Below are 56,896 nucleotides of genomic sequence, written 5' to 3' on the forward strand. Positions count from 1 at the left end.
TTGGTGGGTGATGACGGAGTCGAACCGCCGACATTCTGCTTGTAAGGCAGACGCTCTACCAACTGAGCTAATCACCCATGCGCAAAATTGCGAAGACGTTATTAAACCAAAAAATCCTGATGCGCGCAAGATTTATTTGCCGATAATTAGATGTCTCCCTGCAAGCACCAGTTTTCAAAGGAAATAATTTCTTCCTGTTTGCCTGCGACAACCAAAATGTCGCCGGTTTCCAGAACGAAATCAGGGTCAAGGTCTTGGATTTTTCCGGTATTGCGGCGGATAAACAATAGTTTCAGATGATGGGCGGTCAAGGGCAATTCACGGATGGTTTTACCGATGGCATGTGCCTCGCCTTGCAATGGGAAGGCATGGCGGCAGACGGCCTTGCTGTCTTCGTCGGAGAAGCTGTCATCATCACTGCCGACAAACAAGTCTTGCAAAGATGCATAGCGGCTGTGACGGATGTGGGTTATGGTTTGATAAACATGGTTGTAGGAAAGGCCGTGGCCCAACATGGCATAGCTTGCCAGCACCAGGCTGGTTTCTTTGGTATCGGAGACGGTTTCTTCAGCACCCATTTCGGTAAAGGTTTTAACGTAATCGTCATTGGTGGCGCGAACATAAACCGGCATGCTCGGATGCATGGACATGATGTTGCCGAGAACATGTTGGGTCTCGTGCATATTGTTCAGCGTGATGACCACCATTTTGGCGCGCCCCAAGCCGGCGGCTTCCAAGACTTCACGGCGTTTGGCATCGCCAAAGGAAACCGGTTCGCCTGCGTTGCGTGCCACTTGTACGCGGGCAATATCCAAGTCAAGTGCAAAGTAGGGGATACCTTCTTGCGCCAATACACGGGCAACCGATTGACCGCCGCGTCCGAAACCGATAATCAGGACGTGTTCGGATTTGCTCATGGTTTCCACCAGCATGGAGTGCAAGTCCAAGGCTTTCATGTCCCAGTCGGATTTGACGAAGCGGCTGACGATGGCATCGCTGCTGCCCAAAATGAATGGTGCGGCAATCATGGAGAGCAAGACGGCTGCAGTGGCCGCTTGTTCCAACTCGGGCGAAACCATATTGATTTTGCTGGAAATAGCCAGCATCACAAAGCCGAACTCGCCGCCTTGTGCTAAATAAAGCGCACTCTTGAGGCTGTCGCTCGTAGGGTTTTTCATGCGCAAAGCGATGATGAAGACGACCAGTGCTTTCAAGACCAACAGGATTGCCAACAAAATCAGGATTTGCTGCCAGTTGCCGATCAGCGCCTGAACATCCAGCTTCATACCGACGGTAATGAAGAAGAAGCCCAGCAGGATATCGCGGAATGGACGGATGTCGTCTTCCACCTGAATGCGGTATTCGGTTTCGGAAAGCAGCATACCGGCAACGAATGCGCCCAATGCCATAGACAGGCCTTCAAGCTCTGTCAGATAGGCCACGCCCAAAGTAACCAGCAAAACGTTGATCATGAAGAGTTCGGACGATTTGCGTTTGGCAACCAGTCTGAACCAGCGCGACATCACACGGCTGCCGATAACGAACAAAATGCCCAAGGTCAGTAACATTTTCAAACCGGCCAAGCCCAGCTCTACCCATAAGTTGCCTTCGCTACCGCCGGCAAGTGCCGGAATCAGAATCATCAGCGGTACAACGGCAATATCTTGCATCAGCAAAACACCCATGGCCATTTGACCATGCGGCTGACCCAGCTCGGTTTTCTCCGACAGAATGCGGCTGACGATAGCGGTGGACGACATGGTCAGTGCACCCGCAGTGGCAAACGCCCAGTTAAACGGCGTGCCCATTGCCATCAAAATGCCCATAATCGAGAGCATGGTAATGATGACTTGCAAACCGCCCAAGCCGAATACGAGGCGGCGCATGGCTTTGAGTTTGGGCAGGGAGAATTCGAGACCGATGCTGAACATCAAGAACACAATGCCGATTTCGCCCAAATAGTCGGTAGCATGGCTTTGCGGAATCAGTTTGAACATACCCGGACCGGCAATAAAACCGACCAAAAGATAACCGAGCATGGAAGGAATGTTGAACTTGCGACAGCAGATAACCGTAATGACGGAAACCAACAGGACAATGACAATGGGACCGAGGGAGAATTCGTGCATAGAGTGGGCGGCCTTTCGTTAAAAGTAGCTATTGTTATATAGGCCGTCTGAAACACGTCGAAAACCGACAGCAAACCCAAATAAAAACGCACAGAATGAACTTCATTTCTGCAATTTGATTTCCCGTATCATGCTTATTTGGACTTACTGTTTCGAGCGTTATCTAACGGATTATTAAGATTATATCAAGATAGAATGTAAAGTAGTGTTTTGATTGACAAAAAGGGCCGTCTGAAATATTCAGACGGCCTTTAAATAAACGGTTTAAGGCATCAACATGCCGCCGTTGACATGAAGTGTCTGACCGGTAATGTATTTTGCCTGATCAGAAGCCAAGAACAAGACTGCATCGGCAATATCTTGCGCTTCACCGAATTTGCCCAAAGAAGTTTGCGCTTCAAAGGTTTTGCGGGTTTCTTCCGGCAGGGCGCGGGTCATATCGGTGTCGATAAAGCCGGGGGCGACACAGTTGACGGTAATGCCACGGCTGCCGACTTCACGCGCCATAGATTTGGAGAAGCCGATTAAGCCTGCTTTTGCAGCCGCATAGTTGGTTTGGCCGGCATTGCCCATCACGCCGACAACAGATGTGATGTTGATGATGCGGCCAGTACGCTGTTTCATCATGCCGCGCAATACGGCTTTGGAGGCGCGGAACACAGATTTGAGGTTAACCTGCATGATGTCGTCCCATTCTTCCTCTTTCATGCGCATCAGGAGATTGTCGCGGGTAATGCCGGCGTTGTTGACCAGAATATCCAGTTTGCCGAATTCTTTTTCGATGTCGGCAATCAGGTTTTCGATGGTTTCAGGCTCGGCAGAATTCAATGCACGGCCTTCGCCGCCCCATTGTGCCAAGCGTTCGCCGATTGCAGCCGCACCGCTCTCACTGGTGGCTGTGCCGATAACTTTTGCACCGGCCGCAGCCAAAGTATCGGCAATCGCCGCACCAATACCGCGCGATGCGCCGGTTACCAAAGCGATTTTGCCGCTTAAATCTTGTGTACTCATGTTTTATTCCTTAATTGAGATTGGAAAAATGGTTTCAGACGGCCTTATTTACCTGGGGAGGGTGCTTGATACCGTCGTTTGTTGATTCTTCGTAATAAATATTCTCTGTAGTATGCCCATGCTTGCTTTTTTTGTCCTTGTTTCCAAAGCCGTTTGGCTGCTTGTCTAAATTTCCTTTTAGGATTTGGAAAGGGCAACCAAGTTGATAGAGGTTGTTCTAGATATCCGTTATTCCATGGGGAATTCTTAAAATATTGATCATATGCAGGGTGGAAGCCTAATTGATGCCACGGTTTGATATGACCAACAAAATGGACTAAGCGGATATTGTTGGGATTGTCGATTAATTCACTGTATTTTTGATGCCAATGTATCCAGTTAAAGTTTTCTGAAAGCCAGTGTACATGACCTATACAGGCTAAATTCAAAATATCTTGGTCTGGACAGGAGAGTTTAAAATTCTGTTTTTCTACGGCTTGCATTTTTTCAGACAAAATTTTATCTATTGCCATATCATTCCATTTGTCAATATTGAATAGAATGACCCCAGAGTTGAAATAAGGCTCAGTATCTGTAAAACCAAATTGATTGAGTTGTTTTATATATGCTCTGTATAAGATTGCATCAGGTACGGCAGCAATCAAAGAATTTGAAATGTCGATTTCAAATAAATCATCAATGTTGCCCAAGCACAGTACATCAGTATCTAAATAAAGCGCAGTATGAGTAATACCTTTTAATAAGCAAGGGATACTCATACGGTAATACATAGCGATAGTAAAATAATGGGTAGTCTGCAGGGTAGAAAAGTATTCTGTATTTAAATGGTAAACGCTTATCGCGTAGTTTTGATTTGATGTTTCAATTTGATCGAAAATATTAAAATCATAACCTTCTGAACCACTAACTAACAAATGAAAATGTATTGGACTGGTATTGTTTTGCAGCACAGAAAGTAACGCAGTGCCGATGTGTTTGATATAGTTTTGATCGGCTGCATAAACAATATGTTTCGGCTGTTTAATGAATTCTCGTTTGCGGATATGAACAGTTTCTAATACTAATTTTTCTCTATCAAACATTTAAATTCTCCACAACTTCTCTATCGATTTCAGGTAATCCGATAGGGATATTCGGTTCAATATCAAATGCGCAGCTGATCCAGTTGCTGAAGCTGTATTTGTGCTTCAAGCCTGGGGCAAGCGGTACATACGGCAAGGTCAGGAAGGCTTTGAGTTCTTCAAGGTTGCTTCCGTCCCAGTAGAACATATTGTTCGGGTGATAAAAATCGTAATGTATGATGGTCGGATTGGTCGTAATCAGTTTTTTGTCCAAACCAATAGCTTCGAAAATCCGCAGAGAGAGACCGTAGTGCTTGCGGTTGAGGAAATCTACCAATACGGAGGATTTGGCCGCTTCTTCTAAGTTTTGACGATAGGAGAGGGCGTTTTCAAATGAGAAGAACTCGACTTCGGGAATGCCCAAAGCCGCTTTTTCTTCTTCGATTTTCTTACTGGCCAAGCGGAAATCTATTTCTAAACCGATTGAACGTGCAGCTTCGCAAAATGCACGGATGTCGCTGTTGCGGTCGGCAGCGTACGAACCGATAAACAAGATTTTGTTTTGCGGGTTTTCAGACGGCCTGAAGCTGTCAAAGTAGAAGCTGGTGGTTGGAAAGAGTTTTTCGGCGTATTCGGGGTGTTTGCCTTGGTCAAACGGATCGAAAAAGTAAAATTTGTCGAAAAATTCGATGTTGTCGAAGTCTTCTTTTAAGAAGGTCAGGGCTTCCCAGTTGTAATACACCATTAATTTTGAATGCGCTCTGAGCTTGGCGATGAAGTCTTTCGGGTAGGCGCCCAGCCAAATCATGAAGCAATAATCCGCTTGTTCGGGATGTTCGCTTAACAGGGTATTGAGGCGTTCTTCTACGGCGCGGAACATGGTCCGTTTTTTGAAGTCTTTTTGTCCAAGAATATTTCGATACCAGATCTTTTTCAGCCGTTGAAATACATTTTTGTATTTGAACTCTTTTTCTTCATAGGTCAGAGACAGCACTTCAAATCCACATTTTTCTAAGTTCTCAATAATGAGTTCATGGATTTTGAAGAGTTCCGGCATGGCGAGAATGACTTTTTTCTTACTCATAATGTATTCAATGTAATATTTTGTCAGGCAAGGATATTTGCCATAGGCAATAGGGTTAATCAATGCCGAGTAGGCGGTTTAGCCATTGTGTAAACGAATAATAGGCTTTGATTTCAGGGGCAGGTTGCTGATACGGGCGTGCCAAAAATTCAGGCAATGCGTCTAAATTACCGCCGTCCCATACGAACACGCGGTCTGGGTGGTATAGGTCGGTCTCCAAGATATGTTTGTTGGTGGTAATTAGTTTTTTATCGAAACGTAACGCATCAAAGATACGGAATGATAAGCCGTAATGTTCGAATTGTGCAAAATCGACGACTGCGCCGCAACTTTGCACTTGGCTGAGGTTTTCTTCAAAGCTGAGGATGCTGCTGCGGTCAAGATAGCGGATGCCGTTGTGTCCGAAGGCTTTTTCAGCCCTGTCGTCTTTGCAGTAGATATGAAAATCCAAGGGTAGGTTGAGGCGTTCGGTTTCTTGGATAAAACGTTTGGTTTGCTCTTCGCGCCTGAGTTCGTAGCCGCCTAAAAAGTAGAGTTTGTTGGTGGGTGCATATTCCGCCACGGGAAAGTCAAAGTAAAAATTGGTGGTGGCTTTGAAATGGCATTGCGGATATTTTTGAATATCGTCGGGGTCGAAAACCCAGCATTGGTCAAAATAATCCAAATATTCAATAATATCTGGAAATCGACCTACGCCATCCCATTGATAATTCACGCAAACATTGCTGTGTTCGCGGATGGTGGCGATGATTTCTTTTGGGTAAATATTGGCGCGGATACAGAGCGCATAATCGGCTTTTTTGCCGTTTAGTGAGGCCAGTTTTTGCTGAATGTCGTCAAGGTGTCGGCTGTATTTGAGGTATTTTTTATAGTTGCCGTCTTTGGCGATGTGTTTGTGGTAGAGGTTTTTGAGTCTGCTGCCCAAGTTCGGATAATAGGAATCTCGGTCGTCATAGCACAGATTAATGACATCAAAGCCAAGAAAACGCAGATTTTTTTCGATACATTGATCCAGTCCGTACATGTAGGGAACGGCAAGAATAATGGTTTTTTTCATAATGTATTCGGATTGAAGTGGGCTAATTTTTCAGACGGCCTTGCCTGACAGGATAAGGCCGTCTGAAAACGTTTTAGTGGGCTTCGATAAATGCAGCTACTTGGTCGGCATTGGTCAATGCGCTGCACGCGGCTTCTTTGTTGATGCGTTTGGCGAGGCCTGCGAGGACTTTGCCGGGGCCGCATTCGGCGGATTCGGTGATGCCTTCGGAGACAAGTGCGTTGACGGTTTCTGTCCAGCGCACCGGGCTGTACAGTTGGCGTACCAAGGCATCTTTGATTTTGTCGGCATCATCATAAGAAGCGACATCGGCGTTATGGATGACGCGGATTTGCGGTTGTTTGATGGTGATGTCTTTCAGTGCTTCGGCAAGTTTTTCCGCTGCAGGCTGCATGAGGCTGCAATGTGAGGGTACGGAAACAGGCAGCGGCAGGGCGCGTTTGGCTCCGGCTTCTTTGGCGGCGGCCATGGCGCGTTCGACTGCGGCAGTGTTGCCGGCAATCACAACTTGGCCTGGAGAGTTGAAGTTGACGGCTTCAACGACTTCGCCTTGTGCAGCTTCGGCACAAATGGCTTTTACTTGTTCGTCTTCCAAACCCAAAATAGCGGCCATTGCGCCTACGCCTTGAGGTACGGCAGATTGCATGAGTTCGGCGCGCAGGCGAACCAGTTTGACCGCGTCTGCAAAATCTAATGCGCCGGCAGCGACGAGGGCGGTGTATTCGCCGAGGCTGTGGCCTGCAACGACGGTAGGGATTTTACCGCCGGCTTCCAAGTAGGCGCGGTAGGTGGCAATGCCGGCAGCCAGCATGATGGGCTGGGTGTTGACGGTTTGTCCGATTAATTCGGCATCTTCGCCGTTAATCATTGCCCACAGGTCTTGACCCAATACGGCGGAAGCTTCGTCAAATGTGACTTTAACGATGGCTTGCTCGGCAAAGCCGTTCATCATGCCTAGGCTTTGTGAGCCTTGTCCGGGGAAGAAGAATGCGAAAGACATGGTAATTCCTTATTGGTTTGAATGTTTGAGGGTGTCTGCCAGCAGAAGGAGGGTGGCGACAGTATTGGTTGCAGCGGTCAGCCGGAAGGTGCGGACAAAACTGAGTTTGCTGGTTTTATGCCGGAATGCGAGGCTGCTGCAATAACCGCCCGGTCAGCCGCCAAGCAGATTGAGCAGGTGCAATTTTGCTTCGGGTATGCGTCTGCCGTGGTTGCGTGCGCGCTGTTTGTCTAGGTAGTAAAGCAGGAAAACGTATGCACTCAGTGCGAGATAGGCGATTGCCAGTTTGGGCAATATTATAGCCGTTATGCTTAAAAACAGGCTGCTGATGCAGAGTGCAAACGTTAGGGATTTCATGGGTTTTAGCAGAATAGGCTGTCTGAAAGGGATGTTCAGACGGCCCAACCGTTAGTATTTTACTAAGACCGCACCCCAGGCAAAACCGCCGCCGATGCCTTCGAGCAAGAGGTTTTGTCCGCGTTTGATTTGGCCGTTTTTAATACCGACATCCAGTGCCAGTGGAATGGAGGCTGCGGAAGTGTTGCCGTGGTCTTGGACGGTTAAGATCACTTTATCCATGCTCAAGCCTAAGTGTTTGGCGGTAGAGTCGATAATGCGCTTATTGGCTTGGTGCGGTACAAGCCAATCGATTTGATCGGTGGTGTAACCGGCTTCTTCGATAACGTCATCGGCGATTTTTGACAGCATTTTGACGGCAAACTTGAATACGCCGGGGCCGTCCATGCTGATGTAGGGCGAACCGCAAATCTGGCCGTTGGCGATTTGTCCGGGGACGTTCAAAAGGTTGAGGTAGTTGCCGTCGGCTTTGAGTTTGCCGTGGATGATGCCCGGTTCGTCAGATGCGCTTAAGACAACCGCGCCCGCACCGTCACCAAAGAGGACACAGGTGGTGCGGTCGTTCCAATCGACGATGCGGCTGAAGGTTTCCGCGCCGATCACCAAAGCATTTTTTGCCATGCCGCTTTTGATATAGGCATTGGCAGTGGTCATGGCATACATAAAACCGGCGCACACGGCTTGTACGTCGAAGGCAGGGCAGCCGTTGGCAATGTCCAATTTTTGCTGCACGATGGTTGCCGTAGAAGGGAACTGCATATCGGGAGTGGCTGTGGCGACGATAATCAGATCGATATCGTCAGCCTGCAAATCGGCATCTGCCAAGGCACGGCATGCTGACTCGGCGGCCAAGTCGCTGGTTTTTTCGCTGTCGTCTGCAATATGGCGAAATTTGATACCTGTACGCGTGGTAATCCACTCGTCGGAAGTGTCCACTTTTTTGGCAAGGTCGTCATTGCTGACGCGGTTGGCAGGAAGGTAGCTGCCTGTACCGGAAATTTTGGCATATTGCATGAGAACGGCCTTTTTAGAGAGTTGATTCAGATAGTCGGGTATTGTAAGCGAAAATGGGAAAATTCCCAATATTAAGAATGAAGTCGGTGATTAAAGATAAAAACAGGCCGTCTGAACATTTTGGAGTTTCAGACGGCCTGTATATATCAGCCTTAAGCTTCCGTTGTTGGAGTAGCGGTTTCTTCCAGTTCGGCTGCTGCTTTGGCGGCTTCCAAAGCAGCCAGCTGGGTGGCTACGCCTTGTTCGATTTGTGCGAGTCCGGCGGATTTGGCTTCATGGTAGGCTTCTTCCAAAGCATAACGGAAGCCGACTTCGTCGGTTCCACCGTGGCTCTTAATCACGATACCGCGTAAACCAAGCAGGATGGCGCCGTTAAATTTGCGCGGATCCAGTTTGCCTTTCAAGCCTTTGAGTGCGGGCAGGGCGGCAATGGCGGCAAGTTTGTTGAACAGGGTGCTTTGGAATTCACGGCGGATGGCGCCGCTCATGAATTTAACCGCGCCTTCGATGGTTTTGAGCATAACGTTGCCAACAAAACCGTCTGCGACAATGACATCAGCTTCGCCATACAAAACGCTGTTGCTTTCGATATTGCCGATAAAGTTGAGTTTGCTGCTACTCAACAGTTTAAAGGTTTGTTTGACGGCATCCGTACCCTTGATGTCTTCTGTGCCGACGTTCAAAAGGGCGACACGCGGACTGCCTTTTTCAGGGTGCAATGCGTATACCAGCTCGCTGCCGATGATGGCAAATTGAACCAGTTGTTCGGGCGTACAGTCGACGTTAGCTCCCAAATCCAAAGCCAGAGTAACGTGTTCGCTGTCGGAAGGCAGGAATTTGGCGATAGCAGGGCGCTCAATGCCGGGAATGGTTTTGAGAACGAATCGGGCGGTCGCCATCAGTGCGCCGGTATTGCCTGCCGATACGGCGGCTTGTGCATTGCCTTCTTTGACTTGGTTGATGGCGATGCGCATGGATGATTCTTTTTTGTTTTTCAGCGCGGATTGCGGCGCTTCATCCATTTCGACGACTTGCGCTGCATGGCAGACGGTAATGCGGTCCATAGGCGCGCCTGCCGAGCTTAATGCTTGGCGGACTGCTGCTTCATCTCCGACCATAATCAGATGTACGTCGGATTGCTGTTTCAGGAAATCCACTGCACCGGGGACGGTCATCGCAAGGCCTGCATCTCCGCCCATGGCATCTACGGCCAGTGTAATCATGTTGTTCTCCGGTTTGTGTGTTTCAGACGGCCTCAAACAATCGGACAAGCACTCTCATCTGATTTTCAGGAAATTGAATTGAAAATCAGATGAAAAGGCTTGTTGCGACGGTCGTGCCAGATTTATTGGTTTTGCGCGGCCAATTTGTTGTGTTCGTCAATGTCCAGCGCGTCCCAAGGATAGTTGATCCACCAGTCTTCAACGGTAATGCCGCTGAAATAAGGGACACCTTCAGGAATTTTGCCGACTTTGGCTTTGATTTTTTCATGCAATACTGCCACGCCGACGGTGCCGAAATCTTCTTTCAGCAATTCGTTCAGGCAAAATTCCATGGTAACGCGGCTATCGTCCACTTCGTCGACGACCAGTACGTTTTTGCCTTTCAGGACATCTGGAACGGGATCAAGCCATTGGACTTTTTTCACTTCCTCGGTAACTTGACCTTCGTTATCGTTGTCGTAGTAGGCTGTGGTTACGGCGTAAATCGGAATTTCTAAGAAGCAGCGCAACATGCGGGCAGGGATAAAACCGCCGCCGCCAATGGCAATCATGGCATCGTATTTGGTGCCGGAGTTTTGGATTTTTTCCGCCAATCCTTTGATTACGCGGTGGATGTCGTCGTAGGTGTACCAGATTTTACGTTTCATGGTGTGCTTCCGAAGAGGAAAATACAGGGTGCAATGCAAAAAAGCCAGTCATTGCATGGCAATATTCTGGCTTTTTCAGTCAGACGAACGGATTATTCGCCTTTAGCTTTTACCACTTTACGGCCACGGTACATACCGTTTGGAGAAATGTGGTGTGGACGATGTACTTCGCCGGTTGCGCTGTCAACAGACAGAGAAGGCGCAGTCAGAGCGTCGTGTGAACGGTGCATACCGCGTTTAGAAGGGGATTTTTTGTTTTGTTGAACGGCCATTTCAAGCTCCTAGATAAATAAACTGTGTCCTAATTAACTGCTTTTCAAACCTGCTAAAACAGCGAAGGGGTTTGGTTTGTCCCGATTGACTTCATCCAGTGTTCCATTGTTGCCGCAGTCTTCGTGTCGAGGGGAGAAAGGGAGCGACATCAGGATTTGGTCTTCAACCAGAGTCCGCACGTCAAGCTCTTTTTCGAGCAGCATGCCTTCCAATTCTTCATCGGCAAGCATGGCTTCGTCCAAACTCTCTTCATCGGCAAACAGGACGATACGGCTGGTTTCATCGAGCAGAAACGGCATGGGCGTAATGCAACGCTGGCAAATCAGGGGCATGTCGGCTTTGACGTTTAAATCGAGAAACAGACGTTGCAACCGGTCGCGACCGCCTTGCAGCGTAAACGACACGCGTGTCTGTTTGTCGGCCGGATAATCGTGCGAACTGACTCGTTCATCCAATTCTTCGAGCAGGAAGCTGCCTTGCAGATTCTGCCCTTCGGCGGCGAAAACTTCTGGGTCAATCAAATTAGGGTATGACATAAACGGAGTATGATATAATTTCGGCAGTCTAACGTCAATGTTTTTAAGTAAAAATATGGAAGTAAAACTGCCTTTGGTTTTAGGGTCGAGTTCGGTTTTCCGCTGCGGACAGCTTCGCCGTTTGGGTATCGATTTTCAGACGGCATCGCCTGATTTTGACGAAACGCCTATTGCGGGCGAGCATGCAGGCGAGACGGCGCTGCGTTTGGCGGAAGGCAAAGCCCGTTCATTGGCGGCAACTTTCCCTGTTGCGCTGATTATCGGTGCAGACCAAGTCGCATGGTGCGAAGGACGTCAATTGGGCAAGCCGATGAACGTCGCAAATGCACAACAGATGCTGGCGGACTTAAGCGGAAAACGGATTGAATTTTACAGCGCAATCGTGCTTTTGAATACTGCTACGGGCAAGGTTCAGCATCATGTCGATCATACGGTGGTTGCCATGCGACAGTTGACGCAGGCGCAAATCAGCCGATATTTGGAACGCGAGCCGGATGCGGTTTATTGTGCCGGTGCGGCAAAGAGCGAGGGTTTGGGTGCTGCTTTGTTGGAGCAGATTGAAAGTACGGACCCGAATGCTTTGATCGGCCTTCCGATTTTCCGTCTGATTGATTTTTTGAAAAACGAAGGTGTGGAAGTTTTATAGTTTGAGGCCGTCTGAATGTGTTCAGACGGCCTGAGATTTTTTGGAGTTGCAAGAATGAAACCGATTTTGTATTTGATTCCCACCCCTTTGGGTGCGCCTGATACGCCATGCCTGTTGCCGCATGAGCAACAGGCGATTGTCGGGCTGACGGATTTTGTCGTGGAAGCGGAAAAAACAGCGCGTGCGCATTTGAAACATTTGGGCGTGACTACGCCTATCCGCGAGCTGAATTTGCAAACGCTGAATGAACACACGGATTTGAAGACTTTACCGGAATTGCTGAAACCTTTGCAAGAAGGGCGCAGTATGGGCATTGTCAGCGAGGCAGGTTGCCCGGCTGTTGCCGATCCGGGCGCGAATTTGGTGGCATTGGCGCATAAACACGGTTTTGAAGTACGGCCTTTGGTCGGCCCGTCCAGCTTGTTGCTGGCGCTGATGGCTTCAGGTGCGAATGGGCAGAACTTTGCATTTAAGGGTTATCTGCCGTCTGAAAAAAATGAGCGGATTCAGCGTTTGAAGGCTTTGGAGCAACGTTCGCGCCAGCAGAATGAAACGCAGTTGTTTATCGAAACGCCGTATCGCAACGATGCGTTGTTGGCTGATGCGGTGGAAAACCTGCATCCTGAAACGCGCTTGTGCGTGGCCACGGATTTAACTTTGCCGACACAGGAAATCATCAGTCAGACGATTGCGCAGTGGCGGAAAAGAAAAGAAATGCCGAATTTGAAAAAACGCCCGACGATTTTTGTGCTTCATGCCGCTTAAAACTGGATTGGGTTCAATTTCAAACTGTATTTGTTTGGGGAAATAAAAAAGGCCGTCTGAACAACAGACGGCCTTTGTGTTGACTAAGCTTTTATCAAGAAACGACTTCGCCTTGGGCGCGTTGTTTTTCGATGCTGCGGTTGATGTGCCATTGTTGGGCGATGGTCAAGAGGTTGTTGACTACCCAGTACAGAACCAAACCGGCAGGGAAGAAGAAGAACATGATGGAGAAAATCAAAGGCATGACTTTCATCATTTTCGCCTGCATAGGGTCGGTTGACGGCGGATTCAGATAAGTTTGTGCAAACATGGTTGCCGCCATAATCAAAGGCAGGATGTAGAAAGGATCCGGACGGCTCAAGTCGGTAATCCAACCCAACCAAGGCGCTTGGCGCAATTCTACAGAGGCGAACAATGCCCAGTACAGGCCGATGAAGACGGGGATTTGCAACAGCATAGGCAGACAGCCGCCCAGCGGATTGATTTTCTCGTCTTTGTAAAGCTGCATCATGGCTTGTTGCTGCGCCATGCGGTCATCGCCGTATTTCTCTTTGATGGCTTGCAATTTAGGCGCGGCGGCACGCATTTTTGCCATAGAGCGGTAAGAGGCGTTGGTCAATGGGTACAGCACGGCTTTGACGATGATGGTCAAAGCGATGATTGCCCAGCCCCAGTTGCCGATGATGTTGTGCAGTTGGTTCAAGAGCCAGAAGAGCGGGGAGGCGAACCAGTGTACTTTGCCATAGTCTTTGGCCAGTTGCAGTTTGTCGGCGATATTGGCGATAACGGAAGTGGTTTGCGGACCGGCATACAGATTGATGGCGGTTTCGGCTTTCGCGCCGGCTTGAATGGCGGCTAAAGGCACGCTGACGCTTGCGCTGTACAGGTTGTCGTTGCGACGGTTGATGTCGATACGGCAGTCGCCTGCGGTGCATACGCTTTGGCCGTCTTTAGGTTGCAAAATCCAAGTGGACATGAAGTGGTGTTCAATCATGCCGAGCCAGCCGGTCGGGGTTTTGCGGATGTATTCGGCTTCGGATTTGCCGGATTTGGCATCGTCGTCCAAATCAGAGAAGCTGACTTTTTGGAAGCCGCCTTCAGGGGTGTAAACCACCGGGCCGACGTAAGAGCGGGTGAAGTAGCCTTGGCCTTCAGGTTCGCTGTGGTCGCGGACGATGCGGTAGTCTGCGCTCAGGTTGACGGGTTGGCCGTTGCTGTTGGTAATGTCGAAACGGACGTTAACCAAGTAGCTGCCTTTGGTAAAAGTATAAACTTTGTCGATTTTCAGGCCGTTGGTTTCAGGTGCGCTCAGGCGGACTTCAACTTTGTCGCCTTCTAAACTGTATTGTTTTTGCGGAGCGGTAAAGCTGATGCCTTTCAGAACGTTGTTGCCTTGTGCGTCCAAAAGCTCGGATTGGGCAACGTAGGTGTATTCTTTGCCGTCGTTAAACAGGACGAAAGGTTTGTGTTCGTCACCGGTTGCTTTGTATTGCAAGAGGGTCAGCTGGCGCAGGTCGCCGCTTTTTTCGTCGATGACGGCTTTGACTGTGTCCGTGGTAACGGTAATGGGAGAAGCCGGGGCAAGCGCGGCTTCGGCAGCGGCTTTTGCCGGAGCGGCGGCCGTTTGCTGTTGCGCGGCTTGTTGCGCCGGATTAGGTTTGGGGCTAGGGAAAAAATGTTCCCAGCCGGCAAAAATTGCCACTGAAATGGCAAAAAACGCCATTAGTCTTTTAAAATCCATAAGAGATTCCTGGAATTGACGGATAGGTAATCGAGATGAAAACTGCTTCAGACGGCATTATATAGAAACCGACGGGAAATTAAAGGAAATCGTGTTCTTTAAATGGTTGACAGCAGCATTATGGAACAGGGTCATGTCCGTGTCCGCCGAAAGGATGGCATCGTGCGATGCGTTTGATTGCCAGCCATCCGCCTTTGAATGCGCCGTATTTTTTGACGGCTTCGACCGCGTATTGTGAACAAGTCGGGGTGTAGCGGCAGCGCGGCGGAATGAGGGGGCTGATGCAGTATTGGTAAAAGCGGATGAGTGCGAGGATGAGCTTGGAAAGCAGGGTGTTCATCGGCGTTTTTTCATCAGCTGGGCAAGTTGGTTTCGGGCTTCCGGAGCAGTTTCCCGATTAAACGCCTGACGTACGCGCACAACAAAATCATGCGGCGGCAGCTGGTGTTGATTCAGCCTGAACCAGTCGCGGATGACGCGCTTCATATAATTGCGGTCATGGGCGCGTTTGGCGGTCTTTTTGCTGACAACCAAACCAAGGCGCGGATGGCCGAGCGCGTTGTCTGCGGACTGGGAGACTTGCAGCAAATCGCGGCTGCGTCGGTTTTTCAACGCAAAAACGGATGAAAAATCATCCGTTTTTAATAAGCGATACTGCTTCGAGAAGCCGTAATTCAAAATTATACAGCCAGGCGTTTGCGGCCTTTGGCGCGACGGGCAGCCAATACTGCGCGACCACCGCGGGTTTTGGAGCGAACCAAGAAGCCGTGGGTGCGTTTGCGTTTGGTAACGGAAGGTTGATAAGTGCGTTTCATGATGTTTCCTAAAAATTGGTAGATAATTAAACTGTGAATTACACTCCAATTTGTTGCTTTTGTCAATCAATATAAAAACTTTTCGTTGGCTAAAGTGTGACAACGAGTTTTATGCATTGATAGAATTTGTGGATAAAATTTTGCGGCGGTTGTGGATAAAAAAGAGCGGAATGGGTATAATCGTCCAACCTTGCTTTTCTCTGTGCGCAAGGCCGTCTGAAAGCAGCGGGAGTATCGTAAAAATTTGATTTTTATCGGATTGCCTGTCTGCTCTGCCTTCTTGTATTTCCCAAATCTTCCATTTTCCGAGCTTAATCTCATGACGTTAGCTGAATTTTGGCCGCTGTGCCTTTGCCGCCTTCACGAAATGTTGCCTGCCGGGCAGTTTGCGCAATGGATTGCGCCTTTGACCGTGGGCGAAGAAAACGGCGTATGGGTGGTGTATGGTAAAAACCAATTTGCCTGCAATATGCTCAAAAGCCAGTTTGCCGCCAAAATTGACGCCGTGCGTGCCGAATTGGTGCCTCAGCAGGCTGCTTTCGCGTTTAAGCCGGGCGTAGGTGCGCATTATGAAATGGCGGCTCAGACTGTTGCGCCGGTGCAAGTGCAAGAAGTCATTGAAGTTGAAGAATTTGTAGAGCCTGTTCAAATGCCTTTGCAAACTGCTGCGCCAATGGAAGAAGATAGGCCGTCTGAAACGGTTTCCAAGCCTGCCACTGCCATGACGGCTGCCGAGATTTTGGCACAACGCATGAAAAACCTGCCGCATGAGCCTCAAGTGCAAACTGCCGCTCCGGCTGAGTCTAAAGCAGTTGCCAAAGCCAAAACCGACGCACAACACGATGCGGAAGAAGCGCGCTACGAACAGACCAATCTGTCGCGCGACTATACATTTGAAACTTTGGTGGAAGGTAAGGGCAACCGCCTTGCCGCCGCAGCCGCCCAAGCGATTGCTGAAAATCCGGGGCAGGGCTACAACCCGTTTTTCTTATACGGCAGTACTGGTTTGGGTAAAACCCACTTGGTGCAGGCCATCGGCAACGAATTGTTGAAAAACCGTCCTGATGCCAAAGTGCGCTATATGCACTCGGACGACTATATCCGCAGCTTTATGAAGGCTGTGCGCAACAATACTTACGATGTATTCAAGCAACAATACAAACAATATGACCTGCTGATTATCGACGATATTCAGTTCATCAAAGGCAAAGACCGCACGATGGAAGAATTCTTCTATCTGTACAACCATTTCCACAACGAGAAAAAACAGCTGATTCTGACGTGCGACGTATTGCCTGCCAAAATCGAGGGCATGGACGACCGTCTCAAATCCCGTTTCTCATGGGGTTTGACGTTGGAACTTGAACCGCCCGAATTGGAAATGCGCGTGGCGATTTTGCAGAAAAAGGCAGAAGCAGCCGGTATCAGTATCGAAGACGAAGCCGCTCTGTTTATCGCCAATCTGATCCGCTCCAATGTGCGTGAGCTGGAAGGTGCGTTCAACCGTGTCAGCGCCAGCAGCCGTTTTATGAATCGTCCTGTCATCGACATGGATTTGGCGCGTACGGCTTTACAGGATATTATTGCCGAAAAACACAAAGTCATTACCGCAGACATCATCATCGATGCGATAGCCAAATACTACCGTATTAAAATCAGCGATATATTAGGCAAAAAACGTACGCGCAACATTGCCCGTCCGCGCCAAGTTGCCATGAGCCTGACCAAAGAGCTGACCACGCTCAGCCTGCCTTCTATCGGCGATGCCTTTGGCGGCCGCGACCACACGACCGTGATGCACGGTGTCAAAGCGGTGGCGAAACTGCGTGAAGAAGATCCCGAATTGGCACAAGACTACGAAAAACTGCTGATTTTGATTCAGAACTGACCCAATGCAATATTCAGACGGCCTGATGTCAATGTGAGGCCGTCTGAATACAAAAAATATTTTAAAATACCCAAATCAACCGATTTCAAATTCAAAGGAATGGAACATGCTGATTTTACAAGCCGATCGCGACAGTCTGCTCAAGCCGTTGCAAGCCGTTACCGGTATTGTCGAACGTCGCCATACTCTGCCGATTTTGTCCAATGTGTTGCTGGAAAGCAAAGACGGACAAACCAAACTTTTGGCAACCGACTTGGAAATCCAAATCAATACCGCCGGCCCTGAAAGTCAGGCAGGCGATTTCCGCATTACGACCAACGCTAAAAAATTCCAAGACATTTTGCGCGCCCTGCCTGACAGTGCGTTGGTGTCACTGGATTGGGCGGACAACCGTTTGACTTTGCGCGCGGGCAAATCCCGTTTTGCCCTGCAAACCCTGCCGGCTGAAGACTTTCCGTTGATGAACGTCGGCAGCGACGTCAGCGCGACTTTCTCGCTGACTCAAGAAACCTTCAAAACCATGCTTTCGCAAGTGCAATACAGCATGGCAGTTCAAGATATCCGCTATTACCTCAACGGCTTGCTGATGCAGGTTGAAGGAAACCAGCTGCGCCTTGTTGCAACCGACGGCCACCGCCTTGCTTATGCGGCCAGCCAAATTGAAGCAGAACTGCCGAAAACGGAAGTGATCCTGCCGCGTAAAACGGTATTGGAACTCTTCAAGCTGTTGAACAATCCATCCGAGTCCATCACCGTTGAGCTTTTGGACAATCAAGTACGCTTCCAATGCAATGGCACGACCATTGTCAGCAAAGTCATCGACGGCAAATTCCCTGACTTTAACCGCGTGATTCCTTTGGATAATGACAAGATTTTCCTCGTATCGCGTACCCAGCTTTTGGGTGCGCTTGAACGTGCCGCCATTCTTGCCAATGAAAAATTCCGCGGTGCGCGGCTGTTCCTGCAGCCTGGTTTGCTGAGTGTCGTATGTAGCAACAACGAGCAGGAAGAAGCGCGCGAAGAGTTGGAAATCGCTTATCAAGGCGGAGAACTCGAAGTCGGTTTCAACATCGGCTACCTGATGGATGTGTTGCGTAACATCCACTCCGATGATATGCAGCTTGCCTTTGGCGATGCCAACCGTTCAACATTATTTACCGTGCCGAACAATCCGAATTTCAAATACATCGTAATGCCGATGCGTATTTAATTGGTGTGTGAACAAACAAAAAGAGCGTGTATGGTACACGCTCTTTTTTATAGGATTGAATCAAAAGGCCGTCTGAAAATTGTTTTTCAGACGGCCTTTTGATTAAACCGGGATGATTCGGTTAAATAGGAAAACTGGGATTAACGTGGACGTGGTTCGCAGTTTTTCACCAGGAATGAGCCGTTAGGGGCGTTCACGCCAACTACTTCAGAAGTAGTGTGGGTGTTTTTGTCGATGAAACCGGCAGACATTACATAGCCTTTACGGTTGGTGAAAGTAGTGCCAGTGCTGTCAGAACGTTTTTTGTCGACAACCAAAGAGGCTTTTTTACCACCGGCGTTTACGTCGGCAGTAACTGCGCGACCGCTGCGGTCGAAACCGTACATCACGTTCAGTGATTTGCCGCCGTCACAACGGTAAGAAACGAAGCCGGCAGGCGCAGCGGCAGCAGAGAAGGAAACAGTAGCCAATGCGGCTGCAGTGATAACAGAAAGTAATTTCATGATCTAAGCTCCATATGAGGGTTGTGTGTTATCTTGCAAAGTGAGAAAGGGTTTCCGTTTGCAGATGAAGCGTATTTTAGGCGTTTTGTCGGTAGTGGCAATTAGGTAAATTGCAAAACAGTGTTTACTTATGCTTACCCGATTGTTTATTAATAGAAAGTTGTTCGTAATTTGGTGTTGCAAAGTGGTGATGCGGGTTGTTGCGGAATATATACATTAATGATTCTTTAAGAAATATAGCGAAAGAATACAAAAAAGGCCGTCTGAATATTCAGACGGCCTTTGATATGAAGCTGTTTACAAGAAGAAAATTGAAGCGATAGTCACAGCGATGATGCCATAGATGCTCATCGGGATCACAGTTTTCTTGATGATGGCGCCTTCGGCGTTGTTTACGTTCAACACGCTGCACACGGCGATGATGTTGTTGATGCAGACCATGTTGCCCATTGCGCCGCCAACGGATTGCAGGGCGAGGATGAGGGTAACGGACAGGCCGGTATCAAGCGCGATTTGTTGTTGAATCGGACCAAAGGTCAGGTTGGATACAGTGTTGGAGCCTGAGAAGAATGCACCGATTGCACCCAAGTATGGGGAGAAGTACACCCAGTGTTCGCCGGCCATATTGGCAAATTCTTTACCGATGATTTTCACCATGGAGTCGTCGCCGCCAACCATCATCAGTTGAACCATAATCAGCGCACCCATCAGGGCAAGCAGAGGTTTTTTGGTTTGGTTGAAGGTTGCAGCGTAGAAAGACCATGCGTCTTTGAATTTGGTTTTGTACAGCAGGATGCAAATCCAAACGGTGAAGACAAACGGAATCCAAGCCGGAACGTAGAGGGTTTGGTAGGAAGCGTTGACGCCTTGGCCGAAGATGTTGCCGAAGGTGATGGTCAGGGAGTCGCTGACGGTGATTTTGGACAAATCAAACGGCAGTTGGAAGCTGAACCATTCTTCTTTGCTGGTCAGCAGGCCTTTGATGCCCAGCTGTTTGATGCGGGTGACCACCAGCATGCCGATCAGCATACCCAAAGGAGCCAGTGCTTTGGCAACTTGTGCGAAAGGTACTTTTTCTGCATTCGGGTCTTTGGCGTAATCTTTGCTCAAGCCCCAGCCGCGGTTTGCTGCGAATACGGAAACCATCAGGCCGATTGCGCCGGCAACCAGAGATGGGAATTCTTCATTGACCATTGCCAATGCAACGTAAGGAAGGGTACAGGAGAATACGGCGATACCGATAAAGCCCAAGTTTTTGCGGATTTCAGCCCAAGGTACGATGAAGCTCAAGCCGATCACAGGGATGATAAAACCAGCAAAGAAGTGCATTACGCCGGTTTGCATACCGATTTCCATAATGCTCTTTTGATCCAAGCCCAAAGGCGCGAAGCCGAACCAAGTCGGGGTACCTACTGCACCGAAGGACACGGGTACGGAGTTCATGACCAAAGTGAAGATGGCTACTTTTAACGGGTTGAAGCCCAAGCTCATCAGGATTGGCGCGGCAATGGCGGCAGGCGTACCGAAACCGGATGCGCCTTCAATCATAAAGGCGAAAGACCAGCCGATGATCATCAACTGGGCAATCGGATTCGGGCTGATGGTAGCCAGCCATTTGCGGATGACGTCGATACAGCCGGTGGTTTCCATCATGCGGTTGAACATAATGGCACCGAAAATCACGGTAATCGGGGTCAGGGTAGAGACGAGGCCGGACGCTGCCGTTGCGTTGAGCAACATGGCATTGTCGCCGAAATAAAACAGTTTGATGGCATAAATCAGCGCGGCGGTAATCGGTAGCGCGACATAGGACGGCATACTGTTTTTCTTAACCATCAGCCAAATCAGCAGCACGATGGGAAAAATACTGAGAAAGAGAGCCATAGGAATATCCTCGGGGCAACGGGCACCATAACCGTCAATCAATGGCGGTTTGATGCGATGTGTTGAGTAATAGATGTTTTTCGAATAAAGATTGCCACTTTTTTAGATGCAACCAGTTATCAGGTAAATTGGTTTTACCAATTTATGAAAACTGTTGCACACTTTACGTAATCTTATGTAATCGGTCAAGAGGTTTGTAACAAAAAAGGCCGTCTGAAATTGGGTTTTCAGACGGCCTGAGAGCTTTGCCAGTAGTGCATTTGGTCGAATATCGAATGGTATTTACATTCAATATTTTGTAAAGGTTTTGTTTTTAATTGATTTCAAACGAATTATTCTATTCCTGCCCATTTATGCGTTTGTACGCTCAATTGCCAATGGACGGGGGCGTCGGGTCGGCTGTTTAATACGCCGATTTGGCGGATGGTGTCGTAGATATTCATCACACCGTCTTGCTCGCAAGGCGAGAGGTAGTAATGTTGGGCGCGGATTTTGCGTTCCATCTCTTGGCAAAACGCAATGACATCGCCGTCGGCAACAATGCGCACTTCGTCGGCTTTTTCGATGCAGCCGGATTCATATTTGGCGGCGTAGCAGGCTTTAGGGCTGGTGGCAACGTAGTCGATTTGCGGCGGTGCGGGGTTGAGGCCGTTGGTTTCGATACACAGGAAATAGCCTTCGGCTTTGAGTGCATTGAGCAGGGTATCCAAATGCGGTTGGATGGTAGGTTCGCCGCCGGTAATGATGATGTTGCGCGCCGTGTAGGTTTTCAGACGGCCTAAAATATCGGACAGGCTCATCATGCCGAATTTAAGGTAGTCGGTATCGCACCAGCTGCACGCGAGATTGCATTTGCCCAAACGGATGAAAACGGCGGGCATGCCTGTATTCCAGCCTTCGCCTTGCAGGCTTTCAAAGATTTCGACAATGCGGTATTGGGGATTGTTCGGCGTGATGTGAATGGTCATGAATGTCGGGTGTGTGGGATTGAATCGTTGTGGTGAAGCGTTTTGAGAAATCGGTTGAGGCAGCCATTCTTTCTGTCAGTTCAATAGGAAAGAATGGCTGGGTGTGCTTAAGCGGCAATGACGGCTGCTGCGGCCAAAAATGCCGGCAAGCCTTGTTTGAGCAAAATGCTTTTGTTGCCGGATGAAAACGCGCCCCATGCGGCGGCGATGAGGACGAAGCCGAGGAACAGGATGGTCGCGCCGTAAACCGCGTTGTCGGGTGCGGCAAAGCGCGCCCATACCAAGCCGATGGCGAGGAAGCCGTTGTACAGGCCTTGGTTGGAAAACAGGGTTTGTACGCGTTTTTGTTCCATAAATTCGTAAGGCATGTTGAACAGCTCTGACGCTTTTTCGCTTGGGATTTGCGTCATTTCGAGCCAGGCGATGTAGAAGTGTTCGACAGCGACGAAAAGGACGAGGAGGGTGGAGATGATTTTCATGAAGATTCCTTTTGATGTTTAGCGTATGGATATGTTGGGGGAACAGGCCGTCTGAAAAAATACAAAATGCCGGTTTATTCCCCTTCATATTCCGCATACGAGGTCGGCGTTTCCCATAGTTTCACGCTGCACACTTTGACACCGGCGTTTTTCAGACGGCCATACATTTCTACGCTCATGTTTTCGGCGGTGGTGCGGCAGGGCAGGCGCAGGGTTTTCATGTTCCAGCCTTCCAAAAGCGCGGCGATTTGGCTTTCGCGTTCGTTGTTGCCGTGATAGATGAAGGCATGGTCGAACGGGTCGTTGATGTGTTGTTTGACGATGGATTTCAGGTCGGTAAAGTCCATCACCATGCCGTCTTTTGCGCCGCCTTGGATAACGGGCGCGGAGACAGTGATTTCGAGTTTGTAGGTGTGGCCGTGCAGGTTTTGGCATTTGCCGTCATGCCCGTCGAGCATGTGCGAGGAATCGAAGGTAAAAATTTTGGTGATTTTCATGAGATGAGGGAAGCTGATGAGGCCGTCTGAACGGTGTAAAACCTGTTTCAGACGACCTTGGGATTATTGTTCGGAAGGGAGTTTGAGGAAATGCTCGCGATAATGGCGCATTTCTTCGATGCTTTCGAGGATGTCGTCCAATGCCTTGTGCGAACCGCGTTTGACCACGCTTTTGGCGACGGCCGGATTCCAGCGTTTGGCCAACTCTTTCAGCGTGGACACGTCTAAGTTGCGGTAGTGGAAATAGGCTTCCAAACGCGGCATGTATTTGACCATGAAGCGGCGGTCTTGATGGATGGAGTTGCCGCACATGGGCGTGGATTTCTCGGGTATCCATGCGGACATGAAGTCCAACAGGTTTTGCTCGACTTCAGCTTCGGTCAGTTTGGATTCGCGCACGCGTTGGGTCAGACCGGTGCGGCCGTGGGTGGCGGTGTTCCACTCGTCCATGCCGTCGAGCAACTCGTCGCTTTGATGGATGACGTAAACGTCCGATTGTGCCAGTACGTTCAAATCGGAATCGGTAATGATCATGGCGACTTCGATAATGCGGTCGTGTTCCGGGTTGAGGCCGGTCATTTCCATATCGAGCCAGCAGAGGTTGTTTGCGTTTTGGGTCATTTCAGACGGCCTTGTGTTTTCAGTTGGCAGTATTATAAAGGATAAAGGTTCGGGCCGTCTGAAAGCATTTGTAACAAGTTGTGCAATCTCTTGATATAATCGTCCGTTACACAAAAAATCACCGCCAAAAATCATGAACCCAAGCCCTTTGCTCGATATTATCGATACGCCTCAGGATTTGCGCTGTCTGGAGAAAAAACAGCTGCCGCAAGTCGCCGCCGAATTGCGCGAATTTCTGTTGGATTCCGTCGGTAAGACGGGCGGCCATTTCGCCAGTAACTTGGGCGCGGTCGAGCTGACGGTGGCGCTGCATTATGTGTACGACACGCCAGAAGACCATTTGGTCTGGGATGTCGGCCATCAAAGCTATCCGCACAAAATCCTCACCGGCCGCAAAAATCAAATGCACACCATGCGCCAATACGGCGGTTTGGCGGGTTTCCCAAAACGCAGCGAGTCGGAATACGACGCGTTCGGCGTGGGGCATTCTTCCACATCCATAGGCGCGGCTTTGGGCATGGCCGTTGCGGACAAACAGTTGGGCAATAACCGCCGCAGCGTCGCTATCATCGGCGACGGCGCCATGACGGCGGGTCAGGCGTTTGAAGCCCTGAACTGCGCAGGCGATATGGATGTCGATTTGCTGGTTATCCTCAACGACAACGAAATGTCGATTTCCCCCAATGTCGGCGCGCTGCCGAAATATCTTGCCAGCAACGTCGTGCGCGATATGCACGGCCTATTGAGCACCATCAAAGCCCAATCGAGCAAAGTATTAGATAAATTGCCCGGAGCGATGGAGCTTGCCCAAAAAGTCGAAAACAAAATCAAAACCTTGGCAGGCGAAGCGGAACATGCCAAACAGTCGCTGTCTTTGTTTGAAAACTTCGGTTTCCGTTACACCGGCCCGGTGGACGGCCACAACGTTGAAAATCTGGTGGACGTATTAAAAGACTTGCGCGGCCGCAAAGGCCCTCAGTTGCTGCACGTCATCACCAAAAAAGGCAACGGCTACAAATTCGCCGAAAACGACCCTGTCAAATACCATGCTGTCTCCAAGCTGCCGAGCGAAGTGCCTGCGCCGGAAGTCAAACCTGCCGCGGCCAAACCGACTTATACGCAAGTTTTCGGCCAATGGCTGTGCGACCAAGCGGCGGCTGACGAGCGTTTGGTTGCCATCACGCCTGCCATGCGCGAGGGCAGCGGCTTGGTTGAGTTTGAACAGCGATTCCCCGACCGCTATTTCGACGTCGGCATCGCCGAGCAACACGCCGTTACCTTTGCCGGCGGTTTGGCATGTGAAGGCATCAAGCCCGTCGTGGCGATTTACTCCACTTTCCTGCAACGCGCTTACGACCAGTTGGTACATGACGTTGCTTTGCAAAACCTACCTGTTTTGTTCGCCATCGACCGTGCAGGTATTGTCGGTGCAGACGGCCCGACCCATGCCGGTTTGTACGACTTGAGCTTTTTGCGTTGCGTGCCGAATATGATTATTGCCGCACCAAGCGACGAAAACGAATGCCGCCTGCTGCTCTCAACCTGCTATCAGGCAAATTCGCCGTCTGCCGTCCGTTATCCGCGCGGTACAGGCACGGGCGCAACCGTTTCAGACGGCCTGGAAACCGTTGAAATCGGTAAAGGCATCATCCGTCGCGAAGGCGAGAAAATTGCCATTATCGCCTTTGGCAGCATGGTTGCCCCATCATTGACCGCCGCCGACAAGCTGAACGCGACCGTTGCCGATATGCGCTTTGTCAAACCGATAGATGAAGAACTGATCGTCCGTCTTGCCCGAAGCCATGACTACATCGTTACCGCTGAAGAGAATGCCGAACAAGGCGGCGCAGGCAGCGCGGTGTTGGAAGTGTTGGCGAAACACGGCATCTGCAAACCGGTGTTGCTGTTGGGTGTAGAAGACAAAGTTACCGAACACGGCGACCCGAAAAAACTGCTGGACGACTTGGGTTTGAGTGCCGAAGCGATTGAAAAACGCATTGCCGGCTGGATTAAGGCCGTCTGAAAAATGATTAAAACCTATCAATACATTGCATAATTTATGGGAAAAAAACTAATCAGCATCAGCATGGTGCGCAACGAAAACGACGTTATCGAATCGTTTGTCCGTCATAATCTCGAGCTGATGGATGAAATGCACATCATCGATCACGGCAGCAGCGATGGAACAAGGGAAATCCTGATTCAATTGAAAGAAGAAGGTTTGCCGATATTTATCTATCAATATCAAGCGCTCAAGTACAATCAAGAGCAATTGGTAAACCTGCTTATGAAGCAGCTTGTAGCAAAAGATGAAGCGATAGATTTCGTTTTTCCGCTGGATGCGGACGAATTTATTTCATGTCCTAGCCGTATCATGCTGGAACAACTTTTGGATGTCATCGGCGAAAACAGGATCGGCATGTACCTTTGGCGCGGCTATTTGCCGACATCGTTGCAATACAATCCCGATTTCACCACTCAATTTACCGAGCAACGCCTCGAAACGCTCTTTACCCCCAAAGTCATTATTCCTAGATGGGCTGCCGAATCTTGCAGCGTGATTATCGGCTGCCATTACATGTTGGATAAAGATGGCAACAAGGTTAAATCAACCCTGTTTCATTCGCCGGATTATCGAGGTTTACATTCCTGGTTTATCGAGCAGTTTTCCGCCCAATTTGCGGAGACCGATTTGTTGTGGCTGGGGCATTTCCCAATCCGCTCCTTGAACCAGCACATCAAAAAAATCCTCGAAAAGTCCATCTTGATTGCCATTAAAGACGGAAGCAACGATATTGCCTGGGAAAACCAGTTGCGCGAATTGCTGGACAACGGCATGAAGATGGACTTGAACGATTTACGGCTGTTGGCATACAGATACCGCGCCGGTTCTACAAGTTTGGAAGACCCGCATTGTAAAGTCAGCCATTACGAACCCTTGCGTAAAAAACCGCTGATGCTGAAATACACCTCGCCGGAAGCAGGTGATCCTTTGATGACTGTCGGACATTTGGTACTTGCATTGGCAAGCGGCGCACAAGATTCCTCTTTAGGCCTTAAGGCCGTCTGAAAAACACAGCCCGCACACACAATAATAGGAAAATTATGATCAGCATCTTTGATATTTTCAAAATCGGCATCGGCCCGTCCAGCTCGCACACCGTCGGCCCGATGAAGGCCGCGGCCGCTTTTGCTGATTTGCTGAATGCCGAAAACTTGGATACACAAGTGGCGCGCATTGTCATTGAAGTGTACGGTTCACTTGCTTTGACCGGTATCGGACACGGCACATTCGACGCATTATTGCTCGGTTTGGAAGGCAGCCTGCCGCACGATATCCCGCTTGCGGACATCCCTCAACGCTTGGAACGTATCCGCACGCAGCACGTTTTAAAACTCAACGGCCGTGAAATGGCCTTCAATCCTGAAAAAGATTTGGATATCCGCGGCGACAAAGTGTTGCCCAAACATCCGAACGGTTTGAACTTTATCGCCTACCATTCAGACGGCCTGAAGCTGAAAGAGCAGATCTATTATTCGGTCGGCGGCGGTTTTGTCGTTACAGACGAAGGGTTTGCACAAGAGGCGCAGGAAAATGCCGATGTGCCGTATCCATACAAAAACTGTGATGAGTTGCTGGCACAATGCCGTCTGAACCAGTTGAATATTTCCGAAGTCGTGTTGGCCAATGAAGCAGCGTTGGCAGGTTGCGATGAAGTGGAAGTGCGCCGCCGTGTGGCTGCCGTGGCCGATGTGATGGAAAACTGCATCAAGCGCGGCTTGGGTGCGGAAGGGCAATTGCCGGGCGGCTTGAATGTGCGCCGCCGCGCGCCGCAGTTGGCAGCTAAACTCAAAGTCCTACGCGAGAGCGAAATCGTCAATACCCAACTTTGGCCGATGGTGTACGCCATGGCGGTCAATGAAGAAAACGCCGCTGGCGGCCGCGTCGTAACCGCACCGACCAACGGCGCGGCAGGCATTATTCCTGCCGTCTTACACTATTTCCGCAAATTTAATCCGCACGCCAACCAATCGCGTGTAGAGGACTTCCTGCTGACTGCCGGCGCCATCGGTATTTTGTACAAAACCAATGCGTCGATTTCCGGTGCGGACGTTGGTTGCCAAGGCGAAGTCGGCGTGGCATGTTCTATGGCAGCAGGTGCATACGCCGAAGTTATCGGCGGTACCCCGAAACAAGTGGAAAACGCCGCCGAAATGGCGATGGAACACCACTTGGGCTTGACCTGCGACCCTGTCGGCGGCTTGGTGCAAATCCCCTGTATCGAGCGCAACGGCATCGCCGCCGAAAAAGCCCTCAAGCTCGCCACCCTCGCGCTTTTGGAAGATGGCATAGACAAAAAAGTCTCACTTGATGAAGTGATTCAAACCATGTTGCAAACCGGCCGCGATATGAAGGCAACCTATAAAGAAACCTCGCTCGCAGGCTTGGCCATTACCTTGCAGAAAAAAGCCATACCTGTATCCGTGCGCGTGGTGGAATGTTAGCAATAGGGTAGGGGATATGCCCGATAAAAAAAGGCCGTCTGAGAAACTTTCAGACGGCCTTTTTTTGTATGGATTGAATAACTAACCGTTTTTTTGATAAGGGTTTTCCAGCCCGGCCATTAAGTCGCGGAAGTATTCGCGCAACTGTTTTTCGGAGCAACCCATCAGCAGGGCGTCTTCAAAGGCGTCCTGCGCTATTTGGTACAGTTCGTTCAAGTTTTCGGTCATGACTTTGACTTTTTCGGTGCAGGAAACAATCTGACCGTCGTCGTCATACCATTTGGGCATTTGCGGCATCGCCATCGTGCACCTCAATTCAAGAAACGGGATGGGTCGTTTTTCTTCACGCGGCGGGCAAAGGCGTATTTTCCGTTCCAATATTTGTGGCCGAGGCTGGTAATTTCGATACGTTTGCCCGTTCTCGGCGCGTGAATGAAATTGTTGTTGCCGATGTAAAGGCCGACGTGGGAAATACGGCCGCGACCCATGGTGCGGAAAAAGACCATGTCGCCCGGCTGCAACTCGGAACGGTTCACGGCAACGCCCATTTGCGCCTGTTCGGCAGAGGTGCGCGGCAGGTTTACGCCCATGGCGCGTTTAAAGATGTGTTGCATGAAGCCGCTGCAGTCAAAGCCGGTAGAGGCTGATGTGCCGCCGTAGCGGTAGGCCACGCCGAGCAAGCCCATGGCGCTGCCGATTAACTCATCTGCATTGCCCGAAGGTGCGCGCGTATTGTTGCTTGCAGCAGGATAGGTATTGGTGGGATGGACAGGTGTTGCCTGACGCGTATTGCCGTAAACGTTGGCGTTGTCGTTGAATTGGTTTAAAACACGCTGACGGGTGGTAATCAGGTTTTCCAAATCATCGGCGTAAGAAAAATTGACGCTCGCAAGCATGGCGACCGAAGTCCAAACTGCTGCGAGCCGGAGTAAAAAATTCATTATAAAAACTTCCGTTTCAGAAGGCATTCCCTGCCGATTGCAGGCACATTGCCGGTTTCTGAGATGTTATCCCGTATCATTCTCTTGTTATCTGCTTGATTGTATTCAAAAACCGTCTTTTTGGCAAAAAAACTGCTGTTATTTTGCGTTAAACCCTTGTTTCCAAACAAACTAGAAAAACATCAAACGCGGTTTCGCTTGATTTATCCGCCGCTGCAACCATATAAGCGGCATTCATTGATTTATTTTCAGAGACTGACATGACACAAAATCACAGCGATATCCGTACACGCTTTATCTTCGACGATATGCCTATCCGCGGTATGCACATCCGCCTCGAAAAAGTTTGGCACCACATCGTCAACCAAAAACATTATCCTATCGCCATCCGTCGTGCATTGGGCGAATTGTTGGCCGCCGGTTCTTTATTGTCTGCCAACCTTAAAAACGAAGGTACGCTGATTGTTCAGGTTCAAGGTCAGGGCCGTCTGAAAATGTTGGTGGTGGAAGCGACTTCTGAAAATACTGTCCGTGCTACCGCGCGTTGGGACGAAACTGCTGAAATCCGTGATGATGAAAGCCTGACTGCGCTGTTAGGCGAAAACAGCGTGTTCGTTTTGACCCATCAGCCTAAAGATGCCGACCCTTGGCAAGGTGTTGTGCCGCTGGAAGGCGACAGCATTGCGCAAATGCTGGTCAACTATATGAAACGTTCCGAGCAGCTCGATACCTATATTACGCTTGCCGCCGACGACCAAGCCGCAGGTGCATTATTGCTGCAACGCCTGCCGGAAGAAGAATTGGATGATGCCGCATGGGAACATGTGACCACGCTTGCACAAACGCTTACTCCGCAAGAGTTGACTGGTTTGGATGCGCATCATGCCCTTTACCGCCTTTACCATGAAACCCCGCCCCGCGTTTTTGAACCGGAAGCCATTGAATTTGCCTGCACCTGCTCCCGCGGCAAAGTCAGCGATATGCTGTTGATGCTTGGCGGTCAGGAAGTAGGCGGCGTGGTGGCAGAACAAGGCAGCATTCAAATCGATTGCGATTTCTGCCATACCAAGTATGTGTTTGATGAAACCGATGTCAACGCTTTGTTTGGCGCGGATGTGGTGAATGCCGTACGCCAAGAAAATGAGCGTTTGCAGTAAGCAAGCGATAAAAGTTTCTTAAAGAAATTGGATAACTTAATAGAAGGGCAGGTGCAAAACCTGCCCTTTCTTTTTGGGAGAACTGAATATCATCAATAGAAAATGCCGTCTGAAAAAAGCGTGGCTGATTTCAGACGGCATGATTATTTTAAACGATGCGTTTAATGTTTCAAGATTATTTCCAAACCAACAAAGCGTGGTTGCGTTTGCCGCGGCGGACGATGGTGTATTTGCCGAAACGTTTGTGTTCGTCGGTCAGCATGTAGGCATCGTCAGGTTTTTCAGCGGCATGGTTCGGATTGTTGGCTTCGGCAGGTTTGCCGTTGAGCAAAACCGCTTTGCTGTTAACAAAGCCGCGCGCTTCTTTGTTGGAAGACGCCAAACCGGTTTTCACCAAAGTTTCCACCACGTTGAGGCTCTCGGAAACTTCAAAAGTCGGCAGGCCGTCGAGTGCCAGCTGCTCGAAGTCGCTTTCGGTGAGATGGCTTTGGTCTTCGGCAAACAGGCTTTCAGAAATGCGTTGGGCGGCGGCAAGGGCTTCTTCGCCGTGAATCAAGCGGGTCATTTCCTCTGCAAGAATGCGTTGCGCTTCAGGTTTGGTGCCGCTGGCTTTGTCTTTGGCTTCGATGGCGTCGATTTCTTCGATAGACAGGAAGGTAAAGTATTTCAGGAATTTATACACATCGGCATCGGCCACTTTCAGCCAGAATTGGTAGAACTGATACGGAGAAGTTTTCTTCGCGTTCAACCATACTGCGCCACCTTCGGTTTTGCCGAATTTGGTGCCATCTGATTTGGTTACCAAAGGCAGGGTCAGGCCGAATACTTGTTTTTGGTGCAGACGGCGGGTCAAGTCGATACCGGCAGTGATGTTGCCCCATTGGTCGGAACCGCCGATTTCCAAAACCGCGCCGTGGCGTTTGTTCAATTCGGCAAAGTCGTAGCCTTGCAGCAGGGAATAGGCGAATTCGGTGAAGGAAATACCCACATCGTCGCGCTCGATACGCTGTTTGACAGATTCCTTGTTCAGCATGGCGTTGACGGAGAAATGCTTGCCGATGTCGCGCAGGAAGTCGAGGCAGTTCATGCTGCCGAACCAGTCGGCATTATTGGCCATAATGGCCGCATTGTCGCCATCAAAGCTTAAGAAAGGGGTCAGTTGGTTGCGGATGCTTTCAACCCAACCGGCAACGGTTTCGGCAGAATTCAAGCTGCGTTCGGCGGCTTTAAAGCTTGGGTCGCCAATCATGCCGGTCGCGCCGCCCACCAAAGCAATCGGCGTATGGCCGGCTTGTTGGAAACGGCGCAATGCCAATACAGGCAGCAAGTGGCCGATGTGCAGGCTGTCTGCTGTCGGGTCAAAACCGCAATAGAGGGAAATTTTTTGTTCGTTCAACAAAGCGTCTAAGGCTTCGATGTCGGTAGTTTGGGCGATTAAGCCACGCGATTGTAGGTCTTGGATAACTGATTTCATTGAAACTTCCGTTGATTAAAATAGGCTAGATATTGATTTAGCAATTTCATGAATTTAATTATTTCTAAATTTTTGATCTTTTGAACATTATTTATACGGTCAAGTTATGTTTTTTATATAATTTAGCTACGGTCCATTTGTGAAAAATTGTTTCTATGTAATGAAGCTCAGTTAATGCTTGGAATCTTAAAAATCTTATTTTTATTTTGTCAGCTATTTTAGCAGCTTCTTCTAAATGTTTCGGATAGTTAGCGGGAAAATGCTCTCCTGATGGATAAAAACTTTCAGCTTTCTTATTGAAATACCACGCTGATTTTCCATTATCGTCATTGTATCTAGGCTCCCATTCCGGAACTTGTATGTAGCTTCTTAGGTTGATATATTCATTTATAATTTCTTTTAGTTCGGTATCGAAATAGCATGAAATATGACTGGAAAAGCGTGTGCATTGTTTTTTCTCGCTAATATCATTACTTAAAATATCTATATCTACAAAAAATTCACTAGAAACACAACGATGGGAATAAATACTTGAATCTAAGTATAAAATCCTATTTTCTCCAATTCGTTCAATTATTTTCCTAGCATTTCGAATATCTTGTTGAAGTTTGCTTTCAAATACTGGGCGAAGAACCGCAAATAATCCTGCTGACGAACCAATAAAATAAAATATATTTTTTACAATATCTATAAGATTGATATTAGACATTTTCCCTAAACTTTGAAGGAAGGTAGGCTAAGAAAAGCTTAGCCTACCAAATTTGATTTGCATTCTTTATGCTTTCAGACGACCTTACTTACACGTTAAACAAGAAGTGCATCACATCGCCGTCTTGTACGACGTATTCTTTGCCTTCCACACGCATTTTGCCTGCTTCTTTGGCTTTGGCTTCGCCGCCTAAAGCGATGAAGTCTTCGTAGGAGATAACTTGGGCACGGATGAAGCCGCGTTCAAAGTCGGTGTGAATTACGCCGGCGGCTTGTGGCGCAGTGTCGCCTTTGTGGATGGTCCAAGCGCGGACTTCTTTTACGCCGGCGGTAAAGTAGGTTTGCAGGCCTAAGAGGTCGTAGCCGGCACGAATCAGACGGTTCAGGCCCGGTTCTTCCAAGCCCATTTCGGCGAGGAATTCGGCTTTTTCATCGTCTTCCAATTCGGCGATTTCGCTTTCCATCGCGGCACATACGGCCACAACCGGCGCGTTTTCTTTTGCAGCCAATTCTTTCAGGCGGTCGAGGTGCGGGTTGTTTTCAAAACCGTCTTCGGAAACGTTGCCGACATACATGGCAGGTTTGGCAGTCAGCAAGAACAGTGGTTTGAGCATGGCGAGTTCTTCTGCGTCTAAGCCGAAGGAGCGTACAGGCTTGCCTTCGTCCAGATGAGGTAGCAGTTTTTTGCACAGATCGACCAGTTTTTGCGCGTCTTTGTCGCCTGAGCGTGCACGTTTTTCTTCGCGGACGATGGTTTTTTCGACGCTGGCTAAGTCAGCCAGTGCCAACTCGGTGCCGATGGTTTCGATGTCGGCAATCGGATCGACTTTGCCTGCGACATGGACGATGTTGTCGTCGTCAAAGCAACGCACGACGTTAACAATCGCGTCAGTTTCACGGATGTTGGCGAGGAACTGGTTGCCTAAGCCTTCGCCTTTGCTCGCACCTGCAACCAAACCGGCGATGTCGACAAATTCGACGATGGCGGGCTGCATTTTTTGCGGATTGACGATTTTTGCCAATTCGGCCATACGCGGATCAGGGACTTCAACGATGCCGACGTTGGGTTCGATGGTACAGAAAGGATAGTTTGCCGCTTCGATACCCGATTGGGTCAGCGCGTTAAAGAGGGTGGATTTGCCGACGTTGGGCAAACCGACGATACCGCATTTCAAGCTCATGGTTTTTCCTGAAAAGATAAAAGTTTAACGGCGGATTATAGCATATTGTAGAGGTACTCAAAACAGCCGCAATGCTGGTGTATATTCATCATAAAAAGGCCGTCTGAAAATTGTTTCAGACGGCCTTTTTTCCGTACTGCCTTAACCGGTATTACGCAAACCTTGCGCTACGCCGTTGATGGTCAAGTGAACCATCAGAAGGGCGTGCGGATTATCGGGCTCTTTGCGCAGGCGTTTGAGCATGGCGACTTGCAGGCCGTTGAGAGCGTTCAAATATGGAATCCTCAAGGCAAGCGAACGGGCGAGGCTGCGGTTGTCGCGCAGGAGCTCTTCGGTTTGCAGCAGGTCGAGCAGTGCTTTGCGGCTGCGTTGGTATTCTTCCTTGATCATGCCGAAGATGACTTTTGCTTTATCGGGCGATTCGCTCAAGCCGGCGTAGTTTTCCGCCAAAGTGATGTCGGTTTTCGCCATGACTTGTTCCATATTGGAGAGCATGGCTTGGAAGAACGGATTGCTTTGGGCATGTTCGCGCAGGGCGGTCAGTGTGTCGGGATTGCCTTCGCACAAGGTTTCCACTGCGCTGCCGAAACCGTACCAAGCCGGCAGCATGAGGCGGTTTTGCATCCATGAGAATACCCACGGAATTGCACGCAAGTCCTGAATCCGCGCCAAGGTTTTGCGGCTGGCGGGACGGCTGCCAAGGTTGAGGGTGGCGATTTCCTGAATCGGGCTGGTTTGCAGGAAGTAGTCGATGAAGTCGGGGTGGGTAATCAGTTCGCGGTAGTATTTGAACGATACGTCCGACAAGTCCTGCATCAGTTTGTCATCAGGGTCTTTTTTGTCCGGCAGGATGCTGGCTTCCAAAGTCGCGGCAACCAAGGTTTCCAAGTTGCGTTGGGCATTGCCCGGGTCGGCGTATTTGGCGGTAATGACTTCGCCTTGCTCGGTAATGCGGATTTGTCCGGCAACACTGCCCGCAGGTTGCGCCAAGATAGCTTGGTAAGAAGGGCCGCCGCCGCGACCTACACTGCCGCCGCGGCCGTGGAACAGGCGCATGCGGACATCGTATTTTTTGAAGAGTTCGACCAAGCCCAACTCTGCCTGATACAGACACCATGAGCTGGTAACGTAGCCGCCGTCTTTGTTGGAGTCGGAGTAGCCGAGCATGATTTCTTGAATGTTGCCGCGGCTTTCGAGCAGGGCATCATACCAGTCGAGGCGGAACATGGTTTCCATGACCGGACAGGCGTTTTCGAGCGCTTCGATGGTTTCAAATAGAGGCACGATGTTGATGCGGCTGTGCGGTTTGCCGTTTTCTACCACCAACAGGCCGCTTTCTTTCAGCAGTAATGCCAAGGCGAGCAGGTCGCTGGGTTGTTCGCAGTTGGAAATAATGCTTTGTGTAACGGCATCTTCGCCAAATTCGTCTTTGATTTTACGCGCTTCGTTGAAAATTGCCAGTTCGTGGCGGGTATGGTCGCTGTATGTGATGAACGGGCTGTACAGCGGACGTTGATGGCCCAATTCGCGCAACAGGGCGGCTTGTTTTTGCTCTTCGTTCAGGCTGTTGTAGTCTTCCAAGCCTGCGTGTTGGAAAAGCTCGGCAACCACATCGGCGTGTTTGCCTGCGTGTTGGCGCAGGTCGAGCGGCATCATGTGGAAGCCAAACACGGACACGCTGCGGATAATGTCGGCCAGACGGCCTTCTGCCAGCAGTTGGCTGCCGTTTTCGTGGAGCGAGCGTTGCAGTTTTTTCAGGTCGTTGAGGAACTCTTCAACCGTGGCATAAGGCTCGAGGAAGCCGAATTTGCAGCCCATGCCCAAACCGAGTGAGCGTGCCTTGCCCATGGCGCGTGCCATGATGTAGGCGATGGCGCGGCGGTAGGGCTCTTCGGTGCGGGCGATTTCTTCGTCAGGCGAGAGGGCGGCCAATGCCATCACATCGTCGTTGACTTTGACGCGGCGGATGGAGAGCGGCAATTCGCGGTAGAGTTTGTCGAGTTCGCCACGATAGAAACGGAACACTGCGTCGGCATGTCGTCTGAACGCAAAACGCAAGGTTTCGGCAGAAACGAACGGGTTGCCGTCGCGGTCGCCGCCGATCCAGCCGCCGATTTTAAGGATATTCGGAACGCGGACGCCGGGATAGGCCGTCTGAAAATCACGTTCCATTGTGCGGTAGAGTTTGGGCAGGGCTTCAAAGAAGCTCATTGGGAAGATGGATACACCGTTGTTGATCTCGTCGTTGACGCTGAGTTTGTGGCGGCGCGTTTCGCTGGTCTGCCACAAGCCCAAAAGCACGGTGTCGATTTCTCGGCGTAACTGAGCCAGCGCGTCAGGGTTGGTGCAGCGTTCGCGTTGCGGCAGCAGCGCGCGGATGCGGCGGTTGAAGCTCAAGACGGTTTGGCGTTGCACTTCGGTCGGGTGCGCGGTCAAAACGGCGGTAACGACTGTATTGTCCAGTTGTTGTTGCAACGCTTTGCCGTTGACTTTTCCGGCTTTGAGTTTACGCACGGTTTCTGTCAGGCTGCCTTCGGCGCTGTTGTGTCCGGCATCTTCGTGGATTTGGCGGCGGCGTTCGTGGTGCACGTCTTCGGCGATGTTCAAAATCTGTGCGAACAGGCCGCAGGCCAAGGTTAAATCGTGGGTTTGTTGTTCGTCCAATTGCGGCAACACCATCTCAATCAAGGCGGCGCTGTCGTCTGAAGTCGATAACAACTTAACGGTTTCGACCACCAAAGGCGACGCTTCCTCATGCAGCAGATTGAAAAGAGACTGTTTTAAAAATTCCGCATCCGCTGCCAGAGCGGCATCTTTTGGATTATTTAAGATATGCAGTTGCATGATTTTTCTCTTATTTAAATGTTAATTTGGGTGTATCGTGAATCCATTGTATAGCAAATTTTTGTAAACTGCCAATGCTGCCGTCCGATACATTTCAAACCAGAAAACAGCCGTCCGTATCCGCCACGTGGTCGCTGTCTGTAAAATGCCGTAAAATATTGACTGTCAAAACAGAGGCGAGAAACCCATGATTGAATTTCCCAACCAGCCCGATTTCCCTGAGCAACACACCGCCGTCGCCGTCGGTACCGTCAACATGAGCCAGCAGGCGATACGGGTGTTGATAGAGAATGCCACCGAAAAGGCAAGTATTCTGACCATCGCCCGAGTTGCCGCCATTCAGAGCATCAAACAGACCGCCAACCTGATTCCGCTGCACCTGCCCGGACGCATCATCGGCGTGCAGGTTGATTTCGATATTAACGTTGAGCTGGCCTGCCTGAAGGCCACATTGACCGTCCAAGCGAACAGCAACGGCAGCATTGCCACCGAAGCCCTGACTGGCCTAAATTTGGCGCTCTTGAGTGTTTACGACATGATGAAAGACGTTGACCGCAATATGATGCTCAGCGGCATCCGCCTCGAATCCGAAACCAGCAGTGAAGGCCGTCCTTTCCTGTTTGACAACGCATACGAAAATATTAATTTCTAAACCATTCAGGCCGTCTGAACATTGGGTTTCAGACGGCCTTATTGTTATGATGAACGATCAACAACTTTTGCGGTTCAGCCGCCATATCCTGCTGGATGAAATCGGTATTGAAGGCCAAGAAAAATTCTTGGCCGCCCATGTGCTCGTTGTTGGTTGCGGCGGGCTGGGTGCGGCGGCCTTGCCGTATCTTGCCGCCGCCGGTATCGGCAGCCTGACGATTGCCGATGCCGATACCATTGACGAGACCAACCTTCAACGCCAAATCACGTTTACCGAAGCCGACATCGGTAAAAACAAGGCTTTGGTCATGCAAGGCCGTCTGAAACAGATCAACAGCCAAACACACATTACAGCCATTGCCGAATTTCTTGATGAGGCCAGGCTTGTCGAATTGGCAAACGCCGCCGACATCATCCTCGATTGTTCCGACAATTATCCCACGCGCCAGGCGGTCAACCGCGTCGCCGTTGCCACGCACACGCCTTTGGTTTCCGCCGCGGCCGTCGGCTTTGACGGACAAATCGCCGTGTACCGTCCCGATCTTCCCGATACGCCTTGCTATGCCTGCCTGTTTGACGGCGAACAAGCCAGCGACGGCGCTTGTGCATTGTTTGGCGTTTTTTCGCCATTGGTCGGCGTTATCGGAACGACCCAAGCCGCCGAAGCGCTTAAAGTGCTGATCGGTATCGGTGCGCCATCGCACGGCAAACTTTCTACCTATAACGCGTTGAGCGGAAAATGGCAGCAATACGGGGTGAGACACAATCCCGAATGCCCGGTTTGCGGTGGCCGTTAAAGACAAAAGCAGGGTAGGGTTCCAATATTGCCTAAGTCAATCCGCTAGAGTAATCATACTTATCTTTCATTAAACTTGTAGGAAGGCGTTTCTTCCCTTTTCAGACGGCCTGTGGCACGATATGATTCAATGATCAATAAATTTTTTGAGGCCGTCTGAAAAAGGATAAGGAGAAACCGGCTTAATGAATATTATTCGTGCCTTATTGGTGGTATTGGGTTGCCTGGCTTTGGGCGAGGCGGCCGTTTGGATTTTGGGGTTGAAGCTGCCGGGCAGTATTGTCGGCATGGCTTTGCTGTTTGCCGCGCTTCAGGCCGGCTGGGTCAAATTGTCTTGGGTGGGAGAACTGGCGGACATTTTGATGGCAAACCTGACTTTGTTTTTGGTGCCGCCTTGCGTGGCCGTCATCAGCTATTTGGATGTGATTGCAAACGACTGGTTTTCGATTCTGACGGCCACAATCGGCAGTACGATCTGCGTATTGTTGGTGACCGGCAAAGTGCATGAGTGGGTCAGGAGGTGGATGTGATGAACATAGACGGGCTGTTGCGTATGCCCTCGGTCATGTTGTTCCTGACTTTGGCCGTGTATGCTTTGGCGGTGCAGATTCGGGCGCGCACGGGGAATGTGCTGTGTAATCCGGTATTGATCAGCACGCTGGTGTTGATGGGGTATTTGAAGGTATTTGCCATCGATTACGAGCTGTACCATTCTGCTTCGCACTTTATTGATTTTTGGTTGAAACCGGCAGTCGTTTTGCTGGCGGTGCCGCTTTATCGAAATTGGGACCGTATCCGCAGCCAGTGGTTGCCGGTGGTGTTGTCGCAGTTGGCGGGCAGCGTGACGGGCATTGTTACAGGCGTGTATTTTGCCAAATGGCTGGGCGCTTCGCGCGAAGTGATTTTGTCGCTGGCTTCCAAATCCGTGACCAACCCGATTGCGATTGAAATCACGGCATCGGTCGGCGGTATTCCGGCGATTACGGCGGCAACGGTGATTATTGCCGGACTTTTTGGCCAGATGGCCGGATATAAAGTGTTGAAAGGGGCGTTGTATATGCCTTCTTCAGTGGGAATGTCTTTGGGTACGGCCTCGCATGCGATGGGTATTGCGGCGTCTTTGGAATACGGCCGCCGTATGGCCGCCTATGCCGGCTTGGGCTTGACGCTCAACGGCGTGTTGACGGCGGTATTGGTGCCTATCTTGATTCCCTTATTGGGCGTATAGCGTTTAGGCCGTCTGAAAATAGTGTAAACAGGAGAAAATGATATGGCTGTAAATTTGACTGAAAAACGTGCAGACGAATTGTTGGAAATCGACGGTATCCGTCTGTTTACAGGTCGTGCCGGCATCAAGCAACAAGACCGCGACGATTTGACGCTGATGGTGTTGGGCGGCGGACATACGGTGGGCGCGGTGTTTACGCAAAACCGGTTCTGCGCCGCACCGGTGCATATCGCCAAGTCGCATCTGTTTGACCAAGACGGCGTGTGTGCCTTAGTCATCAATACGGGCAATGCCAATGCGGGTACCGGCGCACAAGGCCGTCTGGACGCGATTAAAGTGTGCGCGGCGGTGGCAGAGCAGGTCGGCTGCCAATCCAATCAGATTATGCCGTTTTCGACCGGCGTGATTTTGGAGCCGCTGCCTGTGGATAAAATCGTGGCCGCTTTGCCGCAAGTGCGCCCTGCATTCTGGTCGGACGCGGCGCGTGCCATCATGACGACGGATACTGTGCCGAAAGCCGCTTCACGCACAGGCTTGGTCGGCGAAAAACACACAGTCCGCGCCACCGGCATCTCCAAAGGCTCGGGCATGATTCATCCGAATATGGCGACCATGTTGTCGTTTATCGCCACTGATGCCAAAGTGTCCCAACCGATTTTGCAGCTGATGACCCAAGAAATCGCAGACGAAAGTTTCAATACGATTACCGTGGACGGCGACACCAGCACCAACGACAGCTTCGTGATTATGGCGACAGGCCGTTGCGGTCAGAGCGAAATCGACAATACCGCCGATCCGCGCTATGCGCAGCTCAAAGCATTGCTCGGTTCGCTGGCTTTGGAATTGGCGCAGGCGATTGTCCGTGATGGCGAGGGCGCGACCAAGTTCATCACGGTTGAAGTACAAAACGCGAAAACCCGCGAAGAGGCGCGCAAAGTGGCTTATGCCGTCGCCCATTCGCCTTTGGTAAAAACTGCTTTCTTTGCCTCCGACCCGAATTTGGGCCGTCTGTTGGCAGCCGTCGGCTATGCCGGTATTGAAGACTTGGACGTCGATGCTTTGAAAATGTGGCTGGATGACGTGTTGGTGGCTGAAAACGGCGGCCGTGCGGAAAGCTATACCGAAGAAGCAGGACAAGCCGTGATGAATCGTCCGGAAATTACCGTCCGCATCGATTTGCAACGCGGCGATACGACGGCGGCCGTCTATACCTGCGATTTGTCGCACGAGTATGTGTCGATTAACGCGGATTACCGTTCTTAAAAACCTTTATCCTTGTTTTCAGACGGCCTTTGAGAAAAGTATCAAGGCCGTCTGAACACATTGACTGCGTGCCTATTATGAAATTTCCACAGACTTGGGCGGCGCGCCTCGCCCACAAAATCCGCCAAACCAAACGCCTGTCGAAAAAGAGCATTGCCTTTCTGTTTTTGCTGGCAGGATCGGCACTGGTTGCCCTGACGGCTTTGATGTTTGCGTACTTGGCGGATTTGGCTTTGGAATGGAACGCTTTGTTGGTGGGAAAATATCCATGGTTTGCGTGGGTGGCCTTGCCGCTGGGTTTGCCGCTTTTGGCGTGGTTTACGCGCAAATTTGCGCCGTACACTTCCGGCAGCGGTATTCCGCAAGTCATCGCTTCGTTGTCTTTGCCGTATGGCGCGCAGAAAACCCGTCTGATTCGTCTGGGCGAAACCTTTTTTAAAATTCCGCTGACGTTTTTGGGCATGATTTTGGGGGCATCGATCGGCAGGGAAGGGCCGTCTGTACAAGTGGGTGCGGCGGTCATGAACGCTTGGGGCGCCTGGTGTAAAAAGCACGGGCTGGCGTTTAGGGGCATGCAGGAAAACGATTTGATTGCCGCAGGTGCGGCCGGCGGTTTGGCAGCGGCGTTTAACGCACCTTTGGCCGGCGTGGTGTTTGCCATCGAAGAATTGGGGCGCGGCGTGATTTTGCGTTGGGAACGCCAAATCCTGATGGGCGTGTTGGCAGCCGGTTTCATTCAAGTGGCGATACAGGGCAACAACCCGTATTTTTCAGGGTTTCAAGGGCATGAGCTGCCAAACATGCTGATGTGGGCCGCGGTGTCGGGCATCGTCTGCGGCGTGGCTGGCGGATTGTTCGGCAGCTTTTTGTATCGCGGCGCGGCGGCATTCGCACCGGTACGCTGGCGCAGTTTCATCCGCCGTCATTTGTTGGTGGTCGCTTTTGTAATGGGTATCTTGTTGGCGTTGCTCGGTACGTTTTATCAAGGTAAAACCTATGGTACGGGTTATCACGAAGCCGCAGCCGCTCTTAAAGGCGCATATGAAGCGCCGTTCGGCTTGGCTGCCGCAAAATGGGCGGCGACCGTGTTCAGCTACTGGGCAGGCATTCCCGGCGGCATCTTCACGCCGTCGTTAACCATCGGCGCGATGATAGGCGAACACATGGCCTCTTTCGCGCAATTGGGCGACGCGTCCAATGTCGCGGTTTTGCTCTGCATGGCCGCATTCCTTGCCGCCGCGACCCAATCGCCGTTGACCGCCGCCGTGGTGGTAATGGAAATGACGGGCGGACAGAATTTGCTGTTTTGGATGCTGCTGACGTGCATCTTCGCTTCGCAAGTCTCGCGCCAATTCTCGCCGCATCCGTTTTACCACGCCGCAGGTTTGCGCTTCAGACGGCATATCGAAGCCGAAAGCGGACATGTTCCGCATGAGAAAAAAGAATAGATAGGCATAAAAAAGGCCGTCTGAAAATCAGATTTCAGACGGCCTTTTATATGTGATTTAAAGCTGTATTGCAGTTTATTTAAACAGCAAAATCAGCAACAAAACAACCGCAATCACACCCAGCCACAGGCTTTGGCGTTGCTGTACTTTGACCAAGTGTACATAGGCATCGCGCATTTCCTGCTGGCGGTTTTCATCGACCAGCGCACTGATTTTGCGCGGCAGTGAAGGGATGATTTGCGCCCAGTCGGGGGCTTCGTTTTTGAGGTTGCGCCAAAGGGCTTTGGGGCCGACCTGTTCGTTCATCCAGCGCACCAAAAACGGTTTGGCGGTTTTCCACAAATCCAAATCGGGATCGAGTTGGCGACCCAAGCCTTCGATGTTAAGCAGCGTTTTTTGCAGCAATACCAGCTGCGGTTGGATTTCGACATTGAAGCGGCGGCTGACTTCAAACAGGCGCATCAGCACCAAGCCGAAGGAAATCTGCGAAATCGGTTTGTTGAACACAGGCTCGCACACGGCGCGGACAGCGGCTTCCAATTCTTCTGCACGCGTATCGGCAGGCACCCAACCCGATTCGATGTGGGCGGTGGCGACGCGGTGGTAATCACGGTTGAAGAAGGCGAGGAAGTTGATGGCGAGATAGCGTTTGTCGTAATCGGTCAGCGTACCGACGATGCCGAAATCGAGGGCGATGTAACGGTTGTCGGCGGCGACCAGAATATTGCCGGGGTGCATATCCGCATGGAAAAAGCCGTCGCGGAAAACTTGCGTGAAGAAGATTTCCACGCCGTAATCGGCAAGTTTGTGCAAATCAATGCCGTCGGCTTTGAGTTTGGCGATATCGGATACCGGCGTGCCGTCCATCCATTCGATGGTTAGCACATCGCTGGTGCAGTAGTCGTAAAACACCTTCGGCACGATCAGCATATTGCTGTTTTGGAAATTGCGTCCGAGCTGACTGGCATTGGCGGCTTCGCGCATCAAGTCCAATTCGTCGTGCAGGTATTTGTCGAATTCGGCCACTACTTCGCGCGGCTTCAAACGCTTGCCGTCTGAAAACAAACGCTCCACCCAGCCTGCACCAAAGCGCATCAGCGACAAATCCTGTTCGATAACGGGCAAAAGGTTGGGGCGCAAGACTTTCACTGCGACCTGTTCGCCCGAATGCAGGCGGGCTTTGTGTACTTGGGCGATGGACGCGCTGGCGACAGGCTCAGTTTCAAATTCCTCGTATAAAGTGTCGATAGATTGGCCCAGTGATTTTTCGATTTGCGAGCGTGAAAGCTGCGCGTCAAACGGCGGCACTTTGTCTTGCAGCCTTGCCAGTTCGACCGCGTAATCGTGCGGAATCAAATCGGGGCGCGTGGACAATACCTGTCCGAATTTGATGAAAATCGGCCCTAGGCTTTCCAACGCCAAACGCAGGCGCACGGCAGGCGTCTCGTGTTTGAACTTGGACGACTGCGGCAGCATATTGAGGAAAGTCCGCGCCCAACCCGGACGGACCAGCGAGGCAATCAGCTCGGCAAGGCGGTAGCGGTAGAGCGTGCAGAGGATGGTTTTGATGCGTTTGAGGCGGTTCATGATGGACGCAGATAAATCGAAAAAACAGAATTATATAGGAAAAACAGGTAAGGGCTTCAGACGGCCTGAGACTTTTGCAAAAACATTTGCCGCATAGCTAACAATTTTATAAAGGCTTAGGTTTTACCGCCTCAATAATAAAGACGAATATTCATATCATAAATATTCGTCGGCTACTTGCCCAAACTGCCGATTCAAGACATAATCGGGAAATGTGCAGGAGAGTGTTACACCCAACTACAATGTAACCACCGAAGGCGCAGACACCCTTAAATCGCTCAGGTATCAGGGACTGCACATTGAAACAAACAATCTGGAGAGCGGCGTTGGAATAACGTCCACCGAAGGGGAGAAGGCCGTCTGAACCACCATTCAGACAACCGCGCAAAGCAGTGAGCAGACTGGTTTGCCATCATGCGGATACGGCCGAAAATCTCAGGTCCAAGGACAGATAGGGTCATCCGCGCACAGGTGCGCGGGCGGCATCTGAACAAAAAATCCGGAGAAACTTGAGAATGACTGCTCTGAAAACCACCCCATTTCATCAAGCCCATCAAGATGCAGGCGCGAAGCTGGTAGATTTTGCCGGCTGGGAGCTGCCCATCCATTATGGTTCACAAATCGCCGAACACGAAGCCGTGCGCACCGATGCCGGTATGTTTGACGTATCCCATATGCTCGTTACCGACGTAGCGGGCGCAAATGCCAAAGCCTTTTTCCGCAAATTGATTGCCAACGATGTCGCCAAACTCGCTTTTGTCGGCAAAGCCCTTTATTCCGCTTTGCTCAACGACAACGGCGGCGTGATTGACGATTTGATCGTTTACCGCACCAACGAAGCCGAAACCCAATACCGCATCGTGTCCAACGGCGCGACTCGCGAAAAAGATACGGCACAATTCCACAAAGTCGGACAAGAGTTCGGCGTTGCCTTCAATCCGCGCTACGACCTTGGCATGCTCGCCGTACAAGGCCCGAAAGCCATCGAAAAACTCCTGACTGTCAAACCTGAATGGGCGGACGTGATTCACAGCCTCAAACCGTTCCAAGGTGCAGACTTGGGCAACGACTGGTTTGTCGCCCGTACAGGCTATACCGGCGAAGACGGCGTCGAAGTGATTCTGCCGGGTGCTGAAGCCGTCGCATTCTTCAAAGCCCTGCAAGCAGCAGGCGTACAACCTTGCGGCCTCGGTGCACGCGACACCCTGCGCATGGAAGCCGGTATGAACCTCTACGGCAACGATATGGACGATAACACCAGCCCGCTCGAAGCAGGCATGGGTTGGACCGTTGACTTGAAAGACGAAAGCCGCGACTTCGTCGGTAAAGCTGCCTTGCTGGCATTGAAAGAAAAAGGCGTTGCCGTGAAACAGGTCGGCCTGTTGCTTGAAAAAGGCGGCATCCTGCGCGCGCATATGGAAGTGTTGACCGACAAAGGCCAAGGCGAAACCACCAGCGGCGTATTCTCTCCAAGCCTGAAACAATCCATCGCCATCGCGCGCGTACCGAAAGACTTTGACGGCGATACCGCCAAAGTCCTGATTCGCGGCAAAGAAGTGGACGTACGCGTACTGAAGCTGCCGTTCGTCCGCAACGGTCAAAAACAGTTTGATTAATATCGGTTCAGACGGCCTTTATTTGTTAAGGGCCGTCTGAAAGCAGGTTTTAATTGTCGTCCGGTACGGACGTTTGTAGAAAGCATTGAACAAGGCATCTGTGGATATTGATTCATGAAGATGCCGTCTGAAAATAACCCCCTATTAATGGAGTATCAAACCATGAGCAACATCCCAGCCGAACTGAAATACGTTGCCAGCCACGAATGGCTGCGCCTTGAAGAAGACGGTACCATTACTGTCGGCATTACCCATCACGCGCAAGAGCTGTTGGGCGACATCGTGTTTGTCGAGCTGCCTGAAGTCGGCGCAAACCTGGCTGCCGAAGAACAAGCCGGTGTGGTTGAGTCTGTAAAAGCCGCATCTGACGTATACGCTCCGATTGCAGGCGAAATCGTTGCCGTCAACGAAGATTTGCCAAGCGCTCCGGAAACTGCCAACAGCGACCCTTACGGCGCAGGCTGGTTCTTCAAAATCAAACCTGCCAACCCTGCCGATTACGACGGTCTGCTGAGTGCCGAACAATACGCAGGCGAAGTAGCTTGATTTTTGCAAACATCCAAACAGGTTTTACGCCTGTTTGATATTGCAGGTCTTAGGTCGTCTGAAAAATGCTTTCAGACGGCCTTTGTTTCAATTTTCCCTCAACAAACATGAATTACTGCGAATTTGTCGACACGCTTCCCGACGATACGGACAACCCCAACCAACATTATCACGACACGCAATACGGTTTTCCGATTGAGGATGACAATGAATTGTTTGAGCGGCTGGTGTTGGAAATCAATCAGGCAGGATTGAGCTGGACGCTGATGCTGAAGAAGCAACGGGCATTTCAGACGGCATTTAAAGGTTTCGACATCGATACGGTCGCCGCATTTGACGAAGCCGATATTGAGCGGCTGCTTGCCGATGCAGGCATCGTCCGCAACCGCCTGAAAATCAACGCAGCCATTTATAACGCGCGACAAATCAAACAAATACGGCAAGAATACGGCTCATTCAAAAACTGGCTGGATACACACCATCCGCTCGACAAGGCTGAATGGGTGAAGCTGTTTAAAAAACATTTCAAATTTGTCGGTGGCGAAATCGTCGGCGAATTTCTGATGAGTACCGGCTACCTACCTGGAGCGCATGTGGAAACCTGTCCGGTTTATAGGGAAATATTGGCATGTCGTCCAAAGTGGGCGGAGGCCGTCTGAAACAACATCTGCAAGAAAAAACAGTGTTGATATCGATAACACCGAAGGAGTAGAAATGAAACTATCTGAATTGTTCAACCCGAACGAATTTGCCGCGCGCCATTTGAGTTTTGGCGACGAGGCTGCGCTTTTGGAAGCGCTCGGCGAGAAGAGCATGGATGATTTTGTCGGCAACACCGTGCCGCAAAGCATCCGTATGCCGTCCGAACTCGATTTGCCCGAAGCGTTGACCGAGGCGGATGCGTTGGCGAAATTGAAAGGCATCGCGTCTAAAAACGTGATCAACAAATCCTATATCGGTTTGGGCTATTACCCGACCCGCGTGCCGAACGTGATTTTGCGCAACGTATTGGAAAATCCGGGTTGGTACACTGCCTACACCCCGTATCAGGCGGAAATTGCCCAAGGTCGTTTGGAAGCTTTGTTGAACTTCCAACAAGTGTGTATCGATTTGACCGGTTTCCCTGTGGCAGGCGCGTCTTTGTTGGATGAGGCAACTGCCGCGGCGGAAGCGATGGCGATGGCGCACCGCGTGGGCAAAGTGAAATCCGAGCGTTTCTTTGTGGATGCGCGCGTCTATCCGCAGACTTTGGACGTGATGAAAACCCGCGCCAAATATTTCGGCTTCGAGCTGGTGGTCGGCGATTTTGCTAAAGCGGATGAAGGCGAATACTTCGGCGCGCTGTTCCAATACGTCGGCAAAGACGGCGACGTGCAAGACTTGCAGGACGTTATCGGCCGTCTGAAAGCAAAAGGCACAATCGTGGCCGTTGCCGCCGACATCATGAGCTTGGTTTTGCTGAAGTCTCCGGCTGAATTGGGCGCAGATATTGCTTTGGGTAACACCCAACGCTTCGGCGTGCCGATGGGCTTCGGCGGTCCGCACGCTGCTTATTTCGCGTTTAAAGACGAGTTCAAGCGTTCTGCCCCAGGCCGTATCATCGGTGTGTCCAAAGACGCATCGGGCAAGCCTGCCTTGCGCATGGCTTTGTCCACCCGCGAGCAACACATCCGCCGCGAAAAAGCGACATCCAATATTTGTACCGCACAAGCATTGCTGGCGAACTTGGCCGGTATGTATGCCGTTTACCACGGCCCTGAAGGCGTAAAACGCATTGCCAACCGCATTCATGCGCTGGCTTCTGCCTTTGCCGATGCGCTGGTTTCAGACGGCCTGAATGTGGTTCACAAAGTCTTCTTCGATACCGTTACCGTTGATTTCGGCAGCAAAGAGAAAGCAGACCAAGTGTTTGCCGCTGCTTTGGAATTGGGTTACAACCTGCGCCGCGTCAACGATACTCAAGTTGCGGCTGCATTCCATGAAACGTCGGCATACGAAGATTTGGTCGATTTGTACCGCGCGTTTACCGGCAAAGATACGTTCACATTTGCCGATGATGTCAAAGGCCGTCTGAACGCCGAATTGCTGCGTCAAGACGACATTCTGCAACATCCTGTGTTCAACAGTTACCACACCGAACACGAAATGTTGCGCTACCTGAAAAAACTCGAAGACCGCGACTTGGCGATGAACCGCAGCATGATTTCGCTCGGTAGCTGCACCATGAAGCTCAATGCGACTGCGGAAATGTTGCCGATTACTTGGGCAGAGTTCACCGACATCCACCCCTACGCCCCCAAAGACCAAGCCGCAGGCTACCGCGAATTGCTTGCTGATATGGAAAACAACCTGAAAGCCATCACCGGCTTTGACGCGATTTCCTTCCAGCCCAACTCCGGCGCGCAGGGCGAATACAGCGGCATGCTCTCCATCCGCCGCTATCAAGAAGCCAACGGCGAGGGACACCGCAACATCTGCCTGATTCCCAAATCCGCCCACGGCACCAACCCTGCGACTGCCGCTATGCTAGGTTTGAAAGTCGTCGTTGTCGATACCGACGAACACGGCAACGTCAACATCGACGATTTGAAAGCCAAAGCCGAGCAATACCGCGACGCTTTGTCCGCCATCATGATTACTTACCCGTCCACCCACGGCGTGTACGAAGAAGGCATCCGCGACATCTGCCGCATCATCCATGAAAACGGCGGACAGGTTTACATGGACGGTGCCAACCTCAACGCCCAAATTGGCATCATGCAGCCTGCCGAAGTCGGCGCGGACGTGTTGCACATGAACCTGCACAAAACCTTCTGTATCCCTCACGGCGGCGGCGGTCCGGGCGTCGGCCCTATCGGTTTGAAAGCCCACCTCGCCCCATTTGCACCGGGACACGCTTTGACCGACACCCACAGCGCCAGTGCCGACCAAACCGCCGTTGCTGCTGCGGCCTTCGGTTCTGCGTCCATCCTGCCGATTACTTGGATGTACCTGACCATGATGGGCAAACAAGGCATGGAACAGGCAACACGCTGGGCATTGCTCAACGCCAACTACATCGCCAAACGCTTGAGCGAAGACTATCCGATTCTGTATGCAGGCAAAAACGGCCGCGTCGCGCACGAATGTATCGTCGATTTGCGTCCGCTTAAAGCCGAAAGCGGCATCACCGAAACCGACATCGCCAAACGCCTGATGGACTACGGCTTTCACGCCCCGACCGTCTCCTTCCCCGTTGCCGGTACGCTGATGATCGAGCCGACCGAGAGCGAAAGCAAAGCCGAACTCGACCGCTTCATCGCCGCCCTGAAACAAATCAAACAGGAAGTGCTGAAAGTCGAGCGCGGCGAATGGCCGGAAGAGGACAACCCGCTGGTCAACGCTCCGCATACCGCCGCAGATGTAACCGGCGAATGGGCGCATCCGTACTCCCGCGAAGAAGCCGTCTTCCCGCTGCCTTTCGTGCGCGAAAACAAATTCTGGCCGAGCGTCAAACGGGTAGATGAAGTGTATGGCGACCGCAATCTTGTTTGCTCCTGCTTGCCGATTGATGCATACGAAGATTAAGCCTGAATAGGTTTAAAATTGAACAGGCCGTCTGAAAATGAAAATAGTTTTCAGATGGCCTTTTGTTTGTTAAGATATTTCGCCCGAGAACATACATTTGTTTTTGGTAAAACAACAGATAAGGCATTCGGAAAAATAGACGGCGAATGCCTTTGTTTGCGGATAAAACCAAACTGCTCTCAACAACGATAAACACAAGGCCGTCTGAAAAACAGGAGGACACGATGGACGAACTTTTTATTCAAACGCTGACGATTGCCGGCTCAGATTCCGGCGGCGGCGCGGGCATACAGGCGGATTTGAAGACATTTCAGATGCGCGGCGTGTTCGGTACCAGCGTACTGACCGCGGTTACCGCACAAAATACTTTGGGCGTATCGGCAGTGCATCCGATACCGACCGACATGATTGCCGCGCAAATTGCTGCGATTCAGGAGGATTTTCAAATCCGTGCCTATAAAATCGGCATGCTGGGTACGGCGGAAATCATCGAATGCGTGGCGGAACAAACCGCCGAATGCGACTTCGGCAAACGCGTGTTGGATCCGGTCATGATTGCCAAAGGCGGTGCCCCGTTGTTGGAAAACTCGGCCGTCGAAGCCATGAAACGCCTGCTGCTGCCGCATACGGACGTATTGACCCCCAATCTGCCCGAAGCGCAGGCTTTGACGGGTATCAATATTGAAAACCGCCAAGATGCGGAACGCGCCGCCAAAATTCTTCAGGATTGGGGCGTGAAAAATGTGGTGATTAAAGGCGGCCATCTTGCCGACAGCCAAAGCGAATATTGCACCGACTGGCTGTTTACGCCATACGAAACCATCGAGCTGAACAGCAAACGTTTCCCAACGTCGCATACGCATGGCACAGGCTGCACGTTTTCTGCCTGCATCACAGCCGAGTTGGCAAAAGGGTTTGGCGTTCCTGAAGCGGTTCAAACGGCAAAAAACTATATTGCCGCCGCCATTTCCCATCCTTTGGGTATCGGGGCAGGGCACGGGCCGGTCAACCATTGGGCGTATCGGGACGAATAATGCGTTTAGGCCGATTGTAATTGATTGTATTTTTCAGACGGCCTGACTAGGTTTATCACTTGAAATTGTTTACAATATCAGATTAATGCTTTTACGGATAAAAAAGACACCATGCAAGTTACCTCAAAATGGATAGACGGAATGTGCTTCGTCGGTACAACGGCAAACGGACACAGCGTTGTGATGGAAGGCGCGGCGGCTGAAGGCGAAGTCAAACGCGGCCCTAGCCCGATGGAAATGCTGTTGTTGGGTGTAGCAGGCTGCTCCAGCATCGATGTCGTGATGATTGCCGAGAAACAACGTCAAAAAATTACCGACTGCCGTGCCGAAGTGACTGCCAAACGCGCCGACACCGCGCCGCGCGTGTTTACCGAAATCCATATCCACTTCAAAGTGTATGGTCGGGATTTGCAAGAAAGCGCGATTGAACGCGCCGTACAGATGTCTGCCGAAAAATATTGCTCCGCATCGATTATGCTGGGTAAAGCGGCAAAAATGAGCCACAGCTTCGAGATCGTCGAAACAGAATAGGGCGGTTTCAGGATGGGAGTGCCGGAGCGTGAACCGGCTACGCACAAAAAAAGCAGATATATTCACGCATTAACATGAATATATCTGCTTGCTTTTTATTCCTTTTTCTCTCTCTCTATCAGCCTTTATAACTTGGCTTGTTGATCTCATTGTGCAAGTTTCGTTTAACATTGTCAACAATTTTTAATTATATTTTAAACACCCCCGAAAGCTGCAGGTTTGTAAACGCTTGCGCCTTAATACGGATATTGGGGAAACATTATGGATTACGAAAATAATACCAACGTTGCGCCTGCAACTTCATCGCTTATTTTGGAAGAACGTCACGATTCGGAACTCTTCCGCGTGTACGCATTGATTTTGGACGGTATTACCGACCATCTGCTGCTGCCGGGCAAAAAACTGACCGAGTCCGAGCTTTGCCGACAAATGGTTTGCTCCCGCAATACCGTGCGTGGCGCATTATCGCTTTTGGCGCACGATAAAATCGTCGATTTGCAGCCCAACCGCGGCGCATTTGTCCATGTGCCGGACTTGAAAGAAATGAAAGACGTGTTCAACACGCGTATCGAAATGGAAAGCATGATTTTGAGCGTCCTTATCGATATGCCTGATTTGGAAACGCGTCTGCAACCGCTTTATGCCATGATTGAGCAAGAGGGCGCAGCCTCCGAAAGCGGCGACCGCGTGGGTTGGAACCGCCTGTCCAATGCCTTCCATGTCGAATTGGCGCGGCTGCTGGACAACGATGTCCTGTTTGAAATCATGAATACCTTGTGCGCGCGCTCTTCATTGATTGTGGCCGTTTCCGATCCGCTTCGCAAAGAAAAGCGCAACATCGATTCCAATTCGCACCATGAACACCGAGAAATCCTCGATTTATTGCTGGCAGGCAAGCGCAACCGTGTGACCAAAGTCATGCGCCGCCACTTAGGCGCGTGTATGGAACGCTTGGAACAGAAACTCGAGATGTAATCGGTTTGACAATGAAAAAGGCCGTCTGAAATATTCAGACGGCCATTGGTTTATCCCTACAAAACGAAACGCCATGAAACCCAAAATCCAAAGACACGAACATATCCTCACCCTTGTCCGCGAACATAACTTCATGACGGTGGAAGAGTTGGCGGCGAATTTGGATGTTACGCCGCAAACCATACGCCGCGATGTGCAGGAGTTAAGTGAGACCGGACAGCTCAAACGCTATCACGGCGGCGCATCTTTGGGCGATGTTTCAGTCGTAACGGCAGGGCAGGAGCGGCGCAACCATCAGCAGCAGGAAAAAAACGCCATTGCCCGTCTGATTGCTTCCACCATTCCCGACAATGCCTCGCTGTTTATCAGCATCGGTACCACCATGGAAGCCGTCGCCGCCGAGTTGGTCAGACAGCGTAAAAACCTGCGGATTATCACCAACAATATCTACGCCGCCTCCATCACTGCGGCGCGTACCGACTACACGGTTATCATCGCTTCCGGCGTGGTCCGCCCCTTGGATGGCGGTATTACCGGCGTGGCGACCGTCGATTTCATCAACCAATTCAAAGTCGACTATGCCATCATGAGTACCCACGGTATAGAAAACGACGGCTCGCTTTTGGATGACGATTACAAGGAAGTCAGCGTCATGCAGGCGATGGTGAACAATGCCCGCGTGCGCTATCTTGGTGTCGATCACAGCAAATTCAACAGCAATGCCTTGGTCAGACTGGGCGATATCGGCGCATTCGATAAGCTGTTTACCGACCGCACACCATCCGCCGCCATGCAGAAAACCCTAAACGAGCGCGGCGTGGCGTGGCAGGTTGCCGACCCTGTATCAAAGTAGCCAAGTCGGGTACAATTGAGCCATCATTCCATTCCTTTCAGACGGCCTGATTGAATGCTCAGGCCGTCTGAAAACAGAAAATCATTTTCCTATCAAAGAAATATTATGTTGAATAAAGACCAATTCGCGGACAACCACTTTATCCGCACCATCATCGATGAAGACCTCAAAAGCGGGAAACATACAGCCATCCAAACCCGCTTCCCGCCTGAGCCGAACGGTTACTTGCACATCGGCCACGCCAAATCCATCTGCTTGAACTTCGGTTTGGCTTATATTTACGACGGCTTGTGCAACCTGCGTTTCGACGACACCAACCCTGAAAAAGAAAACGACGAATACGTCAATGCCATCAAAGAAGACGTCGAATGGTTGGGCTTCCATTGGGCGGGCGAGCCACGTTTCGCTTCCAACTATTTCGACCAGCTTTACGACTACGCTGTCGGTTTAATCAAAGACGGCAAAGCGTATGTCGATGATTTGACGCCCGAAGAAATGCGCGAATACCGCGGTACGCTGACCGAAGCAGGCAAAAACAGCCCTTACCGCGACCGCAGTATTGAAGAAAACCTCGACCTGTTCACACGCATGAAAAACGGCGAGTTCCCCGACGGCAGCAAAACCTTGCGCCTGAAAATCGATATGGCGGCAGGCAATATCAATATGCGCGACCCCGTCATCTACCGTATCCGCCGCGCCCATCACCACAACACCGGCGACAAATGGTGCATCTATCCGATGTACGACTACACGCACTGCATTTCCGATGCTATCGAAGGCATCACGCATTCCTTGTGTACACTCGAATTTGAAGCACACCGTCCGCTGTACGACTGGGTGTTGGACAACATTCCTGCGCCGCACGCCACACGTCCGCGCCAATACGAGTTTTCCCGTTTGGAGCTTCTGTATTCCATCACGTCCAAACGCAAGCTGAACCAACTGGTTTCAGACGGCCACGTTTCCGGCTGGGACGACCCACGTATGCCGACCATTTCCGGTATGCGCCGCCGCGGTTACACGCCCGAAGGCCTGCGCCTGTTTGCCAAACGCGCCGGTATTTCCAAATCTGAAAACATCGTCGACATGAGCGTGTTGGAAGGCGCGATTCGTGAAGAGTTGGAGAACTCTGCGCCACGCCTGATGGCGGTTTTGAATCCGCTCAAAGTGACCCTGACCAACTTTGAAGCCGGCAAAACCCAAAGCCGCCGTGCCGCGTTCCATCCGAACCACGAAGAAATGGGCGATCGCGAAGTACCTATTTCACAAACCATCTACATCGAAGCCGACGACTTTGCCGAAAATCCGCCCAAAGGCTTCAAACGCCTGGTTCCCGGCGGAGAAGTGCGTTTGCGCCACGGCTATGTGATTAAGTGTGATGAAGTAGTAAAAGACGAGGCAGGCAATGTGGTTGAACTCAAATGCAGCATCGACCACGATACCTTGGGCAAAAATCCCGAAGGCCGCAAAGTTAAAGGCGTGATTCATTGGGTTTCTGCCGAACACGCCGTCGAAATTAAAGTCCGCCTGTACGACCGCCTCTTTACCGTCGAGCGTCCTGATGCCGTGCGCGGCGAAGACGGCAACTATCTGCCGTTTACCGATTTCCTCAATCCAGAATCCATCAAGGAAATCACTGCCTACGCCGAACCTGTCGCAAAAGATCTGCCGGCAGAAAGCCGTTGGCAGTTTGAACGCATCGGCTACTTCGTAACCGACCGCAAAGACCACAGCAAAGACATGCCGGTGTTTAACCGCACGGTGACGCTGAAAGATTCTTGGCAGCCTAAGTAATCTGTTTGCAGTCGCTATATTGAAGGCCGTCTGAAAACTTGAAATCCGGTTTTCAGACGGCCTTTGTCGATAAAGGGATAAGATGGAACGTTATTCTGTACATTTGAAACTGCTGGGAATGGCGGTGTTGTGGGGTGCGTCTTGGCCGATGGGGCGGATGTTGGGGCAGTCGCTGCCGCCGCTGACGGGCGGGGCGGTTCGGTTTGTCTTGGCTTCGGTTTTGTTGTTGGGCTGGTTGTTTGCGCGCAGCAGGTTCGCGACTTTGGCGGCTTTGTCGGCGCGGCAATGGCTGGGTTTGACGGCAGCCGCTTCTGTTGGCGTGTGCGGTTATGCGGTGTTTTTTATGCTGGGTTTGCAGACTATGCCGGCAGGCAAGGCGGCGGTAGTCGTGGCGGTGAATCCGGTATTGACACTGCTGTTGGCAACTTGGTTTTTCGGCGAGCGTTTAAATGTGAAGATTTTGGCGGGTATGCTGCTGGCGGTCGGCGGTGCCATTATGGTGGTAACGCAAGGGCAGCCGTTGACAGTGTTATCGGGCGGCATCAAGGCAGGAGAGTGGCTGATTTTCGGTTGCGTGGTTTGTTGGGCGGCTTATACTTTAATTGGTCGCGCGGTTTTGCGTGGGATAGATGTGCTGACGGTAACGACGGCAACGTCGTTCATTGGTGCGTTGATGTTGTCGGTGGTGGCGTTGTGGACGGACGGAATGCCGTTTGAGGCGATAGCGGCAATGGATGGGCGAGGCTGGACAGCCTTGGCGTGGCTGGTCATCGGCGCGACGGTATTGGCCTACGCGTGGTATTTCGAAGGCGTGAAGACTTTGGGTGCAGGCAGCGCGGCGGCGTATATTACGCTCGTGCCGATTTTCGGTGTGCTGTCTTCGGCGTGGTTTTTGGGCGAACCGCTGCATATTTCGCTGGTTGCGGGCTGTGCGGCAGCGGTCGGCGGCATGACGCTGATGCGGTACGGGCAAAAGGCCGTCTGAAGTTGGGTAAATACTCGGATTTTGGTCGATAGGGTTGCGATTGCCAAGCTGTTGCCGGCCATAATCTTATTGCATGGTAAGATTATAGTCTCGGCTCAGTGTTCGATTTAAAAATTTGACACCCTGCCTCCAACTGCCTAAAATTCAACTTTCTCAAAAATCTACCGTATCCTGCGGCACGATTTCATACTTTCAGACGGCCTTTGTGCCATCTCTCTGATACTATTCAAAATATATCAATACTATGCACGTTTCAGAACTCCAAACCCTCCACATTTCCAAACTCTTGGAAATGGCAGAAGAACATGGCATTGAAAACGCCAACCGTTTCCGCAAACAAGACCTCGTTTTTGCCATCGTCCGCCAGATGATGAAGCAAAATGTCAGCTTTACCTGTTCCGGCACACTCGAAATCCTGCCCGACGGCTTCGGTTTCCTGCGCAGCGCAGATACTTCTTACCTTGCCGGTCCTGACGATATTTATGTTTCGCCCACGCAAATCCGCCGCTTCAATCTGCACACCGGTGACACCATCGAAGGCAGCGTGCGCGTACCTAAAGACAACGAACGCTATTTCGCACTTGTCCGCCTCGATACCATCAACGGCGATCAGCCTGAAGTCTGCAAACACAAAATCCTCTTTGAAAACCTCACGCCTTTATTCCCAACCGAACAATTCAAACTTGAGCGCGACATCAAAGCCGAAGAGAATCTGACCGGCCGCGCTATCGACTTGGTTTCCCCAATCGGTAAAGGCCAACGTGCATTGTTGGTGGCGCCGCCTAAAACCGGTAAGACCGTGATGTTGCAAAACATTGCCCACGCTATTACCGCCAATTATCCCGATGTCGAGCTGATTGTCCTGTTGATTGACGAGCGTCCGGAAGAAGTGACCGAAATGAGCCGTTCTGTACGCGGCGAAGTCGTTTCCTCTACGTTTGATGAACCGGCGCAACGCCATGTACAAGTGGCCGAGATGGTGATTGAAAAAGCCAAACGTATGGTTGAACACAAAAAAGACGTGGTCATCCTGCTGGATTCGATTACCCGTTTGGCGCGCGCCTACAATACCGTTGTGCCGACTTCGGGCAAAATCTTGACCGGCGGTGTCGATGCCAACGCCTTGCACCGTCCGAAACGCTTCTTCGGCGCAGCGCGTAATGTGGAAGAGGGCGGTTCGCTTACCATTATTGCGACAGCGCTTGTTGAAACCGGTAGCCGCATGGACGACGTGATTTACGAAGAGTTCAAAGGCACGGGCAATATGGAATTGCACCTTGACCGCCGTATGGCCGAAAAACGCCTGTTCCCGGCCATTAGTATCAATAAATCCGGTACGCGCCGCGAAGAATTGCTGGTGCCGAACGATCAGTTGCAACGCATGTGGCTCTTGCGCAAATTCCTGCATCCTATGGACGAAATCGAAGCGACCGAGTTTTTGGTGGGCAAACTCAAAGACTCTAAAAATAACGACGATTTCTTTGAATTGATGCGCGGTAAATAAGCATAAGGCCGTCTGAATATGTTTCAGACGGCCTTTACTTTGCTTGAGGAACCTTTATGACCATCCGAATGAATTGGCAAAACTTATTATCCACCCAACGCTTCCGTACTAAAAACGGCGAAATCGTGCCGACCGTTACCCCTTCGACTCAAGAAGGTGCCGATGCCTTGCGTACGGATTTTCACATCGACTACGACCGGGTTGTTTTTTCCGGAGCCTTCCGCCGCCTTGGCCGTAAAACACAGGTGCATCCGCTGGCGCAACATGACTTGACGCACAACCGCCTGACGCACAGCGT

55 protein-coding genes, 1 tRNA gene and 1 riboswitch (1 of these 57 cut by a window edge) are annotated in these 56,896 nt (G+C 50.9%); of the genes, 26 read left to right on the plus strand and 30 right to left on the minus strand.

The genetic code is table 11. The features are described 5' to 3' along the window. Position 1: 1 nt before the first annotated feature. From ACTHTG_RS06945 to ACTHTG_RS07005, 13 genes are all read right to left on the minus strand, one after another. Positions 2-77: transfer RNA gene (locus tag ACTHTG_RS06945), tRNA-Val, on the minus strand. A 69-nt stretch (positions 78-146) separates the two neighbouring features. After that, the gene (locus tag ACTHTG_RS06950) at positions 147-2,129 is read right to left on the minus strand and encodes a monovalent cation:proton antiporter family protein (RefSeq protein WP_070503762.1); all 1,983 of its coding nucleotides are present in this window, start codon (positions 2,127-2,129) and stop codon (positions 147-149) included. Positions 2,130-2,393: 264 nt separating this feature from the next. After that, a complete protein-coding gene (gene fabG, locus ACTHTG_RS06955) occupies positions 2,394-3,140 on the minus strand; it encodes a 3-oxoacyl-ACP reductase FabG (RefSeq protein ID WP_004520427.1) in 747 nt (248 codons plus the stop codon). A 44-nt stretch (positions 3,141-3,184) separates the two neighbouring features. After that, positions 3,185-4,222 carry a glycosyltransferase family 8 protein gene (locus ACTHTG_RS06960; RefSeq protein ID WP_004520426.1) on the minus strand — a complete coding sequence of 346 codons (1,038 nt, stop codon included), beginning with the start codon at positions 4,220-4,222 and terminating at the stop codon, positions 3,185-3,187. Next, on the minus strand, positions 4,215-5,285 hold the full coding sequence (locus ACTHTG_RS06965) for a hypothetical protein (RefSeq protein ID WP_004520425.1): 1,071 nt from the start codon (positions 5,283-5,285) through the stop codon (positions 4,215-4,217). Before ACTHTG_RS06965 ends, ACTHTG_RS06960 begins: the two co-directional genes overlap by 8 nt. A gap of 55 nt (positions 5,286-5,340) precedes the next feature. Then, the gene (locus tag ACTHTG_RS06970; protein WP_004520424.1) at positions 5,341-6,342 is read right to left on the minus strand and encodes a hypothetical protein; all 1,002 of its coding nucleotides are present in this window, start codon (positions 6,340-6,342) and stop codon (positions 5,341-5,343) included. Between the two features lie 73 nt (positions 6,343-6,415). Further along, entirely contained in the window at positions 6,416-7,342 is a 927-nt protein-coding gene (gene fabD / locus ACTHTG_RS06975) for an ACP S-malonyltransferase (RefSeq protein ID WP_004520422.1), read from the minus strand. Positions 7,343-7,495: 153 nt separating this feature from the next. Further along, the gene (locus ACTHTG_RS06980; RefSeq protein ID WP_224783389.1) at positions 7,496-7,699 is read right to left on the minus strand and encodes a DUF1294 domain-containing protein; all 204 of its coding nucleotides are present in this window, start codon (positions 7,697-7,699) and stop codon (positions 7,496-7,498) included. 51 nt (positions 7,700-7,750) lie between these two features. Further along, the gene (locus tag ACTHTG_RS06985; RefSeq protein ID WP_440360595.1) at positions 7,751-8,713 is read right to left on the minus strand and encodes a beta-ketoacyl-ACP synthase III; all 963 of its coding nucleotides are present in this window, start codon (positions 8,711-8,713) and stop codon (positions 7,751-7,753) included. A 152-nt stretch (positions 8,714-8,865) separates the two neighbouring features. Beyond that, a complete protein-coding gene (gene plsX, locus ACTHTG_RS06990) occupies positions 8,866-9,936 on the minus strand; it encodes a phosphate acyltransferase PlsX (protein WP_070503753.1) in 1,071 nt (356 codons plus the stop codon). Between the two features lie 122 nt (positions 9,937-10,058). Next, the gene (locus ACTHTG_RS06995; RefSeq protein WP_004520417.1) at positions 10,059-10,583 is read right to left on the minus strand and encodes a phosphoribosyltransferase; all 525 of its coding nucleotides are present in this window, start codon (positions 10,581-10,583) and stop codon (positions 10,059-10,061) included. Positions 10,584-10,675: 92 nt separating this feature from the next. Beyond that, positions 10,676-10,855: a 50S ribosomal protein L32 gene (gene rpmF, locus ACTHTG_RS07000; RefSeq protein ID WP_002240035.1), complete on the minus strand. Its 180-nt coding sequence runs from the start codon at positions 10,853-10,855 to the stop codon at positions 10,676-10,678. A gap of 33 nt (positions 10,856-10,888) precedes the next feature. Then, positions 10,889-11,392, minus strand: a complete 504-nt coding sequence (locus ACTHTG_RS07005) for a YceD family protein (protein WP_004520416.1) — start codon at positions 11,390-11,392, stop codon at positions 10,889-10,891. 55 nt (positions 11,393-11,447) lie between these two features. On the opposite strand from ACTHTG_RS07005, the gene ACTHTG_RS07010 reads away from it, so the two are divergent. Together ACTHTG_RS07010 and ACTHTG_RS07015 are read left to right on the plus strand one after the other, a co-directional pair. Further along, positions 11,448-12,038, plus strand: coding sequence for a Maf family protein (locus ACTHTG_RS07010; RefSeq protein WP_039862377.1), 591 nt, complete (start codon positions 11,448-11,450; stop codon positions 12,036-12,038). Positions 12,039-12,092: 54 nt separating this feature from the next. Next, a complete protein-coding gene (locus ACTHTG_RS07015; RefSeq protein WP_004520414.1) occupies positions 12,093-12,803 on the plus strand; it encodes an SAM-dependent methyltransferase in 711 nt (236 codons plus the stop codon). A 94-nt stretch (positions 12,804-12,897) separates the two neighbouring features. Here ACTHTG_RS07015 and yidC read toward each other — a convergent pair whose 3' ends face one another. The 4 genes from yidC to rpmH all read right to left on the minus strand — a co-directional run bounded on the left by yidC (position 12,898) and on the right by rpmH (position 15,359). Next, positions 12,898-14,544: a membrane protein insertase YidC gene (gene yidC / locus ACTHTG_RS07020; protein ID WP_440360596.1), complete on the minus strand. Its 1,647-nt coding sequence runs from the start codon at positions 14,542-14,544 to the stop codon at positions 12,898-12,900. Positions 14,545-14,662: 118 nt separating this feature from the next. Then, positions 14,663-14,884, minus strand: a complete 222-nt coding sequence (gene yidD, locus ACTHTG_RS07025; RefSeq protein WP_063069052.1) for a membrane protein insertion efficiency factor YidD — start codon at positions 14,882-14,884, stop codon at positions 14,663-14,665. Beyond that, complete coding sequence (gene rnpA / locus ACTHTG_RS07030) at positions 14,881-15,222, minus strand: ribonuclease P protein component (RefSeq protein WP_003748912.1); 342 nt, start codon at positions 15,220-15,222, stop codon at positions 14,881-14,883. The genes yidD and rnpA overlap by 4 nt, the downstream gene beginning before the upstream one ends. A 2-nt stretch (positions 15,223-15,224) precedes the next feature. Beyond that, the gene (gene rpmH / locus ACTHTG_RS07035; RefSeq protein WP_002214728.1) at positions 15,225-15,359 is read right to left on the minus strand and encodes a 50S ribosomal protein L34; all 135 of its coding nucleotides are present in this window, start codon (positions 15,357-15,359) and stop codon (positions 15,225-15,227) included. A gap of 319 nt (positions 15,360-15,678) precedes the next feature. On the opposite strand from rpmH, the gene dnaA reads away from it, so the two are divergent. Continuing rightward, positions 15,679-17,247 (plus strand): chromosomal replication initiator protein DnaA, encoded by a 1,569-nt coding sequence (dnaA, locus tag ACTHTG_RS07040; RefSeq protein WP_308538662.1) that lies wholly within the window; start codon positions 15,679-15,681, stop codon positions 17,245-17,247. A gap of 106 nt (positions 17,248-17,353) precedes the next feature. Then, entirely contained in the window at positions 17,354-18,457 is a 1,104-nt protein-coding gene (gene dnaN, locus ACTHTG_RS07045; RefSeq protein WP_004520410.1) for a DNA polymerase III subunit beta, read from the plus strand. Between the two features lie 140 nt (positions 18,458-18,597). Here dnaN and ACTHTG_RS07050 read toward each other — a convergent pair whose 3' ends face one another. From ACTHTG_RS07050 to orn, 6 genes are all read right to left on the minus strand, one after another. Further along, positions 18,598-18,960 carry an ACP-like domain-containing protein gene (locus ACTHTG_RS07050; RefSeq protein WP_004520408.1) on the minus strand — a complete coding sequence of 121 codons (363 nt, stop codon included), beginning with the start codon at positions 18,958-18,960 and terminating at the stop codon, positions 18,598-18,600. Between the two features lie 297 nt (positions 18,961-19,257). Then, positions 19,258-20,844 carry an L-lactate permease gene (locus tag ACTHTG_RS07055; RefSeq protein WP_070587511.1) on the minus strand — a complete coding sequence of 529 codons (1,587 nt, stop codon included), beginning with the start codon at positions 20,842-20,844 and terminating at the stop codon, positions 19,258-19,260. 332 nt (positions 20,845-21,176) lie between these two features. Further along, on the minus strand, positions 21,177-21,812 hold the full coding sequence (locus ACTHTG_RS07060) for a 7-carboxy-7-deazaguanine synthase QueE (RefSeq protein ID WP_004520405.1): 636 nt from the start codon (positions 21,810-21,812) through the stop codon (positions 21,177-21,179). A gap of 107 nt (positions 21,813-21,919) precedes the next feature. Next, a complete protein-coding gene (locus ACTHTG_RS07065) occupies positions 21,920-22,291 on the minus strand; it encodes a DUF1304 domain-containing protein (RefSeq protein WP_004520404.1) in 372 nt (123 codons plus the stop codon). A 74-nt stretch (positions 22,292-22,365) separates the two neighbouring features. After that, positions 22,366-22,788 carry a 6-carboxytetrahydropterin synthase QueD gene (queD, locus tag ACTHTG_RS07070; protein ID WP_004520403.1) on the minus strand — a complete coding sequence of 141 codons (423 nt, stop codon included), beginning with the start codon at positions 22,786-22,788 and terminating at the stop codon, positions 22,366-22,368. Positions 22,789-22,851: 63 nt separating this feature from the next. Next, the gene (gene orn / locus ACTHTG_RS07075) at positions 22,852-23,409 is read right to left on the minus strand and encodes an oligoribonuclease (protein ID WP_039862353.1); all 558 of its coding nucleotides are present in this window, start codon (positions 23,407-23,409) and stop codon (positions 22,852-22,854) included. A gap of 133 nt (positions 23,410-23,542) precedes the next feature. Between orn and dxs the strand changes: the two genes are divergently transcribed. From dxs to ACTHTG_RS07090, 3 genes are read left to right on the plus strand one after another with little or no spacing between them, the layout of a single operon-like run. Beyond that, a complete protein-coding gene (dxs, locus tag ACTHTG_RS07080) occupies positions 23,543-25,432 on the plus strand; it encodes a 1-deoxy-D-xylulose-5-phosphate synthase (RefSeq protein ID WP_004520402.1) in 1,890 nt (629 codons plus the stop codon). A gap of 36 nt (positions 25,433-25,468) precedes the next feature. Beyond that, complete coding sequence (locus ACTHTG_RS07085; RefSeq protein WP_004520400.1) at positions 25,469-26,479, plus strand: glycosyltransferase family 2 protein; 1,011 nt, start codon at positions 25,469-25,471, stop codon at positions 26,477-26,479. A gap of 35 nt (positions 26,480-26,514) precedes the next feature. Next, a complete protein-coding gene (locus tag ACTHTG_RS07090) occupies positions 26,515-27,915 on the plus strand; it encodes an L-serine ammonia-lyase (protein WP_004520399.1) in 1,401 nt (466 codons plus the stop codon). Positions 27,916-27,996: 81 nt separating this feature from the next. On the opposite strand, the gene ACTHTG_RS07095 is transcribed toward ACTHTG_RS07090, so the two are convergent. Next, the gene (locus ACTHTG_RS07095) at positions 27,997-28,218 is read right to left on the minus strand and encodes a hypothetical protein (RefSeq protein WP_004519529.1); all 222 of its coding nucleotides are present in this window, start codon (positions 28,216-28,218) and stop codon (positions 27,997-27,999) included. Between the two features lie 8 nt (positions 28,219-28,226). Beyond that, a complete protein-coding gene (locus ACTHTG_RS07100; protein WP_039862067.1) occupies positions 28,227-28,856 on the minus strand; it encodes a C40 family peptidase in 630 nt (209 codons plus the stop codon). Positions 28,857-29,116: 260 nt separating this feature from the next. Here ACTHTG_RS07100 and hslO point away from each other — a divergent pair, with 260 nt between their 5' ends. Next, positions 29,117-30,013, plus strand: coding sequence for an Hsp33 family molecular chaperone HslO (hslO, locus tag ACTHTG_RS07105; RefSeq protein WP_004519531.1), 897 nt, complete (start codon positions 29,117-29,119; stop codon positions 30,011-30,013). 175 nt (positions 30,014-30,188) lie between these two features. Here the strand turns inward: hslO and tyrS are convergent, their stop codons facing one another. The 4 genes from tyrS to ppc form a co-directional block, all read right to left on the minus strand. Then, positions 30,189-31,487: a tyrosine--tRNA ligase gene (gene tyrS, locus ACTHTG_RS07110; RefSeq protein ID WP_004519532.1), complete on the minus strand. Its 1,299-nt coding sequence runs from the start codon at positions 31,485-31,487 to the stop codon at positions 30,189-30,191. A gap of 91 nt (positions 31,488-31,578) precedes the next feature. Further along, positions 31,579-32,196 (minus strand): hypothetical protein, encoded by a 618-nt coding sequence (locus ACTHTG_RS07115; RefSeq protein ID WP_308538661.1) that lies wholly within the window; start codon positions 32,194-32,196, stop codon positions 31,579-31,581. Positions 32,197-32,284: 88 nt separating this feature from the next. Continuing rightward, positions 32,285-33,376 (minus strand): redox-regulated ATPase YchF, encoded by a 1,092-nt coding sequence (gene ychF / locus ACTHTG_RS07120; RefSeq protein ID WP_004519534.1) that lies wholly within the window; start codon positions 33,374-33,376, stop codon positions 32,285-32,287. 141 nt (positions 33,377-33,517) lie between these two features. Then, a complete protein-coding gene (gene ppc, locus ACTHTG_RS07125; protein ID WP_440360597.1) occupies positions 33,518-36,220 on the minus strand; it encodes a phosphoenolpyruvate carboxylase in 2,703 nt (900 codons plus the stop codon). Positions 36,221-36,407: 187 nt separating this feature from the next. Between ppc and ACTHTG_RS07130 the strand changes: the two genes are divergently transcribed. The 6 genes from ACTHTG_RS07130 (at position 36,408) to ACTHTG_RS07155 (ending at position 41,606) form a co-directional block, all read left to right on the plus strand. Further along, positions 36,408-36,872: a cyclic pyranopterin monophosphate synthase MoaC gene (locus tag ACTHTG_RS07130; protein WP_004519536.1), complete on the plus strand. Its 465-nt coding sequence runs from the start codon at positions 36,408-36,410 to the stop codon at positions 36,870-36,872. A gap of 49 nt (positions 36,873-36,921) precedes the next feature. After that, positions 36,922-37,668 carry a HesA/MoeB/ThiF family protein gene (locus ACTHTG_RS07135; RefSeq protein WP_198400582.1) on the plus strand — a complete coding sequence of 249 codons (747 nt, stop codon included), beginning with the start codon at positions 36,922-36,924 and terminating at the stop codon, positions 37,666-37,668. A 184-nt stretch (positions 37,669-37,852) separates the two neighbouring features. Next, positions 37,853-38,197, plus strand: coding sequence for a CidA/LrgA family protein (locus ACTHTG_RS07140; protein ID WP_004519538.1), 345 nt, complete (start codon positions 37,853-37,855; stop codon positions 38,195-38,197). Next, positions 38,197-38,895: an LrgB family protein gene (locus ACTHTG_RS07145; RefSeq protein ID WP_004519539.1), complete on the plus strand. Its 699-nt coding sequence runs from the start codon at positions 38,197-38,199 to the stop codon at positions 38,893-38,895. The genes ACTHTG_RS07140 and ACTHTG_RS07145 overlap by 1 nt, the downstream gene beginning before the upstream one ends. Positions 38,896-38,937: 42 nt before the next feature. After that, positions 38,938-40,158 (plus strand): bifunctional glutamate N-acetyltransferase/amino-acid acetyltransferase ArgJ, encoded by a 1,221-nt coding sequence (argJ, locus tag ACTHTG_RS07150; RefSeq protein WP_004519540.1) that lies wholly within the window; start codon positions 38,938-38,940, stop codon positions 40,156-40,158. 77 nt (positions 40,159-40,235) lie between these two features. Beyond that, a complete protein-coding gene (locus ACTHTG_RS07155) occupies positions 40,236-41,606 on the plus strand; it encodes a chloride channel protein (RefSeq protein ID WP_004519541.1) in 1,371 nt (456 codons plus the stop codon). 75 nt (positions 41,607-41,681) lie between these two features. Here the strand turns inward: ACTHTG_RS07155 and ubiB are convergent, their stop codons facing one another. Beyond that, entirely contained in the window at positions 41,682-43,193 is a 1,512-nt protein-coding gene (gene ubiB, locus ACTHTG_RS07160; protein ID WP_440360598.1) for a ubiquinone biosynthesis regulatory protein kinase UbiB, read from the minus strand. A gap of 207 nt (positions 43,194-43,400) precedes the next feature. Then, a riboswitch (glycine riboswitch) is annotated at positions 43,401-43,498 on the plus strand. Positions 43,499-43,708: 210 nt separating this feature from the next. Between ubiB and gcvT the strand changes: the two genes are divergently transcribed. The 12 genes from gcvT to ACTHTG_RS07220 form a co-directional block, all read left to right on the plus strand. Beyond that, positions 43,709-44,809, plus strand: a complete 1,101-nt coding sequence (gene gcvT, locus ACTHTG_RS07165; protein ID WP_440360599.1) for a glycine cleavage system aminomethyltransferase GcvT — start codon at positions 43,709-43,711, stop codon at positions 44,807-44,809. 147 nt (positions 44,810-44,956) lie between these two features. Next, the gene (gene gcvH, locus ACTHTG_RS07170; protein WP_308881727.1) at positions 44,957-45,355 is read left to right on the plus strand and encodes a glycine cleavage system protein GcvH; all 399 of its coding nucleotides are present in this window, start codon (positions 44,957-44,959) and stop codon (positions 45,353-45,355) included. Positions 45,356-45,462: 107 nt separating this feature from the next. Further along, positions 45,463-46,014, plus strand: coding sequence for a DNA-3-methyladenine glycosylase I (locus tag ACTHTG_RS07175; RefSeq protein ID WP_440360600.1), 552 nt, complete (start codon positions 45,463-45,465; stop codon positions 46,012-46,014). Positions 46,015-46,069: 55 nt separating this feature from the next. Beyond that, entirely contained in the window at positions 46,070-48,922 is a 2,853-nt protein-coding gene (gene gcvP / locus ACTHTG_RS07180) for an aminomethyl-transferring glycine dehydrogenase (protein WP_440360601.1), read from the plus strand. Positions 48,923-49,146: 224 nt separating this feature from the next. Continuing rightward, a complete protein-coding gene (gene thiD, locus ACTHTG_RS07185; RefSeq protein ID WP_440360602.1) occupies positions 49,147-49,956 on the plus strand; it encodes a bifunctional hydroxymethylpyrimidine kinase/phosphomethylpyrimidine kinase in 810 nt (269 codons plus the stop codon). Between the two features lie 111 nt (positions 49,957-50,067). Continuing rightward, positions 50,068-50,487, plus strand: a complete 420-nt coding sequence (locus tag ACTHTG_RS07190) for an OsmC family protein (protein ID WP_003679886.1) — start codon at positions 50,068-50,070, stop codon at positions 50,485-50,487. A 261-nt stretch (positions 50,488-50,748) separates the two neighbouring features. Then, positions 50,749-51,462, plus strand: coding sequence for a GntR family transcriptional regulator (locus ACTHTG_RS07195; RefSeq protein WP_004519550.1), 714 nt, complete (start codon positions 50,749-50,751; stop codon positions 51,460-51,462). A gap of 73 nt (positions 51,463-51,535) precedes the next feature. Further along, positions 51,536-52,315 (plus strand): DeoR/GlpR family DNA-binding transcription regulator, encoded by a 780-nt coding sequence (locus tag ACTHTG_RS07200; RefSeq protein ID WP_004519551.1) that lies wholly within the window; start codon positions 51,536-51,538, stop codon positions 52,313-52,315. A 105-nt stretch (positions 52,316-52,420) separates the two neighbouring features. After that, positions 52,421-54,109: a glutamine--tRNA ligase/YqeY domain fusion protein gene (locus ACTHTG_RS07205; RefSeq protein WP_004519552.1), complete on the plus strand. Its 1,689-nt coding sequence runs from the start codon at positions 52,421-52,423 to the stop codon at positions 54,107-54,109. Between the two features lie 82 nt (positions 54,110-54,191). Beyond that, a complete protein-coding gene (locus tag ACTHTG_RS07210; RefSeq protein WP_004519553.1) occupies positions 54,192-55,094 on the plus strand; it encodes a DMT family transporter in 903 nt (300 codons plus the stop codon). A gap of 244 nt (positions 55,095-55,338) precedes the next feature. Then, the gene (gene rho / locus ACTHTG_RS07215) at positions 55,339-56,598 is read left to right on the plus strand and encodes a transcription termination factor Rho (protein WP_003680905.1); all 1,260 of its coding nucleotides are present in this window, start codon (positions 55,339-55,341) and stop codon (positions 56,596-56,598) included. Between the two features lie 56 nt (positions 56,599-56,654). Then, positions 56,655-56,896 carry the beginning of a deoxyguanosinetriphosphate triphosphohydrolase gene (locus ACTHTG_RS07220; protein ID WP_049336415.1) on the plus strand. Its footprint extends 1,117 nt past the window's final position, so the window shows 242 of its 1,359 coding nt (coding positions 1-242); it begins with the start codon at positions 56,655-56,657; its stop codon lies beyond the right edge, outside the window.

This window comes from Neisseria sp. P0017.S009 (genome assembly GCF_051957375.1).
GTDB classification, from domain to species: Bacteria; Pseudomonadota; Gammaproteobacteria; order Burkholderiales; family Neisseriaceae; genus Neisseria; species Neisseria perflava.

What these genes read in the sequence shown, in the direction of transcription:
- orn (WP_039862353.1), bottom strand. Translation starts at nt 23,409, where the DNA reads ATGACCCAAAACGCAAACAACCTCTGCTGGCTCGATATGGAAATGACC.
- ACTHTG_RS06950 (WP_070503762.1), bottom strand. Translation starts at nt 2,129, where the DNA reads ATGCACGAATTCTCCCTCGGTCCCATTGTCATTGTCCTGTTGGTTTCC.
- ACTHTG_RS06965 (WP_004520425.1), bottom strand. Translation starts at nt 5,285, where the DNA reads ATGAGTAAGAAAAAAGTCATTCTCGCCATGCCGGAACTCTTCAAAATC.
- ACTHTG_RS07015 (WP_004520414.1), top strand. Translation starts at nt 12,093, where the DNA reads ATGAAACCGATTTTGTATTTGATTCCCACCCCTTTGGGTGCGCCTGAT.
- rpmH (WP_002214728.1), bottom strand. Translation starts at nt 15,359, where the DNA reads ATGAAACGCACTTATCAACCTTCCGTTACCAAACGCAAACGCACCCAC.
- gcvP (WP_440360601.1), top strand. Translation starts at nt 46,070, where the DNA reads ATGAAACTATCTGAATTGTTCAACCCGAACGAATTTGCCGCGCGCCAT.
- ACTHTG_RS06970 (WP_004520424.1), bottom strand. Translation starts at nt 6,342, where the DNA reads ATGAAAAAAACCATTATTCTTGCCGTTCCCTACATGTACGGACTGGAT.
- ACTHTG_RS07195 (WP_004519550.1), top strand. Translation starts at nt 50,749, where the DNA reads ATGGATTACGAAAATAATACCAACGTTGCGCCTGCAACTTCATCGCTT.
- ACTHTG_RS07145 (WP_004519539.1), top strand. Translation starts at nt 38,197, where the DNA reads ATGAACATAGACGGGCTGTTGCGTATGCCCTCGGTCATGTTGTTCCTG.
- ACTHTG_RS07005 (WP_004520416.1), bottom strand. Translation starts at nt 11,392, where the DNA reads ATGTCATACCCTAATTTGATTGACCCAGAAGTTTTCGCCGCCGAAGGG.
- ychF (WP_004519534.1), bottom strand. Translation starts at nt 33,376, where the DNA reads ATGAGCTTGAAATGCGGTATCGTCGGTTTGCCCAACGTCGGCAAATCC.
- dxs (WP_004520402.1), top strand. Translation starts at nt 23,543, where the DNA reads ATGAACCCAAGCCCTTTGCTCGATATTATCGATACGCCTCAGGATTTG.
- yidC (WP_440360596.1), bottom strand. Translation starts at nt 14,544, where the DNA reads ATGGATTTTAAAAGACTAATGGCGTTTTTTGCCATTTCAGTGGCAATT.
- ACTHTG_RS07095 (WP_004519529.1), bottom strand. Translation starts at nt 28,218, where the DNA reads ATGGCGATGCCGCAAATGCCCAAATGGTATGACGACGACGGTCAGATT.
- ACTHTG_RS07065 (WP_004520404.1), bottom strand. Translation starts at nt 22,291, where the DNA reads ATGAAAATCATCTCCACCCTCCTCGTCCTTTTCGTCGCTGTCGAACAC.
- ACTHTG_RS07130 (WP_004519536.1), top strand. Translation starts at nt 36,408, where the DNA reads ATGATTGAATTTCCCAACCAGCCCGATTTCCCTGAGCAACACACCGCC.
- ACTHTG_RS07200 (WP_004519551.1), top strand. Translation starts at nt 51,536, where the DNA reads ATGAAACCCAAAATCCAAAGACACGAACATATCCTCACCCTTGTCCGC.
- gcvH (WP_308881727.1), top strand. Translation starts at nt 44,957, where the DNA reads ATGGAGTATCAAACCATGAGCAACATCCCAGCCGAACTGAAATACGTT.
- ACTHTG_RS07210 (WP_004519553.1), top strand. Translation starts at nt 54,192, where the DNA reads ATGGAACGTTATTCTGTACATTTGAAACTGCTGGGAATGGCGGTGTTG.
- fabG (WP_004520427.1), bottom strand. Translation starts at nt 3,140, where the DNA reads ATGAGTACACAAGATTTAAGCGGCAAAATCGCTTTGGTAACCGGCGCA.
- rpmF (WP_002240035.1), bottom strand. Translation starts at nt 10,855, where the DNA reads ATGGCCGTTCAACAAAACAAAAAATCCCCTTCTAAACGCGGTATGCAC.
- ACTHTG_RS07115 (WP_308538661.1), bottom strand. Translation starts at nt 32,196, where the DNA reads ATGTCTAATATCAATCTTATAGATATTGTAAAAAATATATTTTATTTT.
- hslO (WP_004519531.1), top strand. Translation starts at nt 29,117, where the DNA reads ATGACACAAAATCACAGCGATATCCGTACACGCTTTATCTTCGACGAT.
- ACTHTG_RS07010 (WP_039862377.1), top strand. Translation starts at nt 11,448, where the DNA reads ATGGAAGTAAAACTGCCTTTGGTTTTAGGGTCGAGTTCGGTTTTCCGC.
- tyrS (WP_004519532.1), bottom strand. Translation starts at nt 31,487, where the DNA reads ATGAAATCAGTTATCCAAGACCTACAATCGCGTGGCTTAATCGCCCAA.
- ACTHTG_RS06960 (WP_004520426.1), bottom strand. Translation starts at nt 4,222, where the DNA reads ATGTTTGATAGAGAAAAATTAGTATTAGAAACTGTTCATATCCGCAAA.
- gcvT (WP_440360599.1), top strand. Translation starts at nt 43,709, where the DNA reads ATGACTGCTCTGAAAACCACCCCATTTCATCAAGCCCATCAAGATGCA.
- ACTHTG_RS07205 (WP_004519552.1), top strand. Translation starts at nt 52,421, where the DNA reads ATGTTGAATAAAGACCAATTCGCGGACAACCACTTTATCCGCACCATC.
- ACTHTG_RS07140 (WP_004519538.1), top strand. Translation starts at nt 37,853, where the DNA reads ATGAATATTATTCGTGCCTTATTGGTGGTATTGGGTTGCCTGGCTTTG.
- ACTHTG_RS07190 (WP_003679886.1), top strand. Translation starts at nt 50,068, where the DNA reads ATGCAAGTTACCTCAAAATGGATAGACGGAATGTGCTTCGTCGGTACA.
- dnaN (WP_004520410.1), top strand. Translation starts at nt 17,354, where the DNA reads ATGCTGATTTTACAAGCCGATCGCGACAGTCTGCTCAAGCCGTTGCAA.
- ubiB (WP_440360598.1), bottom strand. Translation starts at nt 43,193, where the DNA reads ATGAACCGCCTCAAACGCATCAAAACCATCCTCTGCACGCTCTACCGC.
- ACTHTG_RS06985 (WP_440360595.1), bottom strand. Translation starts at nt 8,713, where the DNA reads ATGCAATATGCCAAAATTTCCGGTACAGGCAGCTACCTTCCTGCCAAC.
- ACTHTG_RS07085 (WP_004520400.1), top strand. Translation starts at nt 25,469, where the DNA reads ATGGGAAAAAAACTAATCAGCATCAGCATGGTGCGCAACGAAAACGAC.
- rho (WP_003680905.1), top strand. Translation starts at nt 55,339, where the DNA reads ATGCACGTTTCAGAACTCCAAACCCTCCACATTTCCAAACTCTTGGAA.
- argJ (WP_004519540.1), top strand. Translation starts at nt 38,938, where the DNA reads ATGGCTGTAAATTTGACTGAAAAACGTGCAGACGAATTGTTGGAAATC.
- ACTHTG_RS07155 (WP_004519541.1), top strand. Translation starts at nt 40,236, where the DNA reads ATGAAATTTCCACAGACTTGGGCGGCGCGCCTCGCCCACAAAATCCGC.
- ACTHTG_RS07055 (WP_070587511.1), bottom strand. Translation starts at nt 20,844, where the DNA reads ATGGCTCTCTTTCTCAGTATTTTTCCCATCGTGCTGCTGATTTGGCTG.
- ACTHTG_RS07090 (WP_004520399.1), top strand. Translation starts at nt 26,515, where the DNA reads ATGATCAGCATCTTTGATATTTTCAAAATCGGCATCGGCCCGTCCAGC.
- ACTHTG_RS06980 (WP_224783389.1), bottom strand. Translation starts at nt 7,699, where the DNA reads ATGAAATCCCTAACGTTTGCACTCTGCATCAGCAGCCTGTTTTTAAGC.
- ACTHTG_RS07050 (WP_004520408.1), bottom strand. Translation starts at nt 18,960, where the DNA reads ATGAAATTACTTTCTGTTATCACTGCAGCCGCATTGGCTACTGTTTCC.
- plsX (WP_070503753.1), bottom strand. Translation starts at nt 9,936, where the DNA reads ATGATTACACTGGCCGTAGATGCCATGGGCGGAGATGCAGGCCTTGCG.
- thiD (WP_440360602.1), top strand. Translation starts at nt 49,147, where the DNA reads ATGGACGAACTTTTTATTCAAACGCTGACGATTGCCGGCTCAGATTCC.
- ACTHTG_RS07135 (WP_198400582.1), top strand. Translation starts at nt 36,922, where the DNA reads ATGAACGATCAACAACTTTTGCGGTTCAGCCGCCATATCCTGCTGGAT.
- ACTHTG_RS07175 (WP_440360600.1), top strand. Translation starts at nt 45,463, where the DNA reads ATGAATTACTGCGAATTTGTCGACACGCTTCCCGACGATACGGACAAC.
- queD (WP_004520403.1), bottom strand. Translation starts at nt 22,788, where the DNA reads ATGAAAATCACCAAAATTTTTACCTTCGATTCCTCGCACATGCTCGAC.
- yidD (WP_063069052.1), bottom strand. Translation starts at nt 14,884, where the DNA reads ATGAACACCCTGCTTTCCAAGCTCATCCTCGCACTCATCCGCTTTTAC.
- ACTHTG_RS07060 (WP_004520405.1), bottom strand. Translation starts at nt 21,812, where the DNA reads ATGACCATTCACATCACGCCGAACAATCCCCAATACCGCATTGTCGAA.
- ppc (WP_440360597.1), bottom strand. Translation starts at nt 36,220, where the DNA reads ATGCAACTGCATATCTTAAATAATCCAAAAGATGCCGCTCTGGCAGCG.
- fabD (WP_004520422.1), bottom strand. Translation starts at nt 7,342, where the DNA reads ATGTCTTTCGCATTCTTCTTCCCCGGACAAGGCTCACAAAGCCTAGGC.
- dnaA (WP_308538662.1), top strand. Translation starts at nt 15,679, where the DNA reads ATGACGTTAGCTGAATTTTGGCCGCTGTGCCTTTGCCGCCTTCACGAA.
- ACTHTG_RS06995 (WP_004520417.1), bottom strand. Translation starts at nt 10,583, where the DNA reads ATGAAACGTAAAATCTGGTACACCTACGACGACATCCACCGCGTAATC.
- ACTHTG_RS07100 (WP_039862067.1), bottom strand. Translation starts at nt 28,856, where the DNA reads ATGAATTTTTTACTCCGGCTCGCAGCAGTTTGGACTTCGGTCGCCATG.